56 protein-coding genes, 2 pseudogenes and 1 riboswitch (1 of these 59 cut by a window edge) are annotated in these 57,429 nt (G+C 49.4%); of the genes and pseudogenes, 2 read left to right on the top strand and 56 right to left on the bottom strand.

Annotated features, from left to right (window positions below; translation table 11 throughout):
• The 22 genes and pseudogenes from ylqF to M1E03_RS12865 all read right to left on the bottom strand — a co-directional run.
• A protein-coding gene (ylqF, locus tag M1E03_RS12760) for a ribosome biogenesis GTPase YlqF (RefSeq protein WP_020451374.1) crosses the window boundary here: on the bottom strand, positions 1-79 show its 5' portion. 773 nt of this gene lie to the left of the window's left edge; 79 of the gene's 852 nt are visible here — the first part of the coding sequence; its start codon is at positions 77-79; its stop codon lies beyond the left edge, outside the window.
• Positions 80-193: 114 nt separating this feature from the next.
• Positions 194-541: a 50S ribosomal protein L19 gene (gene rplS, locus M1E03_RS12765; protein ID WP_020451373.1), complete on the bottom strand. Its 348-nt coding sequence runs from the start codon at positions 539-541 to the stop codon at positions 194-196.
• A gap of 138 nt (positions 542-679) precedes the next feature.
• Positions 680-1,411, bottom strand: a complete 732-nt coding sequence (trmD, locus tag M1E03_RS12770; RefSeq protein WP_020451372.1) for a tRNA (guanosine(37)-N1)-methyltransferase TrmD — start codon at positions 1,409-1,411, stop codon at positions 680-682.
• Positions 1,408-1,932: a ribosome maturation factor RimM gene (rimM, locus tag M1E03_RS12775; RefSeq protein ID WP_318602051.1), complete on the bottom strand. Its 525-nt coding sequence runs from the start codon at positions 1,930-1,932 to the stop codon at positions 1,408-1,410. Before rimM ends, trmD begins: the two co-directional genes overlap by 4 nt.
• Before the next feature lie 4 nt (positions 1,933-1,936).
• Positions 1,937-2,323 (bottom strand): YlqD family protein, encoded by a 387-nt coding sequence (locus tag M1E03_RS12780; RefSeq protein ID WP_020451370.1) that lies wholly within the window; start codon positions 2,321-2,323, stop codon positions 1,937-1,939.
• Positions 2,324-2,460: 137 nt separating this feature from the next.
• On the bottom strand, positions 2,461-2,706 hold the full coding sequence (locus M1E03_RS12785) for a KH domain-containing protein (protein WP_023857213.1): 246 nt from the start codon (positions 2,704-2,706) through the stop codon (positions 2,461-2,463).
• Complete coding sequence (rpsP, locus tag M1E03_RS12790) at positions 2,706-2,978, bottom strand: 30S ribosomal protein S16 (protein ID WP_006638197.1); 273 nt, start codon at positions 2,976-2,978, stop codon at positions 2,706-2,708. Before rpsP ends, M1E03_RS12785 begins: the two co-directional genes overlap by 1 nt.
• Before the next feature lie 107 nt (positions 2,979-3,085).
• Positions 3,086-4,426, bottom strand: coding sequence for a signal recognition particle protein (gene ffh, locus M1E03_RS12795; RefSeq protein ID WP_020451368.1), 1,341 nt, complete (start codon positions 4,424-4,426; stop codon positions 3,086-3,088).
• A 15-nt stretch (positions 4,427-4,441) separates the two neighbouring features.
• The gene (locus M1E03_RS12800; RefSeq protein ID WP_020451367.1) at positions 4,442-4,765 is read right to left on the bottom strand and encodes a putative DNA-binding protein; all 324 of its coding nucleotides are present in this window, start codon (positions 4,763-4,765) and stop codon (positions 4,442-4,444) included.
• 133 nt (positions 4,766-4,898) lie between these two features.
• Positions 4,899-5,885 (bottom strand): signal recognition particle-docking protein FtsY, encoded by a 987-nt coding sequence (ftsY, locus tag M1E03_RS12805; RefSeq protein WP_020451366.1) that lies wholly within the window; start codon positions 5,883-5,885, stop codon positions 4,899-4,901.
• 16 nt (positions 5,886-5,901) lie between these two features.
• A pseudogene (gene smc, locus M1E03_RS12810) lies at positions 5,902-9,463 on the bottom strand (chromosome segregation protein SMC).
• 99 nt (positions 9,464-9,562) lie between these two features.
• Positions 9,563-10,312, bottom strand: a complete 750-nt coding sequence (gene rnc / locus M1E03_RS12815; protein WP_023857216.1) for a ribonuclease III — start codon at positions 10,310-10,312, stop codon at positions 9,563-9,565.
• 144 nt (positions 10,313-10,456) lie between these two features.
• Positions 10,457-10,690, bottom strand: a complete 234-nt coding sequence (gene acpP, locus M1E03_RS12820; RefSeq protein ID WP_003181706.1) for an acyl carrier protein — start codon at positions 10,688-10,690, stop codon at positions 10,457-10,459.
• A 76-nt stretch (positions 10,691-10,766) separates the two neighbouring features.
• Positions 10,767-11,510 carry a 3-oxoacyl-[acyl-carrier-protein] reductase gene (gene fabG, locus M1E03_RS12825; protein WP_023857217.1) on the bottom strand — a complete coding sequence of 248 codons (744 nt, stop codon included), beginning with the start codon at positions 11,508-11,510 and terminating at the stop codon, positions 10,767-10,769.
• Positions 11,497-12,456, bottom strand: coding sequence for an ACP S-malonyltransferase (fabD, locus tag M1E03_RS12830; protein ID WP_458110467.1), 960 nt, complete (start codon positions 12,454-12,456; stop codon positions 11,497-11,499). The genes fabG and fabD overlap by 14 nt, the downstream gene beginning before the upstream one ends.
• A 17-nt stretch (positions 12,457-12,473) precedes the next feature.
• Positions 12,474-13,466, bottom strand: a complete 993-nt coding sequence (gene plsX / locus M1E03_RS12835; protein WP_003181700.1) for a phosphate acyltransferase PlsX — start codon at positions 13,464-13,466, stop codon at positions 12,474-12,476.
• Positions 13,467-13,483: 17 nt separating this feature from the next.
• Positions 13,484-14,050, bottom strand: a complete 567-nt coding sequence (gene fapR / locus M1E03_RS12840) for a transcription factor FapR (protein WP_020451360.1) — start codon at positions 14,048-14,050, stop codon at positions 13,484-13,486.
• A 117-nt stretch (positions 14,051-14,167) separates the two neighbouring features.
• A pseudogene (recG, locus tag M1E03_RS12845) lies at positions 14,168-16,217 on the bottom strand (ATP-dependent DNA helicase RecG).
• Positions 16,195-17,097, bottom strand: coding sequence for an L-serine ammonia-lyase, iron-sulfur-dependent, subunit alpha (sdaAA, locus tag M1E03_RS12850; RefSeq protein ID WP_020451358.1), 903 nt, complete (start codon positions 17,095-17,097; stop codon positions 16,195-16,197). Before sdaAA ends, recG begins: the two are co-directional and overlap by 23 nt.
• A 17-nt stretch (positions 17,098-17,114) precedes the next feature.
• Complete coding sequence (sdaAB, locus tag M1E03_RS12855) at positions 17,115-17,777, bottom strand: L-serine ammonia-lyase, iron-sulfur-dependent subunit beta (RefSeq protein WP_020451357.1); 663 nt, start codon at positions 17,775-17,777, stop codon at positions 17,115-17,117.
• A 179-nt stretch (positions 17,778-17,956) separates the two neighbouring features.
• The gene (locus M1E03_RS12860; protein ID WP_458110468.1) at positions 17,957-19,630 is read right to left on the bottom strand and encodes a DAK2 domain-containing protein; all 1,674 of its coding nucleotides are present in this window, start codon (positions 19,628-19,630) and stop codon (positions 17,957-17,959) included.
• Between the two features lie 17 nt (positions 19,631-19,647).
• Complete coding sequence (locus M1E03_RS12865) at positions 19,648-20,010, bottom strand: Asp23/Gls24 family envelope stress response protein (RefSeq protein ID WP_003181687.1); 363 nt, start codon at positions 20,008-20,010, stop codon at positions 19,648-19,650.
• 286 nt (positions 20,011-20,296) lie between these two features.
• Here M1E03_RS12865 and rpmB point away from each other — a divergent pair, with 286 nt between their 5' ends.
• Complete coding sequence (gene rpmB / locus M1E03_RS12870; RefSeq protein WP_003181685.1) at positions 20,297-20,485, top strand: 50S ribosomal protein L28; 189 nt, start codon at positions 20,297-20,299, stop codon at positions 20,483-20,485.
• A 122-nt stretch (positions 20,486-20,607) separates the two neighbouring features.
• Here the strand turns inward: rpmB and spoVM are convergent, their stop codons facing one another.
• From spoVM to M1E03_RS12955, 17 genes are all read right to left on the bottom strand, one after another.
• Positions 20,608-20,688: a stage V sporulation protein SpoVM gene (gene spoVM, locus M1E03_RS12875; protein ID WP_003221545.1), complete on the bottom strand. Its 81-nt coding sequence runs from the start codon at positions 20,686-20,688 to the stop codon at positions 20,608-20,610.
• 85 nt (positions 20,689-20,773) lie between these two features.
• Positions 20,774-21,418 carry a thiamine diphosphokinase gene (locus M1E03_RS12880; RefSeq protein ID WP_025811376.1) on the bottom strand — a complete coding sequence of 215 codons (645 nt, stop codon included), beginning with the start codon at positions 21,416-21,418 and terminating at the stop codon, positions 20,774-20,776.
• Positions 21,419-21,493: 75 nt separating this feature from the next.
• Complete coding sequence (gene rpe / locus M1E03_RS12885; RefSeq protein WP_039072720.1) at positions 21,494-22,150, bottom strand: ribulose-phosphate 3-epimerase; 657 nt, start codon at positions 22,148-22,150, stop codon at positions 21,494-21,496.
• Between the two features lie 3 nt (positions 22,151-22,153).
• Complete coding sequence (gene rsgA / locus M1E03_RS12890) at positions 22,154-23,038, bottom strand: ribosome small subunit-dependent GTPase A (protein WP_096748089.1); 885 nt, start codon at positions 23,036-23,038, stop codon at positions 22,154-22,156.
• Positions 23,039-23,050: 12 nt separating this feature from the next.
• Positions 23,051-25,024 carry a Stk1 family PASTA domain-containing Ser/Thr kinase gene (pknB, locus tag M1E03_RS12895; RefSeq protein ID WP_035338794.1) on the bottom strand — a complete coding sequence of 658 codons (1,974 nt, stop codon included), beginning with the start codon at positions 25,022-25,024 and terminating at the stop codon, positions 23,051-23,053.
• Positions 25,018-25,782 (bottom strand): Stp1/IreP family PP2C-type Ser/Thr phosphatase, encoded by a 765-nt coding sequence (locus tag M1E03_RS12900; protein ID WP_026579742.1) that lies wholly within the window; start codon positions 25,780-25,782, stop codon positions 25,018-25,020. Before M1E03_RS12900 ends, pknB begins: the two co-directional genes overlap by 7 nt.
• A 7-nt stretch (positions 25,783-25,789) precedes the next feature.
• Positions 25,790-26,875 (bottom strand): 23S rRNA (adenine(2503)-C(2))-methyltransferase RlmN, encoded by a 1,086-nt coding sequence (gene rlmN / locus M1E03_RS12905; protein ID WP_023857226.1) that lies wholly within the window; start codon positions 26,873-26,875, stop codon positions 25,790-25,792.
• Positions 26,875-28,221 carry a 16S rRNA (cytosine(967)-C(5))-methyltransferase RsmB gene (rsmB, locus tag M1E03_RS12910; RefSeq protein WP_020451349.1) on the bottom strand — a complete coding sequence of 449 codons (1,347 nt, stop codon included), beginning with the start codon at positions 28,219-28,221 and terminating at the stop codon, positions 26,875-26,877. The genes rlmN and rsmB overlap by 1 nt, the downstream gene beginning before the upstream one ends.
• Positions 28,211-29,161: a methionyl-tRNA formyltransferase gene (gene fmt / locus M1E03_RS12915; protein WP_020451348.1), complete on the bottom strand. Its 951-nt coding sequence runs from the start codon at positions 29,159-29,161 to the stop codon at positions 28,211-28,213. The genes rsmB and fmt overlap by 11 nt, the downstream gene beginning before the upstream one ends.
• A 4-nt stretch (positions 29,162-29,165) precedes the next feature.
• Positions 29,166-29,648, bottom strand: a complete 483-nt coding sequence (gene def, locus M1E03_RS12920) for a peptide deformylase (RefSeq protein ID WP_020451347.1) — start codon at positions 29,646-29,648, stop codon at positions 29,166-29,168.
• 29 nt (positions 29,649-29,677) lie between these two features.
• Positions 29,678-32,095: a primosomal protein N' gene (gene priA / locus M1E03_RS12925; protein ID WP_020451346.1), complete on the bottom strand. Its 2,418-nt coding sequence runs from the start codon at positions 32,093-32,095 to the stop codon at positions 29,678-29,680.
• On the bottom strand, positions 32,092-33,309 hold the full coding sequence (coaBC, locus tag M1E03_RS12930) for a bifunctional phosphopantothenoylcysteine decarboxylase/phosphopantothenate--cysteine ligase CoaBC (protein ID WP_023857227.1): 1,218 nt from the start codon (positions 33,307-33,309) through the stop codon (positions 32,092-32,094). The genes priA and coaBC overlap by 4 nt, the downstream gene beginning before the upstream one ends.
• A gap of 82 nt (positions 33,310-33,391) precedes the next feature.
• Positions 33,392-33,592 (bottom strand): DNA-directed RNA polymerase subunit omega, encoded by a 201-nt coding sequence (rpoZ, locus tag M1E03_RS12935; protein WP_020451344.1) that lies wholly within the window; start codon positions 33,590-33,592, stop codon positions 33,392-33,394.
• A 2-nt stretch (positions 33,593-33,594) separates the two neighbouring features.
• The gene (gene gmk / locus M1E03_RS12940) at positions 33,595-34,209 is read right to left on the bottom strand and encodes a guanylate kinase (protein WP_003181659.1); all 615 of its coding nucleotides are present in this window, start codon (positions 34,207-34,209) and stop codon (positions 33,595-33,597) included.
• A gap of 7 nt (positions 34,210-34,216) precedes the next feature.
• A complete protein-coding gene (gene remA, locus M1E03_RS12945) occupies positions 34,217-34,486 on the bottom strand; it encodes an extracellular matrix/biofilm regulator RemA (protein WP_003181657.1) in 270 nt (89 codons plus the stop codon).
• 75 nt (positions 34,487-34,561) lie between these two features.
• A complete protein-coding gene (locus M1E03_RS12950; protein ID WP_023857229.1) occupies positions 34,562-35,437 on the bottom strand; it encodes a YicC/YloC family endoribonuclease in 876 nt (291 codons plus the stop codon).
• Between the two features lie 109 nt (positions 35,438-35,546).
• On the bottom strand, positions 35,547-38,219 hold the full coding sequence (locus M1E03_RS12955; protein WP_035338801.1) for a calcium-translocating P-type ATPase, SERCA-type: 2,673 nt from the start codon (positions 38,217-38,219) through the stop codon (positions 35,547-35,549).
• 146 nt (positions 38,220-38,365) lie between these two features.
• Between M1E03_RS12955 and M1E03_RS12960 the strand changes: the two genes are divergently transcribed.
• Positions 38,366-40,078, top strand: coding sequence for an Rqc2 family fibronectin-binding protein (locus M1E03_RS12960; RefSeq protein WP_224067002.1), 1,713 nt, complete (start codon positions 38,366-38,368; stop codon positions 40,076-40,078).
• Positions 40,079-40,096: 18 nt separating this feature from the next.
• Here M1E03_RS12960 and M1E03_RS12965 read toward each other — a convergent pair whose 3' ends face one another.
• The 17 genes from M1E03_RS12965 to pyrP all read right to left on the bottom strand — a co-directional run bounded on the left by M1E03_RS12965 (position 40,097) and on the right by pyrP (position 57,349).
• Positions 40,097-40,591: a precorrin-2 dehydrogenase/sirohydrochlorin ferrochelatase family protein gene (locus M1E03_RS12965; RefSeq protein ID WP_020451340.1), complete on the bottom strand. Its 495-nt coding sequence runs from the start codon at positions 40,589-40,591 to the stop codon at positions 40,097-40,099.
• Complete coding sequence (locus tag M1E03_RS12970) at positions 40,572-41,357, bottom strand: sirohydrochlorin chelatase (RefSeq protein WP_020451339.1); 786 nt, start codon at positions 41,355-41,357, stop codon at positions 40,572-40,574. The genes M1E03_RS12965 and M1E03_RS12970 overlap by 20 nt, the downstream gene beginning before the upstream one ends.
• A gap of 1 nt (position 41,358) precedes the next feature.
• Positions 41,359-42,132, bottom strand: coding sequence for a uroporphyrinogen-III C-methyltransferase (gene cobA, locus M1E03_RS12975; protein ID WP_020451338.1), 774 nt, complete (start codon positions 42,130-42,132; stop codon positions 41,359-41,361).
• Positions 42,133-42,283: 151 nt separating this feature from the next.
• Positions 42,284-42,877 (bottom strand): adenylyl-sulfate kinase, encoded by a 594-nt coding sequence (cysC, locus tag M1E03_RS12980; protein ID WP_020451337.1) that lies wholly within the window; start codon positions 42,875-42,877, stop codon positions 42,284-42,286.
• A gap of 13 nt (positions 42,878-42,890) precedes the next feature.
• The gene (sat, locus tag M1E03_RS12985; RefSeq protein ID WP_020451336.1) at positions 42,891-44,027 is read right to left on the bottom strand and encodes a sulfate adenylyltransferase; all 1,137 of its coding nucleotides are present in this window, start codon (positions 44,025-44,027) and stop codon (positions 42,891-42,893) included.
• Positions 44,028-44,052: 25 nt separating this feature from the next.
• Positions 44,053-45,117 (bottom strand): inorganic phosphate transporter, encoded by a 1,065-nt coding sequence (locus M1E03_RS12990; protein WP_020451335.1) that lies wholly within the window; start codon positions 45,115-45,117, stop codon positions 44,053-44,055.
• Positions 45,118-45,128: 11 nt separating this feature from the next.
• Entirely contained in the window at positions 45,129-45,830 is a 702-nt protein-coding gene (locus M1E03_RS12995) for a phosphoadenylyl-sulfate reductase (protein WP_023857233.1), read from the bottom strand.
• An 85-nt stretch (positions 45,831-45,915) separates the two neighbouring features.
• Complete coding sequence (locus M1E03_RS13000) at positions 45,916-46,032, bottom strand: YezD family protein (protein ID WP_369878884.1); 117 nt, start codon at positions 46,030-46,032, stop codon at positions 45,916-45,918.
• 102 nt (positions 46,033-46,134) lie between these two features.
• Positions 46,135-46,241: riboswitch (SAM riboswitch) on the bottom strand.
• 163 nt (positions 46,242-46,404) lie between these two features.
• Positions 46,405-47,034 (bottom strand): orotate phosphoribosyltransferase, encoded by a 630-nt coding sequence (gene pyrE / locus M1E03_RS13005; protein WP_020451333.1) that lies wholly within the window; start codon positions 47,032-47,034, stop codon positions 46,405-46,407.
• Entirely contained in the window at positions 47,031-47,750 is a 720-nt protein-coding gene (gene pyrF / locus M1E03_RS13010; protein WP_216920549.1) for an orotidine-5'-phosphate decarboxylase, read from the bottom strand. Before pyrF ends, pyrE begins: the two co-directional genes overlap by 4 nt.
• Positions 47,719-48,654, bottom strand: coding sequence for a dihydroorotate dehydrogenase (locus M1E03_RS13015; protein WP_023857235.1), 936 nt, complete (start codon positions 48,652-48,654; stop codon positions 47,719-47,721). Before M1E03_RS13015 ends, pyrF begins: the two co-directional genes overlap by 32 nt.
• Complete coding sequence (locus M1E03_RS13020; protein WP_023857236.1) at positions 48,654-49,424, bottom strand: dihydroorotate dehydrogenase electron transfer subunit; 771 nt, start codon at positions 49,422-49,424, stop codon at positions 48,654-48,656. The genes M1E03_RS13015 and M1E03_RS13020 overlap by 1 nt, the downstream gene beginning before the upstream one ends.
• A complete protein-coding gene (gene carB / locus M1E03_RS13025; RefSeq protein ID WP_020451329.1) occupies positions 49,421-52,633 on the bottom strand; it encodes a carbamoyl-phosphate synthase large subunit in 3,213 nt (1,070 codons plus the stop codon). The genes M1E03_RS13020 and carB overlap by 4 nt, the downstream gene beginning before the upstream one ends.
• Positions 52,618-53,712, bottom strand: a complete 1,095-nt coding sequence (locus M1E03_RS13030) for a carbamoyl phosphate synthase small subunit (protein ID WP_429673876.1) — start codon at positions 53,710-53,712, stop codon at positions 52,618-52,620. Before M1E03_RS13030 ends, carB begins: the two co-directional genes overlap by 16 nt.
• Positions 53,709-54,995 (bottom strand): dihydroorotase, encoded by a 1,287-nt coding sequence (locus M1E03_RS13035; protein WP_429673877.1) that lies wholly within the window; start codon positions 54,993-54,995, stop codon positions 53,709-53,711. The genes M1E03_RS13030 and M1E03_RS13035 overlap by 4 nt, the downstream gene beginning before the upstream one ends.
• Positions 54,979-55,899: an aspartate carbamoyltransferase catalytic subunit gene (locus tag M1E03_RS13040; protein WP_020451326.1), complete on the bottom strand. Its 921-nt coding sequence runs from the start codon at positions 55,897-55,899 to the stop codon at positions 54,979-54,981. Before M1E03_RS13040 ends, M1E03_RS13035 begins: the two co-directional genes overlap by 17 nt.
• 145 nt (positions 55,900-56,044) lie before the next feature.
• The gene (gene pyrP, locus M1E03_RS13045; protein WP_020451325.1) at positions 56,045-57,349 is read right to left on the bottom strand and encodes a uracil permease PyrP; all 1,305 of its coding nucleotides are present in this window, start codon (positions 57,347-57,349) and stop codon (positions 56,045-56,047) included.
• Positions 57,350-57,429 lie beyond the last annotated feature (80 nt).

Raw genomic sequence — 57,429 nt, forward strand, 5'->3', positions numbered from 1 at the left:
CAATGTCGATCAGCTTGAGTTTCTCCGTTACTTCCCGCCTCGCTTTGGCCATATGCCCTGGGAACCATTGGATCACCATTTGTCTGACACCTACTTTCTGTTATTGCTATTCTTTTAATGGTGCGGTGCATTTATACTTGTTTGACAAAAAAAGAGCTTGTTATGGTTAACAAGCTCTTTTCGTTCGTTATCTTTATCGTCTGATTTCTTTAATACGAGCCGCTTTTCCACGAAGTTCGCGCAGGTAATAAAGTTTCGCACGGCGTACTTTACCATGACGGACAACTTCGATTTTCGCGATTTTCGGTGTGTGCAATGGGAATGTACGCTCAACTCCGACACCGTAAGAAATCTTACGAACTGTGAAAGTTTCGCTGATTCCGCCACCACGACGCTTAATCACGACACCTTCAAAAACCTGGATACGCTCACGGTTACCCTCGACAACTTTAACGTGTACACGTAAAGTATCACCAGGACGGAACGCAGGCAAATCAGTGCGCAATTGTTCTTTTGTGATATCTTCAATCAATTTTTGCATCGTCTTCAACTCCTTCCAACAGATGCTCTTGCGCGAGTTAACCGGCACAGCGGAACATCGTTTTCAAACTTAAACGAGCGTTCCCGTTCAAGTCACAAGTAGTATCATACCACACCTTTTTTCCGGGTGCAATAGAATCTACCGGTTTTTCCATTCAGAAATCCATTTTCGCTCTTCTTCAGATAAAGGATAGTTTTCCAGAAGGTCGGGCCGCCTTAAAAAAGTGCGCCTGAGAGACTCCTTCCGCCGCCATTCTTTGATTTTCGCATGGTTCCCGGATGTCAGAACGTCCGGCACCTTCAGGCCTTTATAATCTGCCGGCCGCGTATAATGAGGGTGTTCAAGAAGCCCCGTGCTGAAAGAGTCTTCAAGGTGCGATTCTTCCTTGCCGAGCACGCCCGGCAAAAGCCGCACAACACTGTCTGCGATCATCATCGCCGGCAGCTCTCCCCCTGTCAAAACGAAATCTCCGATCGAAATTTCGTCTGTAGACAGGTGCTCTCTGATCCGCTCATCATACCCTTCATAATGCCCGCAAATGAACATTAAATGCTCTTCCTGCGCCAGTTCTTCAGCCTTCTGTTGGGTATAGCGTTCCCCTTGGGGGCAGACGAGGATGATTCTCGGAGACCCTTCGGCTTCAGCTGTCAGCTTTTCGACCGCATCAAAGACAGGCTGCGGTTTCAGCACCATTCCTGCTCCCCCGCCGTATGGATAATCATCAACGGTTTGATGCTTGTTGTCGGAAAAGGCCCGAAAGTTCACCACGCGAAAGTGGACAGCGTCCTTATCCTGAGCTTTTTGCAGGATCGACGAGCCGAGCACACCTTCAAACATTTCCGGAAAAAGCGTTAAAAAATCGATTTTCATTCGTCAAGTAACCCTTCCATGATATGAATCTTGATCGTTTGATCCGCCACATTAATCTCTTTGACAACGGCGTCGATATAAGGGATAAGCGCGTCTTTCTTTCCCGGTCTGGCCACGACCCAGACATCGTTGGCGCCCGGCGTTAAAATTTCTTTGACCTTGCCGATTAAATCCCCGTCTTCCGATAAAACATCGCAGCCGATGATTTCGTGAAAGTAGTACTCGTCTTCCGCCAACTGGCTTAATTGGTCTTCGGGAACTTTAATCAAGGCATTCTTTAATTTTTCGGCTTCGGTGAGCGTTTCAACCTCTTTAAACTGCAAAAGGTGGAACTGTTTATGAAGCCTGTGGGCGCTGACGGTCACCTTGACAGGCTCGTCTGTTCCTTCACGGAACAAGTAGAGAGCGTTTCCGGGCTTGTACCGTTCCTCAGGAAAATCGGTTCTTGAAATGACGCGGACTTCGCCTTTTACCCCATGAGTATTAACAATTTTCCCTACATTAAACCATTGTTTCAGCATTTCTTCACCTCGGACGAATTTCAATGACGATCCCGTCTTTAATCACGATTGTTTTTCCCGTCGTCATATCATGCCAATTATCCCCGACTTCAATGTCCATTAAAGCGTCGATTTCTTTTTCCTTTACTTCGCTGCCAAGCGGCAGTGTATGGATTTGATTGATTTGAAAAACGATCATTTTAATCTTGTCCTGACGTTTTTCAATTTCTTTTTTAAATGATTCAGTCGCTGCCGGATTGTGGTGTTCCTTTTCGTGCTTCCTGAGCTGAAAATAGAGCTGGTTGCATTCGCGCTCAAGGATTTCCTTTCGTTCTTCAAAAGAAGCCAGCAGCTTTTTTTTGCTGTTTTCAGTCAAAACCTGCATAACGGTAACACGTTGGATAATTTGCATGGCATCATCACCTACTGTCCCGTGATTTTTCCTTTCCCTGAAATCCGGCAGCCTGGCATAAGCTGACAATCGGAATCGTTCATCTGTTTCTATTTTTCTTACATGTTAAAAAAGGGGGAGGTTTTCACCCTCTCCCCTTAGTCTGCGATCTCAAGTTGAACTTTCTTAGAAGACTGTGCGCCTGCCGCAAATACGACAGAGCGTATCGCCCTTGCAGTGCGCCCTTTTTTGCCGATGATCTTGCCGGTATCCTCTCTGTTGACAGACAAGCGGAACATCGTCCGCTCTGGATTTTCCTCTCTGAAAACCTGAACGTCATCCGGATGATCCACAAGCGGTTTGACCAGTGATACAATCAGCTCTTCCAAGTGCAGATCACTCATTATTTGCTTTGTTTAGCGTTGTGGAATTTTTCCATAATGCCTTCTTTAGAGAACAGGTTGCGAACCGTGTCAGACGGTTTAGCTCCTGTTTGAAGCCATTTAAGCGCAAGCTCTTCGTCAATTTTGACTTCCGCTGGTTTTGCAACCGGGTTGTAAGTTCCGACTGTTTCGATGAAACGGCCGTCACGCGGTGAACGAGAATCTGCTACAACAATACGATAGAAAGGAGATTTTTTTGCTCCCATACGTTTTAAACGAATTTTTACTGCCATTTTACTAGCACCTCCGAAAATATTTCAACAAGATAGTATATTAACAATGATAAAAGTGTTTGTAAAGTGTTTTTTCTTAACAACGTTTTTATCATCTGAAAACAGGTTTACATGAAGGGCAGTTTAAACCCTTTTTTCTTGCCTTTTGTCATGTTTGTCATCTGTTTCATCATTTTTTTCATTTCTTCAAATTGCTTTAAAAGACGGTTGACTTCCTGTACGGATGTCCCGCTTCCTTTCGCAATCCGTTTGCGCCTGCTTGCATTGATGATCTCAGGCTGCTCTTTTTCCTTCCCGGTCATCGACTTGATGATGGCTTCGATATGGCTGAGCTGTTTTTCATCAACTTTAACGTTTTTTAAGCCTTTCATTTTGCCTGCGCCGGGCATCATTTGAATCAGATCTTCAAGCGGCCCCATATTGCGGACCTGTCCGAGCTGTTCCAAAAAGTCGTCGAGCGTAAAGCTCATATTTTTCATTTTTTGCTCGAGTTCTTTCGCCTTTTCTTCGTCTACGTTGGCCTGGGCTTTCTCGATAAGGGTGAGCACATCGCCCATTCCGAGAATTCGCGAGGCCATCCGTTCGGGATGAAACGGCTCCAGCGCATCAAGCTTTTCGCCCATTCCGGCAAATTTGATCGGCGTGTTGGTCACGGCGCGGATCGACAAGGCCGCCCCGCCTCTTGTATCACCGTCAAGCTTCGTCAGAATGACACCCGTCACACCGAGCTGTTCGTTGAAGCTTTTGGCAACATTTACCGCATCTTGACCCGTCATGGAATCAACGACAAGGAAAATCTCTTCCGGCTGAGCTGTTTCTTTTACCTGCTCAAGCTCATCCATCAGGTCTTCATCAATGTGAAGGCGTCCCGCCGTATCGATGAGAACGTAGTCATGATGATCTTCTTTCGCCTTTTCGATGGCCTGCTTGGCAATCTCAACCGGACTGACCTTGTCACCCAGTGAAAATACCGGCATATCGAGCTGTTTGCCGAGCGTTTCCAGCTGTTTGATCGCCGCCGGGCGGTAGATGTCTGCTGCCACGAGCAGCGGATTGCGGTTATGTTTTTTGCGAAGCAGGTTGGCGAGCTTTCCGGTCGACGTCGTTTTACCGGCCCCTTGCAGACCGACCATCATGATGACGGTCGGCGGACGCTTTGCAGCGGCAATCTTGCTTTCCTCGCCGCCCATCAGCTCCGTCAGTTCTTCTTTTACCACTTTAATGACCTGCTGTCCGGGCGTCAGGCTTTTCATGACGTCTTGTCCGACAGCTCGTTCGCTTACCTTTTTCACAAAATCTTTCACGACTTTAAAATTGACGTCCGCTTCAAGGAGCGCTAAACGGACTTCGCGCATCATGTCTTTGACGTCTTGCTCCGTTACTTTTCCTTTTCCGCGGATTTTTGAGATCGTTTGCTGCAGTCGGTCGGCTAATCCTTCGAATGCCATATTAAGTGCCGCCTCCTAATCTAATTTCTCAAGCGCGTCGATCAGGGATTCCGCTTCGGGCTGACCGTCAGTCAGCTTTCTCAGCTCTTCAAAAATCTTATTGCGCTCTTGAAATTTTTTAAACAAAAGTAGCTTTTCTTCATATTGCTCAAGCATGGCTTCGGTCCGCTTGATATTGTCATAGACCGCTTGCCTTGAGACATGATATTCTTCAGCTATTTCGCCAAGGGAGAAATCGTCTAAGTAGTAAAGCGACATGTAGCTTTTTTGTTTTGATGTCAACAACGACTGATAGAAATCGAATAGGTAATTCATTCTCGTTGTTTTTTCAAGCGTCATGAGACTCTCCCCTTTGTTAAGTCAAATCCCTTTACGATACATTAGTTTACGCTGAAATATTTGATCTGTCAAGTTTTTATCTTGTCATACATGACGGCGAAAAAGAAAACCCCGGCGAAGGGGTTTTCCGCGCCTACTCTTCTTTCTCGATCAGATCGGAAAACAGGCCGTATACATATGACTCTGCTTCAAACGGCTGCAGGTCATCCATTTTTTCTCCCAGTCCGACAAACTTGACCGGAATCTGGAGCTCGTGGCGGATGGCGAGGACGATGCCGCCTTTTGCCGTTCCGTCGAGCTTCGTCAGCACGATGCCGGAGACATCAGTCGCTTTGGAAAATTCGCGCGCCTGTGTCATCGCGTTCTGTCCTGTCGTCGCATCCAGTACGAGCAGCACTTCATGAGGTGCATCAGGCACTTCGCGCTGAATCACGCGCTTTACCTTTTCGAGTTCTTTCATTAAGTTCACTTTATTTTGGAGACGTCCTGCCGTGTCGCAAAGCAGAACATCGGCGCCGCGCGCTTTCGCGGCTTGAACGGCGTCATAGATAACGGCCGCAGGGTCCGAGCCTTCAGCCTGTTTGACGACATGCGCGCCGACGCGCTCTCCCCACACTTCAAGCTGATCGATCGCGCCGGCTCTGAATGTATCTCCGGCAGCAAGGACGACATTTTTGCCTTCTTTGATGAATTGATGGGCAAGCTTGCCGATCGTCGTCGTTTTGCCGACGCCGTTTACGCCGACGAATAAAATGATGTTTAAGCGGCCGTCTTCGACGCGGAGCTCTGCTGCTTCCTGCTCCCCGCCTTCATAGATTTCGACGAGCTTTTCAGAAATGACGGACTGAACCTCTTTCGGGTCCTGAATATTTCTTCGTTTGACCTCGCTTTTCAGTTCGTCAATCAGCTCCATCACCGTTGAAACGCCGACATCAGCGCTGATCAGAACCTCTTCAAGCTCTTCAAAAAAATCCTCGTCCACTTTCCGGTAGCGGGAGACAAGCTCATTGACCCGCTCCTGAAACGTATTTCTCGTTTTCGCCAGGCCTTCTTTAAATTTGCCTGAAACCGAATCGGTCTGCTGTGTGATTTTTTCTTTCAGTTTTTTAAAAAAGCTCATGTCCTGTAACCTCGCTTTATTGAACTAGTTCTTTTGTTTCTTCAAGCTTGACTGAGACCAGCTTGGAAACGCCTGATTCCTGCATCGTCACGCCGTAAAGAACATCGGCTTCTTCCATCGTTCCTTTTCGGTGGGTGATGACGATAAACTGGGTTTCATGGCTGTATTTTTTCAAGTATTGGGCAAAGCGGAACACGTTCGCTTCGTCAAGCGCCGCCTCGACTTCATCCAGCACGCAGAACGGAACCGGTCTGACTTTGAGGATCGAAAACAGGAGCGCGATCGCCGTCAAGGCCCGTTCCCCGCCGGAAAGCAGGCTCAGGTTCTGCAGCTTTTTGCCCGGAGGCTGAGCGATAATATCGACGCCCGATTGGAGCAGGTCATTCGGATCTGTCAGCTTGAGTTCGGCTCTTCCGCCGCCGAACAGCGCCCGGAAGACGTCTTCGAAATGAGAACTGATCTGTGCAAATGTTTCCGCAAAACGCTTCGTCATTTCCTCATCCATTTCCTCGATAACCTTAAAGAGCGTATTTTTCGCTTCGAGCAGGTCGTCTTTCTGCTCCGAGAGGAAGAGGTAGCGTTCATTGACCCTTTCGAATTCCTCAATGCTGCCGAGGTTCACCGTTCCCAGCTCTTCGATTGCAAGCTTGATCAGCTTGACGCGCTTCCTCGCCTCTTCAGGGGAAAGCTCCAAAGGATATTTTTCCCTCGCCCCTTCAAATGAAAGTCCATACTCTTCCCGCAGGAAAGAGAGCAGGTTGTCGAGTTCGACTTCCATGCGACCGAGCTTGACTTCTTCGTCTTTTAAGAGGCCTGCCATCTGCTTATACTGGCGCTTCATTTCTTTCAGTTCCAGCTCTTCGGTTTCAAGGCCTTTTTGCAGTTTCATCCGCTGCTCTCTTCTTGATGCGATAAGCTCTGCGGTTTTATTTTTGTCGTTCAGCTTCTTTTTCGCAGCTTCTTCAAGTTTTTCCTCCCCGGAAGTATTGGAGGACATTTCTGTCGTCAAGAAAGAGAGATCCTCTTCGGCAATTTTGAGCGCTTCCGCATTCTCGGCATACTCTTCTTCAAGCCTTGTGAGCTTTTCCCGTTCATTCGCACACGACTGTTCGGTTTTCGCCAGCACCACTTTCAAATCGGTCAGCTCGCTTTGCAGCGCTTCTTTCGTCGAGGTCTGTGTCTGTTTCCGCTCCGTCATGGCTTCGATTTCGGAATCGAGGCGCTTCAGCCCGCCGGCGATCGATGTGAGCTTTTCTTCAAGCTCTTTTTTACGCCGTTTCTTGTCTTCGTCCCCTTCGAGCAGAGCCGATTTTTCCTGGTCGTAGAGCTCCAAATGGCTGTTGACGTTTTTCTCGGCGATTTCGAGTTCGTACAGACGCCCTTTGATTTCCTGCTGTTCGGTTCTTAAGCCTTCCCCGTCCTCGCGGAGTGACTGAAGTTTGGCATCAAGCTCTTGCATCGTCTGCTTCAGGGCTTTCACTTCTTTTTCGAGCAATTCGGTTTTCTCTTCCATCTCGGCGAGACGTTTTGTCTGGGCTTCCAGCTCCCTGTTGCGTCCCAGAAGCGAGCTGCTTTTTTTCTTAACGGCTCCTCCCGTCATTGAACCGCCCGGATTGACGACATCCCCTTCAAGGGTGACGATCCGGTATCTGTGGCCGAGCCGTTTGGCAAGATCGTTGGCGCCTTTTAAATGCTCGGTGATCAGCACGGTGCCAAGCAGGTTTTGCACGACGGTCCGGTAGGCCGGATCAAACGAAACAAGCTCGCTGGCGATGCCGATGAACGACGGATTTTCTTTCGCCGCTTCGATATCTCGCGACTGAATGCGGCGCTCTTTGATGACGGAAAGCGGGAGAAAGGTCGCCCTTCCGAACGAATGCTTTTTCAAATATTGAATCGCCCGTCTGGCGGCGTCTTCATCGTCAGTGACAACATGTTGGGCCGTTGCGCCGAGCGCGATTTCAATCGCTGTTTCATACCGCTCGTCCGTCTTTAACAGCTCTGCAATCGCACCGCGAATGCCCGGAAGCTCGCTCTTGGCCTTTAATACTTCTTTGACGCCTTGATAAAACCCTGAGAAGTCCTCCTGCATCGCTTCAAGCATTTCCTTTTTGGAGCGCGCCTGCTGAACGTATTGATAAGCCTGGTAAAGGGCGGATTCCTTTTTCTCGTACTGGCTTTTTTTCTGTTCGTAGCTTTTTTGCGCGTCCCTGAATGCTTGAATCTGGCTGTGAAGGCGCTCGTCGACGAGGCTGAATTCGTGTTCGGTTTTCATCTTTCGGTCGGCGATTTCCTTCCGCTCGCTTAAATATTTTTCATTGTTTTGCGCGAGTCGTTTTTGCTGCGCCGCGGATTGGGACATTTGGTCTTCAAGAAATTGAAGCTCGTTTCGGACGGATGCCTGTTCGTTCAAGAGCTCGAAATAATCGCTTTTCAGCTGTTCGATTTCTTCTTCTACATTTTCGCTGTATCCGGAGAGAGCCTGATTCTTTTCTTTCACCTTTCGGGCAAGCTCTTTTGCTTCGGCCTCGAGCTTTTCAAACACAAGCTTCTGCGCGGCGATTTTTTCTTTCAGGCTTCGCTCTTTTTCACTGCGCTGGACGAGCGCTTCTTCAAGCTGAGCTCTGTTTTGCGTCGCGTTTTTTTTTGCGTTCCTTCAGCACTTCTTTCCGGCCTTCAAGCTTCTCCAGTTCCTCGCTTGTCAAAAGCAGCACTTGTTGAAGCTCATCGACCGATTCGTCGAGCGCTTGAATTTTGTCTCTTGCCTCTTCGATTTTGGCTTCCTTTGCCTGGATGGCCGCAGACGAAGACATCTCTTCGTCTTTCGCCTTTTCGACTTTCTGCTGAAGGGCTTCCCATTTTCCGTGAAGCTCTTCGATATCATACGCCGTTAACGCGATTTCGATTTTTTCAAGCTCATCCTTTTTTTCAAGGTAGTCTTTGGCGATCGAAGCCTGCACTTTCAGCGGCTCCACCTGCCCCTCGAGCTCGTGGAGGATGTCTTCGACACGGTTCAAATTGTCCTGTGTCTCAAACAGCTTGTTTTCGGCTTTTTTCTTTCTCGTTTTGTATTTTAATACGCCGGCCGCTTCTTCAAAGATGCTTCTCCGCTCTTCAGCCTTGCTGCTTAAAATCTCTTCGACTTTGCCTTGGCTGATGATAGAAAACGCTTCTTTTCCAAGCCCCGAATCCATAAAAAGATCGATGATATCTTTCAGACGGCACGGCTGGTTGTTGATGAGAAATTCGCTTTCCCCAGATCTGTAGACTCTTCTCGTCACACTGACTTCGTGAAAATCGATCGGCAAAAAGCGGTCGTCATTGTCAAGCGTCAGCGTCACTTCGGCAAGATTCAGCTTTTTCCGCGAATCGCTGCCTGCAAAAATGATGTCTTCCATTTTACCGCCTCTGAGCGATTTGGCGGACTGTTCACCGAGCACCCAGCGGATCGCGTCGGTAATGTTGCTTTTTCCGCTGCCGTTCGGACCGACGACAGCTGTCACGCCTTTTACAAAATCTACAGAAATTCGTTCTGCAAACGATTTAAATCCTATCACGTCTAAACGTTTGAGGAACATGGTGATCCTCCTTATGTATTAAAGTATTACAATTCTATCATAACCCCATCGAAAAGGCTTAAAATACATTGAAATCCCCCTGAGTTTTGCAAGGGGGATTTATTGTTTCATATGGTGTTTTTGCAGCCTCGCGAGCGCTTCTTGAGCGGCATGCTGTTCTGCTTCTTTTTTGGAACGGCCGCTTCCCACCCCAAGTACTTCTCCTTTTAGCGATACGTTTGCTTCAAATTCGCGGTTGTGCGCCGGTCCTTTTTCCTGAAGGATTTTATACTCCAGAATACCTCGTCCGTCGCGCTGTACAAATTCCTGCAGCTGGCTTTTAAAATCCATCACATGAGAAAAAGCACCATCGTCGATTTTAGGGAAAACGTACGCTTTCAGAAAGGCCACGACAGCTTCGAGCCCCTGATCCAGATAGAGCGCACCGATAAAAGCTTCAAACACATCGGCTAAAAGCGCCGGACGCTTTCTTCCTCCAGTCATTTCCTCTCCTTTTCCCAATAGAACAAGCTCTCCGAAAGAAAGCTCATGGGCCAGGGAAACCAAAGAAGGCTCACATACGATCGCCGCTCTCAATTTCGTCAAATCACCCTCGCTCATCGCCGGGTATTTGGCGTATAAAAATTGAGAAATCGTCAGTTCCAAAACGGCGTCTCCTAAAAATTCAAGCCTCTCATTATCTTCATATGGCTTCTTTCGATGCTCATTCACATAAGATGAATGTGTAAATGCTTGATATAAAAGCTTCTCGTTTTGAAATTGAACCGAAATCCGTTCCTGAAACTTTTTAAACTGCTCCGCTTTCTTTTGAAACATTTTTTTGTCTCTGAAATGTGAATGTTTTGACATAGCAACCTCCATATGGGCACATCAAGTTCACCTCACCTCCTATGAAAAGGCAGGTTCGTGTATCATTGGGCAGCAAAACATTAAAATTAAAGCCGCATTTATAAAGGGATAAAGCCCCGTCTTTAAACGGGACTTTAAATGAGCTTACTGCTTACTATTTATGTAGTTCACAGCGTCACCGACTGTTGCAATCTTTTCAGCATCTTCGTCAGAAATCTCCATATCAAACTCGTCTTCAAGTTCCATGACAAGCTCAACTACATCAAGGGAATCAGCGCCTAAATCCTCTTTAAAAGAAGCTTCAAGAGTGACGTCGGCTTCATCCACGCCGAGGCGGTCTACGATGATTTTTGTTACACGCTCTAATGCGTCTGCCATAGCTATTCACCTCCCCTCAAGTATTATAGTTGATTCGTTTTTAAAAAACCAGAGATAATTCAATTTTTGATTTCGTTTAAACCATAGCCATTCCGCCGTTGATGTTCAGCGTCTGGCCGGTCATGTAGCTCGCATGGTCAGATGCGAGGAAAACAACGGCGCTGCTGATGTCAGACGGATCGCCGAACCGTGCAAGCGGAATCTGCTTCAGCATTTCGTCTTGAATATCTTTTGTCAGCTTGTCCGTCATTTCCGTCGAAATAAACCCCGGAGCGATTGCATTAACAGTGATATTTCTTGACGCAAGCTCTTTCGCCAGCGTTTTCGTCAAGCCGATCACGCCTGATTTAGCCGCGACATAGTTGGCCTGTCCGGCGTTACCGACGACGCCTACAACCGAGGTGATGTTGATGATCCGGCCGCTTCTTTGTTTCATCATCTGTCTTGTTACGGCTTTTGAACAATTAAACACACCTTTTAAGTTTATGTTAATGACGTCGTCCCATTCATCTTCTTTCATTCTCATGAACAGATTGTCTTTTGTAATGCCCGCATTGTTGACAAGGATGTCAAGCGTGCCGAAGCGTCCGACCGCTTCCTTCATCATCGCCTGAACCTCATCCGCATTTGAAACGTCCGCTTTAAAAGCAAACGCATCGCGGCCGAGCGCTTTGATTTCGTCTACGACTTCGTTCGCTTTCGCTTCATTGCCCGCGTAGTTGACGACGACATTCGCTCCGTTTTTCGCCAGGTCCAGGGCGATCGCGCGGCCGATCCCTCTTGAGGCTCCTGTAACAACGGCTGTTTTATTTTCCAGCATTTTCGTTTTCCTCCTTCAACGTTTGAACGGCAAGTTCAATTGTGTTCGGGTCTGACACAGCAATCGTTTTGACTCTGCGGTTCACTTTCTTCACAAGCCCTGACAAAACCTTTCCGGGGCCGATTTCGATGAACGTCGTCACGCCTTCGTCAATCAGGCGGCTGATTGTTTCTTCAAATCGCACAGGAGAATACAGCTGTTCAATCAGTTTATTCTTAATGTCGTCTTTATCTGTTACAAAGTCGGCTGTTACGTTGGAGACGACCGGAATGGCTGCATCGCTGATCTTGCACGCATCAAGAACTTCACGAAGCTTATCAGCTGCCGGCTTCATCAGGTCGGAATGGAACGGCCCGCTGACTTCGAGAGGAATCACGCGTTTTGCGCCCTTTTCTTTGGCAAGCTCTGAAGCGAGCTCGACGCCTTTAGCTGTTCCCGAGATGACGATCTGCCCGGGGCAGTTCAAATTGGCGAGCTGAACAAGGTTTCCTTTTTCGGAAACTTTGTCCGTCACTTCTTTCAGCGCCTGGCTGTCCATGCCGAGAATGGCCGCCATCGCGCCTTCACCTGCGGGCACGGCTTCATTCATGAATTCGCCGCGCTTTCTGACGGCATAAACCGCGTCTTTAAACGACAAGGCGCCGGCAGCTACCAATGCGCTGTACTCGCCGAGGCTGTGCCCTGCCGCATAGTCGGCTTTAATGCCGTATTCCTTCAGTTTTTGAAGCGCTGCGGTACTCGCTGTTAAAAGGCTTGGCTGCGCGTTGTATGTAAGTGTCAGTTCTTTTGCATCCCCTTCAAACATGAGGGTGCTCAGTTTTGTTTCAAGCGTTTGATCCGCTTCTTCAAAAATCTTCTTTGCATTCGGTTCTTTTTCATACAATTCGTGTCCCATGCCGATATGCTGCGAACCTTGGCCCGGGAATAGAAAAGCAATCTTGCCCATATGTTAAAACCTCCAGACTATTCATCTGCTTTTTGTTGAATTTTTTCTTCGATAAATGCCGCGACATTTTGGCTGACCATCTCTCTGGCCTGGCGGATCGCGTGATAAACGGCCCGTCCGTCAGATGATCCGTGCGCTTTGATGACGGGCGCCTTTAAGCCGAACAATCCGGCTCCGCCGTATTCAGAGTAATCCATCTTCGTTTTCATTTCTTTCAGCTTCGGCTTCAGCGCAGAGGCGGCGAGCTTCGCCGTGAAGCTCGAAGTCAGCGTCGTTCTCAGCATTTTAAAAATGGACAGCGCCGCGCCCTCGACCGTTTTCAAGGCAACGTTACCGGTAAAGCCGTCTGTCACGATGACATCAGCGACTCCGTCCAGCATGTCGCGCGCTTCCACATTGCCGATGAAATTCAAATCGGTTTCCTTTAATTTTTGAAAGGTCTGCTTGGCAAGCTCATTTCCTTTTTTGTCTTCGGTTCCGACGTTTAAAAGTCCGATGCGCGGATTTTTGACGCCCAGCACCTGTTCTCCGTAAACAGATCCCATAATGGCATATTGAACGAGATGTTCGGGCTTGGCGTCCACATTCGCTCCGACATCAAGAAGGAGAAAGCCGTCTCCGGAGACAGTCGGCAATGTCGGCGCCAACGCAGGCCTTTCAATCCCTTCAATCCGGCCGACGATAAAGAGCCCGGCCGTCATAAGCGCTCCGGTGTTTCCGGCGGAAATGCAGGCATCCGCCCTGCCTTCGGCGACTTCTCCGGCCATCAGAACCATCGATGAATTCTTCTTTCTTCTGACGGCTCTGACAGGTTCGTCTGTCGCCTCGATGACTTCTTCCGCGTGCTTGACAGTGATCCGCCCGTGCTCCGTTAAATGGGCGGCAATTTTTTCCCGGTCGCCGATCAGCGTAATCTCGAGGTCTTCAAAATCTTCGACCGCTTTCATCACGCCTTCAATAACCGCTTTGGGAGCATTGTCTCCTCCCATGGCATCTACAGCAATTTTCATGACTTACGCGCCACCTTCTATGATTGTTTTGAACGATACATGACAAATTCGCCTGAAAACACAGGCTCTTCGGCAACATAGCTGTTCACTTCAACAACCGTTCTGCCTTTATCTTTATCAAGCTTTACGACTTTCGCTTTTGCAACGACCCGTTCGCCTTGCTTGACCTGCCTGGTAAAGCGGATGTCCGCTTTGGCCGTCAATGCGAGCTCATCGTCGATGAGGGCAACGGCGAGCGAGTTGGCCTGGGCAAACAAATGGTGTCCCCTGGCGATTTGATTTCGGCTGAAAACGTGCTCCGTTCTGATCTCCAGAATGGAAATCGCGTGCTCATCCAGCTCCAAATCAATGATCTCGCCAATGACCTCGTCGAGCGGGAGAGACTTGACTTCATCTTCAAGAGATTTCTCGGCAACACTTTTGATTCTTTCTCTCAGTTCAGGTATGGAAAGTTCCAAACGGTCCAAGCGAATCGTCTGAATGCTGACGTTAAATTTCTCCGCTAACTCCTCGTCCGTAATAAACGGGGTCGTACGAATCGTCTGCTGCAGCAATTCTTGGCGTTCTCTCTTACTTTTTCTCATGTTTTTAAACACCATCCGCGCAATTATGACTAGGTACTAATAGTAGTATATAATTTCATAGATTAGAATGCAATCTTTCTTTACCCGCCGACAATAAATTTTCACAGGACTTCCAGGTCAGCTCAGCTTTTCTCCTTCCATCACCCCGCTGTTTTGCAAGTGTTCCCGCAGGCTTTCATATTCGGCATCCGTCCAGAACGCCTTTGAAGAGACAAGTTCTGCAGCGTCTCTTCTTGCCGTTTCCAGCGCGCGGTAGTCGTGAACCATGTCAGCGACTTTAAACTCCGGCATCCCGCTCTGTTTTTTGCCGAAGAAGTCCCCGGGTCCTCTGAGTTCAAGGTCCTTTTCAGAAAGCTCAAAGCCGTCGGTCGTCTCAGACATGATGCTCATGCGCTCTTTGCCCGTTTCAGATTTCGGGTCTGCCATCAGGATGCAATACGACTGGTGGTCGCCCCGCCCGACCCGGCCGCGAAGCTGGTGCAGCTGGGAAAGACCGAACCGGTCGGCATCATAGATCAGCATGACCGTCGCATTCGGAACGTTTACGCCGACTTCAACGACGGTTGTGGAAACGAGAATCTGGCATTCGTTTTTGCTGAACTGCCTCATCACCTGTTCTTTCTCGTCATTTGAGAGCTTTCCGTGCATGAGACCGATCTGCCACCTTCCTCTGAAAGCATGGATCAGCATGCTGTGCACATCGATGGCGTTTTGAACGTCGAGCTTGTCCGATTCTTCGATCAAGGGACAAATCACATATGCCTGTCTGCCTTTTTTCAGTTCTTTTTCGATAAACGCGAGAATTCGTTCGAGCATGTCGTGCTTCACCCAATAAGTCTCGATCCGCTTTCGCCCAGCCGGCATTTCATCGATGACGGACACATCCATTTCCCCGAAAACCGTAATCGCCAGTGTCCTTGGAATCGGCGTCGCCGTCATAAACAAGACATCGGGATCTTTCCCTTTGCTTCTCAGTTTTTTTCTTTGCTCGACACCGAAGCGGTGCTGTTCATCGGTGATCACGAGACCGAGCTGTTTAAAATGGACATCGTCCTGAATAAGGGCGTGCGTCCCCACCAAAATATCAATTTCTCCTTCTTTTAATCTTTCTAAAAGCTCTCTTCTCCTTTTCCCTTTCACAGAGCTTGTTAAAAGCGCAACATTGACATCGTACTGCTCAAAGAGGGATACCAATGAATCGGCGTGCTGTTCCGCCAGTATTTCGGTCGGCACCATCATCGCTCCCTGGAATCCCGAAAGCAGCGAGGCGTATAACGCAATCGCGGCGACGGCCGTTTTGCCTGATCCGACGTCTCCTTGTAAAAGCCGATTCATTTTATACCCTGAAGCCATGTCCCTTAATATGTCGTCGAGCGCTTTCGCCTGCGCGTTTGTCAAAGGAAACGGGAGGCTTTTGACAAACGAATTGACGTCTTCCGTTTTAAAGGTGTGGCTGATTCCGTCGGACGCCTCCCGCTCGAACTTCCGTAAAGCCTGCATTTTCAGCTGAAACAGTAAAAATTCTTCATATACAAAGCGGCGCCGCGCATGTTTTAAAGCTTCCCTCGACTCGGGCTTGTGCATCGCCTTCACCGCCTCCTGGTAAGACAGAAGTTTATAGGCGGTCCTAAGCTTTTCCGGAAGGGGGTCTTCGGCAGACGGCAAATGGCTGCGGACGGCTTCCTGAATCAATTTCCTCATTGTCTTTACGGTGATATTTTCTTTGACGGAGTAAACGGGCTCAATCGACTGGTCACCTTGGTGCGGCCCGTTTTTCAGCTCCTGTACCATCACGGATTGTCTGTGCTTGTCCCATTTTCCGGTTACGGTAACGATCGAACCGATCGCAAGCTTTTTTTTCAAATAAGGCCTGTTAAAACAAACTGCTGTGATCAAATAGTTTCCGACCAATAGCCGGAACGTGAGGCGGCTCCGCTTTTTCCCGTAAAAGGCAAGAGAAGGCTCGCTGTGAACCTTCCCTTCTACCGTCACTCGTTCGTCGTGTGCCACTTCTTCCAAATCGCGCAATTCATAATCGTCATATCGGTACGGGAAGTAGTTTAAAAGATCAAGAACCGTATAGATTCCGAGCTCATTTAACGTTTTTTTCCGTTTCCGTCCCGACGCCTTTTATAACAGATATACTAAGTTGCAGATTGTGTTCCACGTGCAGCTGACGCTCCTCCGAATATTTTTTTCTCCAATTCTTTGCCCGTCGGTGTTGCAGCAAGACCGCCCCGGCCTGTTTCCCTCAGTGCCGTCGGCATCGTCTGCCCGATTTTATACATCGCATCGATCACTTCATCGCATGGAATGCGGCTTGTAATGCCGGCAAGCGCCATATCAGCCGCGACCATCGCGTTGGCTGCGCCCATTGCGTTCCGCTTCACACACGGCACCTCAACAAGCCCTGCGACAGGATCGCAGACTAGACCGAGTACGTTTTTTAAAGCGATGGCCATCGCTTCGGCGCACTGTTCAGGGGTTCCGCCCGCCATTTCGACGATGGCGGCAGCCGCCATGCCCGAGGCCGAGCCGACTTCAGCCTGACAGCCTCCCGCGGCTCCCGAAATGCTCGCATTGTTGGCAACGACGAATCCGAACGCTCCCGATGTAAATAAAAAGCGGACCATCTGCTCTTTCGTCGGCTGAAGTTTCTCTTTTACCGCAAAAAGCGTCCCCGGGACAACGCCGGCCGAACCGGCCGTCGGCGTTGCGCAAATCGTTCCCATCGCAGCGTTGACTTCATTTGTCGCAACCGCTTTGCTGACAGCGTCAAGGATGACATCCCCTGACAGCCCTTTGCCCGATTTGAGGTAGGCTTGAAGCTTAACGGCGTCTCCCCCCGTCAATCCGGAGTGCGACACGACGCCTTCAACACCTTTTTGCACAGCATCTTCCATCACGGTCAAGTTGGCTTCCATCTGCTCGAATATTTCTTCCCGCGTCCGGCCTGACACCTCGATCTCCTGCGCGATCATGATTTCAGAGATGGACACGTTCTTTTCTTTTGTCAGCTGAATTAATTCTTTTACATTTCGAAACATATCGTCTCACCCTCCTTTTAGTCAGCGATCTGGGTCACCTCAATGATGTTCGGCAGCGCTCTCAATTCTTCAAAAACAGCCGGATCGATCGTTTGATCGACCTCAATCGTCATGAGCGCTTCCTGGCCGACGTCTTTGCGGGCCACTTCCATATGGCCAATGTTGATTGCGAACTTTGCAAGCACATTGGCTACGCCTGCAATCGTTCCGTAGCGGTCGTTATGGACGACTAAAATAGCAGGGTGATTTCCCGACAATCTGAGCTCAAAGCCGTTCAGCTCAATGATTTCGATTTTCCCCCCGCCGATTGAGATGCCTGCGAGTTCAAGGGAGCCTTCATCATCAGAGATGAGGATGCGGGCTGTATTGGGATGCGTCGGAACCGCTTCTTCTTCCCGGAACTCGATGGCGATTCCCTTTTCTTCAGCTAGGCGGATCGAATCTTTGATTCTTTCATCAAATGTATCAAAATCCAAAAGGCCGCCGATGATCGCAACATCTGTTCCATGTCCTTTATACGTCTCGGCAAAAGAACCGTACAATGACACAACGATTTGTTTCGGCTCCCTCCCAAACACGCTTCTGGCGACTCTGCCGATTCTGGCCGCGCCGGCCGTATGAGAACTTGACGGACCGATCATGACGGGCCCGATAATATCAAACACACTTCTGTACTTCATCCTTATCCCCCTTTTACACACAGATTCCCCCGCTGTACGGAGGAAAAAAAGCCGTTTTTTTTAGACTAATCGATCATTCCCCAATTGGCAAGCAGACAACGTCCGAGCAGGCTGATGCTTTAAAAAAAGCCAAAAGAAGAGAAGGGCTTTTATCATCATGCCCTTCTGCCTTTGATCGATTATTCAACAGCCAGAATGTAGGAATACAGCGGCTGTTTTCCGTCGTGCACTTCCACTTCAACGTCTTCGTACGTCTCGCTGATAAAGGCTGCGAGTTCTTCGGCCTCTTCTTCCGGCGCGTCTTCCCCTTTGATCACAGTGACGATTTCACTGTCTTCATCGATCATGCCTGCGAGCAGCTTTTTCGCTGCTGCTAACTGGTCTGATGCCGTCTCAACGATTTTACCGTTTAAGATGCCCATAAAATCGCCTTTTTTAATATCGATGCCGTCAATGTTAGTGTCTCTGACCGCATAGGTGATTTGTCCGCTTTTCACCTCGCCGATCGCACCGAGCATAGCGGCTTCATTCTCGTCCGCTCCAAGGGCCGGGTTGAATGCGAGGAGCGCGGCCATTCCTTGAGGAACGGTCTTCGTCGGGATGACAATCGCATGTTGTCCGGCAACATCCGCGGCCTGGTTCGCCGCCATGACAATGTTTGAATTATTCGGCAGAATCACGACCGTGTCCGCGTTGGCGTCTTTTATCGCCTGAACGATGTCTTCCGTGCTCGGATTCATCGTCTGACCGCCTTCGATGACCTTTGTGGCGCCGATGCTTTCGAAAAGTTCGGCGATTCCTTCTCCCATGGCCACTGTGACGACGCCGTACGGCTGCTTTTCAGCCGGCGCTTTTTCTGCCGGGGCAGCTGCCTCCTGTTTGTTCTGATTGAGAATCGCGCTGTGCTGCTCTCTCATGTTTTCGATTTTCATGTTGATTAAGCTGCCGTATTTTTGCGCATAAGTCATGACTTCCCCCGGATATTCGGCGTGGATGTGCACCTTGGCGATATTTTCGTCTGAGACGACGAGCAGTGAATCACCGAAGCCGCTTAAATCCTGGCGGAACGCATCTTCATTAAAGTTTCTTTTACCGCTGTCGAGCTTTACCATAAATTCCGTGCAATAGCCGAATTCGATGTCTTCTGTATTCATGTGGCTTTGAGCGTTTTTATGGTGCTCCGCGCTGACAAGATCATCCAATGACGGAAGAGCGGCCGCTTTTTCAGAAAGCTTTTCTCCCTTTAAAGAAGCGAGAAACCCTTCATACACGTAAAGCAGCCCTTTTCCGCCGCTGTCGACGACACCGACTTCCTTTAAAACCGGAAGCAGCTCAGGCGTCCGCTCCAATGAAGCCTCCGCTTCATTCACGACGGCTTCCATCACCTTGATGATATCGGTTTCAGTTTGAGCGGTGAGCACTGCTTTTTTTGCCGCATCTTTGGCAACCGTCAAGATCGTGCCTTCGACAGGCTTCATGACGGCCTTGTAGGCAGTGTCCACTCCGGCCTGGAACGCGGCGGCAAATTCTTTGGCGTTAATTTCCGATTTCTGTTCAATCGATTTGCCAAAGCCTCTGAACAGCTGGGATAAAATGACGCCCGAGTTTCCCCGCGCTCCCATCAGAAGCCCTCTTGACAGGCTTTGTGCCACTTTGCCGATATTGGCGGCATCGATCTGCTCCACTTCTTTTGCACCGGATGTCATCGACAGATTCATGTTCGTTCCTGTATCTCCGTCCGGAACCGGAAATACATTTAACGCATCAACTACATTTGCGTTTTGAGACAGATGGCGTGCGCCGTACAGAACCATTTCTGCAAAAGCTTTTCCATCCAGATTTCGTATAGACACTCTTGTTTTCCTCCTAACTACGGGTTCGTCACTCGTACTCCTTGAACGTAAATATTTACGGAATCCACTGCAAGACCCACTGTATGGTCGAGCGTATATTTGACTTTTGTTTGAACATTATGTGCCACTTCTGAAATTTTTGTTCCGTAGCTGACAATGATGTACATGTCAATATGAATACGATCTTCTTCTTGGCGGACGATGACGCCTCTTGCAAAGTTTTCTTTTCTGAGGATTTCAGTCAGTCCGTCTTTAATTTGGTTCTTGGATGCCATACCTACGATCCCGTAGCAGTCGATCGCTGCGCCTCCCGCAACCATGGCGACCACTTCGTTTGATATATCAATCTGTCCGTATTTTGTTCGGAATTCAATGGACACGTTGGTTCCTCCTTTTCGAGTCTCGCTTCTGACCTCTGGTTAACATCATTCTACTATAAGGACCTTCTTTTTAAAAGAACAGGCAGGCTTCTCTCCAAACCTAACCCTACTTATACTACAGCGCGTTCATTTTTTCAAGATGTCAAGGGATTTTTCTTGAAAGCAGAGCAATCAATAGTTGCAAACGGTTTTCAGCTGTGGTAAATTATTAAAGTATCTGAAGCATCACAGGTGATCAACTGATAATGAATGATGATGTTTTTTTTGATAGTTAGGAGGGAAACAAATGGCACGTAAATGCGTTATTACAGGCAGAAAATCACGTTCTGGCAACTCTCGTTCTCACGCGATGAACGCTTCTAAACGCACATGGGGCGCTAACGTTCAAAAAGTGCGCATCCTTGTGAACGGCAAGCCTAAAAAAGTATATGTATCTGCTCGAGCTTTGAAATCTGGAAAAGTTGAGCGTGTATAAGAAAAAATAAACGCCTGCCAAGAGCGACTGTACGCTTTAGGCAGGCGTTTTTTCGTTCTTTTGCTTGCCATCCGGGGAGAGCCCTTTGACCCGCTCCGCAAAAAAAGCGCACCCGGCGCTTCTTAGTCTTTGCGAAACGAGCCAAGCATCGCCCGGACGATTCCCCCTAAAAACTTCGGTAATTTAATGGTGTAAAATTTCATTCCCTTCCCTCCTCAAAGAGTCCGCAACCGCATCCACCTTCAACATCGGATCCCAAACACAAAGCGAGCGGAAGCGCCAGGATATTTAATCAGTGCTTCTTATCATTATTAATATGCCTTCAGAAAACGAAAAAGCACCTTGTGAATGGATGAGTTCGTTACTAATACATAGTGTCGAACCTAGAGCAATATGACACTTATTTAAAGAATACTTAAATCCTTCGAGGGAAAGGTTTTTTACCGTCTCCGTAAACGGCAGGAATGAAATGTACGGTTTTGTTTGATCACGCATGACGGTGTAAGAGCCTTGGGGGTGCATGCTGATCGTATTTTGGCGGTCGATCATGACGGTCTTGACATTTTGCTTCATCGCGGTGTAAAGGAGATGCAGATTCCCGAGAAAATGGTCTGCTCTGCCTCCCGAAATGCCGAACATTCTAATGCATGAAGGCCGCTGTCCGACCGCCCAGCTCAACGCAAGGTCCAAATCCGTCTGATCTTTTTCCGCCTGATAAATATGGAGGCGGGGAGCCGCCTTTTCAATAGCCTTTTTTTGCTCGTCTGTGATGCTGTCAAAATCCCCGAACGCTTCATCAGGCACGATCCCCGCTGCCAAAAGGGTTACAGCGCCTCTGTCAACCCCGACCCAAAGCGCATCGCCGTCCTGATACTGCAGCAAGTCGGGAATGAGATGATCGGGACCTCCCGCTACAATATTGATCGTTTTCATCGCATTGTCCTTTCTGTAAACGCCGTAAAAAAAGAGCTCAGCTTGAGAAAGCCGGCTCTTTTTCATCGGGAAACCTTACCCAAGCGCACCTTTTATATCGGAAATGGCTTTTTTGCGGTCTTTTTCGTTATAAACGGCAGAGCCCGCAACAAGCAGATTTGCCCCTGCTTCGATACACTGTCTTGCCGTCATTTTGTTGACGCCGCCGTCCACTTCAATCAGCAGGTCGGCGAGCCCTTTTTGCTCGGCCATCTCCTTGACCTGCCTGATTTTCGGCAGGACTGAGGAAATAAACGACTGTCCGCCGAAGCCCGGATTCACTGTCATCAATAGTACGAGATCAAGGTCTTCAAGCACATGCTCGATCTGCTGCACAGGGGTATGCGGATTCAAGACAACACCCGCTTTGACTCCTTGCTCTTTGATGAGCTGGATCGTCCTGTGAAGGTGCGGGCACGCTTCAACATGGACGGACAAAATATCGGCGCCCGCTTTTGCAAAAGCAGGTATATAGCGGTCAGGCGCTTCAATCATTAAATGAACGTCGAGCGGAAGTTCTGTGATCGGGCGGACGGCTTCCACTACAAGCGGCCCGATGGTCAGGTTGGGAACGAAATGGCCGTCCATCACATCGATGTGGATGAAATCGGCGCCGCCTTGTTCAACATCCCGAATCTCTTCCCCTAGACGGGCAAAATCGGCTGAAAGAATCGAAGGAGCAACATATACCATATCTTAATACCTCGGCTTTCTGTCTTTGATCTCTGTTAAAAATTCAACATAATGGTCGTAGCGATACTGGGCGATTTCACCATTTTCCACGGCGCGTTTGACGGCGCAGTTCGGCTCTTTCATATGCAGGCACCCGCGGAACTTGCATTCGGCGCTTTTTTCGCTGATTTCCAAAAACGCAGACCCTAAATCTTCAGCTTCAATACCGGCAAACTCAAGCGAGCTGAAGCCCGGGGTGTCGGCGACGAGCCCGCCGTTTATATCGATCAGCTCCACATGGCGGGTCGTATGCTTTCCCCTTCCCAAGTGAGCGGAAATCCCGGCGGTTTTCAGTTCAAGGTCGGGGCTGATCGCATTTAAAAGCGAAGACTTGCCCACGCCGGACTGGCCGGCGAATACGGTGATTTTGTCTTGAAAATGGGAGACGATGTCTTCGATGCCGCTTCCGTTTTTCATCGATGTCATATAGACGCTGTACCCAATGTTCCGGTAGTCATCGGCATATTGGTGAATCCGCTCTTTGAGCGCGTCATCATCCACGAGGTCCATTTTCGTAATGCATATGATCGGCCTGATGCCACCCGCCTCAACCAACACTAAAAAACGATCCAATAGCGACGTGCTGAATGTCGGCTCTTTTGCCGAAAACACGAGAACCGCCTGATCCACGTTGCTGATCGGAGGTCTGACCAATTCATTGAATCTGTCTTTAATCTCGAGAATGTAGCCTTCTTTATCGTTATCGGCCTGGTAGACGACATCGTCGCCGACGAGAGGGGTGATTTTATTTTTTCTGAAAACCCCTCTTCCCCTGCACTGAATGATCTGATCACCATCTAAAACATAGTAAAATCCGCTTAATGCTTTAATGATTTTGCCCTCAGGCATATCGCACCTCCCTTATTCATCCTCAGGATATTCAATCGTTTTTGACCTGACTACTTTATCGTTGATCGTTACTTGATAATACCCTTTTTGCCCGGGCGCAATCCTGAATTTAATCGTCCGCTCTGCCGGCGCCGTGATTTTAAAATTTTCATAGACGTCGGAAATGCTGTGTTCTTCATCATCGATCGAAATTTGGACGTTTTGTTCTTCGCCCTCCGCTCCCGGTTCATAAGGGATATCAATTTTCTCGGTCACCGTTTTGACGGGTTTTTTCTCAGGTCCGAGCGAAAACGTAACCTCGACTTTGTCTCCCGGCTTGACGGATGCCCCCGCCCCCGGCTTTTGTTTGATGACCTGACCTTCCGGCACATCTTCAGAATGCGCCTCCTTTTCGACAAGGACAAGCTGATGGTCGTCCAAATAGCCCGAAGCCGCCTGTTTGCTGTATGTTTTTAAATCCCTTAAAGTAATGGCTTCCGGACCGAGGCTGACCGTTAATTTGATCTCGTCGTCGGCGGCAACGATTTCGGTGCCGGCTGCAGGGTCCTGTTCGATGATGGTGCCCGCTTCTTCTTCATGGTGCACCTCTTCTGTCTTGATGTTTTTAAAGCCCTTTTGCTCGAGAAGCTTTTTGGCGGCATCGACTTTCTGGCCGACCACATCTTCCACTTCTGTTTTCTCTTTCCCTGAGCTTTTATAAAGCTTGACAGTTGAGCCTTCCTTTACGATATCGCCGGCTGCAGGGTCCGTTTTCACGATCAGCCCTTCTTCAATTTTATCGTCGGCAATGTCTTCAGCATTCGGATCCACTTCAAACCCTTCGTCTTCAAGCTTGATGACGGCTTCTTCATACTCAAGGCCTGCTACATCGGGAACGGCTACATCTTTTGGAATAAAGAGCGACGGAAACACCGTCAAAGCCAAGACGGCTGACACAACGAGAACGAAAAACACCGTCAGCAATATAAGCGGCCATTTCTTTCTTTTTTTCTTCTTGTTTGCTTTTGACTGCTTCTTCTTTTCTTTCTTTGATAACGGAGCCGCTTCCGCTTCTCCGTCGCCGGACTTGTCGCCGCTCTCGTCTTCCGGCAGGTTTTTGATGATCGGAACAGCTTTCGTCATCTCATCATCAGCTGGAATCGTGAATCGCTTTTCGTTGAGCCTGTCCGGGTCGAAAGCTGTTTTTAAATCGGATTCCATCTCTTCGGCCGCTTCATAGCGGTGGAATGGATCTTTTGCCATCGCTTTCAGGACGATGTTTTCTATGCTTTGCGGCACAGCCGGGTTCCACCTTTTCACCGACGGCGTTTCTGATTGCAGATGCTTCAGCGCGATGCTGACCGCCGATTCTCCTTCAAACGGCATACGCGCCGTCAGCAGCTCGAAAAGCACGACGCCGAGCGAGTAGATATCGGATTTTTTCGTAGACAATCCGCCTCTCGCCTGTTCGGGCGACAAATAATGGACAGAGCCCAAAACCGAGTTGGTGTGCGTAATGGTCGTCGAGCTGAGCGCCATGGCGATGCCGAAATCGGTCACTTTAATGTGGCCCATATGGTCGATCAAAATGTTGTGAGGCTTAATATCCCGGTGAACAATCTGGTTATCATGGGCGTGTGCGATGGCGGATACGATCTGCTCCATGATTTGGACCGCTTCTTTTGGATGAAGCGGGCCTGTTCGGTTTATGTATTCTTTCAGGGTCATCCCCTCGACATACTCCATCACGATATAATAGATGTCATCTTCTTCTCCGACATCATAAATGCTGACGATATTCGGGTGGTCGAGGCTTGCAGCGGACTGCGCTTCCCTTCTGAACCGCCTGATAAAATCGGCATCGTGAACGAAGTCAAACCGCAGCACTTTTATCGCGACTTCACGGTCGAGGATGATGTCCAGCGCTAAATAAACGTTCGCCATCCCCCCGCCGCCGATGGCGCGCAGGATTTCGTAACGTCCGCTGATCCGTCTGCCGATTAACACTTGTCTTCACCTTCTTCTATTTGAGAAGGAAGTTCCAATAGCGCGACGGTGATATTGTCCTCGCCGCCGTTGTCATTGGCCAGCTGAACGAGCTGTTCCGCTTTCTCCTCCGCAGAAGAAAGAGCTGTAAGCATATCCTTCAGTGACTCATCGTCTACTTTATTCGTCAGCCCGTCAGAGCATAATAGAACTTGATCGCCCGGTTCGATTTCAAAAGTATGGGCTTCAACCTTCACTTCCGGATCAGTGCCAAGCGCTTTTGTCAGCACGTTCTTCCGCGGATGGTGTTCGGCATCTTCCTTCGAAATCCCCCCTGTCCGCACGAGTTCATTGACAAGCGAGTGATCTTCCGTCAGCTGTATGAAATGACCGCCTTGTAGGAGATAGCAGCGGCTGTCTCCGATATGGGCGACTGTCAGCGTTTTTCCCGTGTATAAAGCGCAGACGACCGTTGTTCCCATTCCCTGGCACTCTTCATGCGCCCTCGCATGGTCGAAAAGTTTTTGGTTGACGGCTGAAATCTGCTCTTTCAGCCAAGCTTCGCATTCAGCCGGCGAAGCCGGGACTTCTTCGGTTTCCTCCCAGATATCCCGAAGGGCTGAGACGGCCATCCTGCTGGCGACGTCGCCGGCCAGATGACCTCCCATTCCATCGCAGACAACAGCTAAAACCAGTCCGTTTTTTTCTGTGAAAATGCCGGCATCGTCTTCATTGTGCTGGCGTATTTTTCCCCTGTCCGTTTTTAAGGCTGTTTTCAACCTTGATTCACCTCGTCTCTTCCTGGCGCTCCTTTGCACGAAGCTGTCCGCAGGCAGCGTCAATATCATGGCCTTGCTCTCTTCTGATCGTGACATTTACTCCATGAGACTTTAATGTTTTTTCAAAGGCGAAAATCTGTTCTTTCGGTGTTCTGACATAGTCTCGTTCAGGTACATAGTTGACCGGAATCAAGTTGACGTGGCATTTGATTCCTTTTAGCAATTCAGCCAGCTCTTCCGCGTGTTCAACCTGATCGTTAACACCGCCGAAAAGCCCGTATTCAAACGTAACCCTTCTGCCGGTTTTCTTAATGTAGTAATCGACCGCTTTCATCAGCTCCGGCAGCTTGTAGGCTCTGTTGATCGGCATCAGCCGGCTTCTGATCTCAGTGTTCGGGGCGTGCAGAGAAATCGCAAAGTTGATCTGCAGCTTCTCGTCTGCAAACTCATAGATTTTCGGAATGATCCCGCTCGTTGATACGGTGATATGGCGCGCCCCGATATTCAGCCCTTTATCATGGTTGACGATTTTCAGGAATGCAAGCATTTCCTGAAAATTATCGAACGGCTCGCCGATTCCCATAATGACGATGGAACTGACGCGTTCATCTGTTTCATCAAGCGCCTGCTGCACTTTGACAACCTGGGCGACGATCTCTCCGGCTTCCAGGTTCCGCTTTAAGCCGCCGAGGGTCGACGCGCAAAACGTACAGCCGATTCGGCAGCCCACCTGTGTCGTTACACAAACAGAATTGCCATATTCGTGCCGCATTAATACGGTTTCGATCGTGTAGCCGTCATGAAGCTCAAATAAAAACTTCATCGTTCCATCTTGTGAAGTCTGCTTGACGGCCGTTTTCAGCGTCGTTAATACGAAATGCTCGTTCAGCTTTGTCCGCAGCTCTTTTGAAAGGTTTGTCATCTTTTCAAATGACGTGACTCTCTTTTCGTAAAGCCATTCGAATATTTGCGCGGCGCGGAAAGGCTTTTCGCCATTTTCCGAAAGCCAGCTTTTCAGTTCTTCTATTTCAAAAGAATAGATGGACGGTCTTTCTGCCCGCAATTCTTTTCTTACTTTTTGTTTCGATTCCATTATTGTGATCCCTTCTTTCTCATGCTGCAAATAAAGAAGCCGTCCGTTCCGAAGTAGTGGGGAAGGATTTGAATGCTTCCATCCTTGACATACGGCGCCGCTTTTTCGGGCAGCCGCTCGGCGAGGGTGGGGTCTGCTTCAAATTCGTCGTGTTCTTTCAAAAAAGCATGCATGACTTGTTCATTTTCGGTCGGGTCCATTGTGCATGTGCTGTAGACCAATGTCCCGTCTGTTTTCAATAAAGGTGCAATTTCGTTTAAAATCGCCAGCTGAATCCCAGCGAGACGCGCGCTGTCTTCGGGCGTTTTGCTGTATTTGAGATCCGGTTTTCTGCGGATGACACCGAAGCCCGAACACGGAGCGTCGACGAGAATCCGGTCAAACTGCTCCGGTTCGAAGGCTTCGCCGGCTTTTCTGGCATCCAGCGCCCTTGCTTCAATGTTGGAAAGCCCGATCCGGCCTGCCGCTTCTTTGATCAGCTTTACTTTATGCTGATGAAGGTCAAGGGAAATGATCTTTCCCGTATCTTCGAGCAGTTCGCCGATATGAGTGGATTTTCCTCCCGGCGCTGCGCAGGCGTCCAGCACCGTTTCTCCCCGTTCAGGACCGAGGGCTCGCGCTACCAGCATTGAGCTTTCATCTTGTATGGTGACTTCGCCTTCTTTGAAAAAAGGAGTGGACGCAATCGTTCCTTTTTGCAGTTTGACAGCGTCTTCGGACAAGTCGCCTTCTTCCGCCTCAATCCCCGCTTCATTCAGGCGGGAAAGAAGCGTATCCCGGTCGTGTTTCAGCCTGTTGACGCGGATCGTCTGCTTCGGCGGGATCATGTGAATCCGGCAGATTTGTTCTGCCGCTTCGAACCCGTAGGCATCGGTCCATTCCCTGACAAGCCATTCCGGATGGCTTGTCTCAACCGCAAGGCGTTCAACCGGGTCGGCAATATCAGCAAAAGAAGGCACGCCTTCTCTCTGAACAGAGCGCAGAACGCCGTTAACAAATGAAGAAATTCCTTTATGCCCGCGTTTTTTAGCGATTTCAACAGCTTCAAAAAGGGCGGCCCGGTCAGGGATTTTCTCCAGGTATTCCATCTGGTACAGCGACATTCTCAACAGATGGATGACCCAGTCTTTCACTTTTTCCGGCTTTTTAATAAACGGCTTCAGCATATAATCGAGCGCCAGCTTGTTTTGAAGTGTGCCGTAAACGAGTTCTGTCAAAAGGCCTCTGTCTTTGTCGCTTAAATCGTTCGCTTTCATGACAGACTGAAGCAAAAGATTGCTGTATGCCTGATTCTGGTCAAGCTTAATCAGTGCATCAAGCGCGACTTCCCTCACATTATTTTTCATCGCTATGACCCAATTTCATTCCGGCTTGAAGACCCGCTCCCCTGACAAAATCTTCGGCCTTCATTCTTTTTTTGCCCGCAGGCTGCACTTCCGTTAATTTTAACGCGGTGCCATTTCCGGTAGCGACGACAATGCCGTCTTTTTCAACGGAGACGATTTCTCCCGGCTCTGCCTGTTTTAAGGCTTCGCATTTTTTCGCAGCCCATACTTTCAGCGTCTGTCCGCTTAAAACCGTGTATGCGACAGGCCAAGGATTCAAGCCCCTAACTTGGTTGTACAGGACTTCGCCGGGCTTTGACCAGTCGATCAGTTCCTGTTCGCGTTTAATGTTCGGCGCATATGTCGCTTCCCGTTCATCCTGTTTTTCAGGGGTTGCCGAACCGTCAATGACCTTCGGAACCGTTTCGGAAAGAAGCTCAGCCCCGGCCTTGCTCAGCTTGTCGTGGAGCGTGCCGACATTATCGGTTTCTTCGATGTCAACTTCGACTTTGGCAAGCATATCGCCTGCATCCAATTTTTCGACCATGTACATGATCGTCACGCCCGTTTTCTCTTTGCCTTCCAGAATGGCGTAATGGATCGGAGCTCCTCCGCGCAGCTCGGGCAGAAGAGAGGCATGGACATTGATACAGCCGTATTTCGGATAATCGAGGAGCTTTTTCGGCAGGATCTGCCCGAATGCCGCGGTTACAATTAGATCGGGTTCAAGCGCCAAAATCCTGTCCGTCTCCGCATCTTCCCTCACTTTTTCAGGCTGGAGCACGGGAATGCCGCGGCGCAGCGCTTCCTCCTTGACAGGCGGAGGGGTCATCACTTTTTTTCTGCCTTTCGGGCGGTCAGGCTGGGTGACGACACCCACCACCTCATAGCCGTCATCAATCAATGTGCTGAGCACCGGGACGGAAAAATCCGGCGTTCCCATAAAAACGATCCTTGTCATCCAATCATCCTTCCATTTCCTCAAGTTCTTCCGCATCATAATAGCGCGTAACTTTTGATGTGAATAAAATACCGTCCAAATGGTCGATTTCATGCAGCAGCGCCCGCGCCAAAAAGCCTTCAGCTTCAATCGTGAACGGTTTTCCGCGGCGGTCGAACGCCTTGACCTTTACATAATCCGAACGCTTCACTTCACCGTATAGATCGGGAAAGCTCAAACAGCCTTCAGGGCCCGTCTGTTCGCCGCTCTCTTCGATGACCTCCGGGTTGACCAGTTCAATTCTGCCCGTGTCATCGCCGATATCGACGACTGCCGCTCTTTTTAAAACGCCGATTTGCGGGGCGGCAAGCCCGACTCCGTCCAGCTCAAGCATCGTATCATACATATTGTCGAGCAGTTTCTTTAATGATTTATCAAAAGACGCAACGGGTTCGGCAGGGGTTTCAAGAACCTCCGCCGGATACGTTACGATCGGTTTTACTGCCAATCTAGAAGCCCTCCATCACACTGTTATTTTTACATCATCATATATGGATTCATGTCGATCGAAATCATCAATTGCTTTTGTTCAATATCTCGTTTGTAATGATCCATAATGTTTTTAAGCAACGATGTAAGCTGGTTTTCCTGTTTGTATTTTATCACGCATTGATAGCGATATCTATCTTTGATCCTGGCGATCGGCGATGCGACTGGGCCGAGAATCTTCGCCTCGCTTGAAATGTTCTTTTTTAAATAGTTGGCGATTTTTTCAGTCACGAGCGCCGCCTTCGTCACTTCTTCGTGCGATACGCTGACGAGCGCCAAATAATAATAGGGAGGATAGGCCTGTTCCCTTCTGTGCAGCATCTCCTGCCGGAAGAACGTTTCATAATCGTGCGTTTTCGTGAGCTGAATGCTGTAATGGGACGGGGTGTACGTCTGAATGATCACCTTGCCCGGCTTTTCGTGGCGCCCCGCTCTTCCGCTCACCTGTGTCATCAGCTGGAACGTTTTTTCAGCGGCTCTGAAATCGGGGATGTGCAGCATCGTATCCGCGCTCAAAACACCGACGAGCGTGACGTTTTCAAAATCGAGCCCTTTGGCGATCATCTGTGTTCCGAGCAGAATATCGGCTTCACCTTTGCCAAAGGATGTGAGCAGCTTTTCATGCGCTCCTTTTCTCGAGGTTGTATCGACGTCCATGCGGATCACCCTTGCAGCCGGCAGTACCTTCGTCAATTCTTCTTCGACCCGCTGTGTGCCTGTGCCAAAGTAGCGGATATGCTCGCTTCCGCATTCGGGGCAGCTTGACGGCATGCCGGTTTCATAGCCGCAGTAATGGCACTTCAGACGCTGTCCATACCTGTGGTACGTCAACGAGATTTCGCAATGAGGGCACTGGATGACATATCCGCAGTCCCTGCACATGACAAATGAGGAATATCCCCTTTTGTTTAAAAACAGAACGGCCTGCTCTCCTTTTTCAAGGGTTTCCTCAAGTCCGGCCATTAAGTCTTTGGAAAACATCGAGCGGTTTCCGCTGCGCAGTTCCTCCCTCATATCGACGAGAGACACGTCAGGCATGACTTGGTGATTGACGCGGTGCTTGAGAGAAAGAAGCTTGTACACGCCTTTTTTCGCCCTTGCGAACGATTCGAGCGTCGGCGTCGCACTGCCGAGGACGACAGGACAGCGGTGGTATTCGGCCCTTTGAATCGCCGCTTCTTTCGCATGGTATCTCGGCATCTCTTCCTGCTTGTACGATGTTTCGTGCTCTTCATCGATAATAATCATGCCGAGATTTTCAAACGGCGCGAAAATCGCCGAGCGCGCCCCGACGACAAGCCGGACTTCTTTGCGGTGGATTTTCCGCCATTCATCATATTTTTCTCCTGTTGAAAGCCCGCTGTGCAGGACGGCTACCTGTGAGCCAAAGCGGCCTTTAAAGCGGTTGACCATCTGCGGCGTCAGCGAAATTTCCGGAACGAGAACGATCGCTTCTTTGCCGGCTTCCAGCACCTTTTCGATCGATTGCAGATAGACTTCCGTTTTTCCGCTTCCAGTCACTCCGTGAAGAAGAAACACATCGTGCCGCTTGTCTTCGATCGCCTCTGCTATCGCCTCATAGGCCTGCGCCTGCTCTTCAGTCAGCGGAAGCGGTTCGGTTTTTTTGAACATTCTGTCCTGATAAGGATCCCTGTAAACCTCCTCTTCGCTTTCCTTTAACAGCCCCTTGTCGATCAGCGCTTTTACGGACGCGGAAGAGCCTCCCGTTTTGCCGATCAGCTCTTTTGCCGGAACAGCACCGGATTCTTTGCGGTCGATGAAAAACTGAAGGACCGCTTTTTGTTTGACAGCTTGCGGGGAGAGGCTGTCAAGCGCTTCTTTTAAATGTTCTTTCGCACAAAGGGGAGCGATCATTCTCCGCGTTTTTTTGTTTGTTTTCTGCTTTACTTTATAGGCCACTTCAAGGTTGCCCTCTTGAACCTGGCGCTGAATCAGCTTTAATGTCCCATGGTCATCTATATCGGAATAAGAAAGTGTTTCTTTTTGCAAGAACAGGGTTTTAAGCGGTTCGGGAAGCGGCTTATCACCGATCACCTTGATTTCTTTGCCGTATTTTGCTTTCATAGCCGCGGGGAGCATCGCCTGAAGAGCCGTAATTTTAAAAGAAAGTGTTTTTTCTGTCAGCCAATCTGACAGCTCAAGCAGCTCCTCCGTCAAAACGGGCGTCAGATCAAGGATATCCTCGATATCCTTAACCGAACGGCCGGCGAGCTCAGACGATTCTTTCACGCCGGTGACAAATCCCTGGATTTTGCGGGCGCCGAACGGAACAATCACGCGCATCCCTTTTTTAATCATCCCTTTGAATTTGTCGGGAATGCGGTAGTCAAACGGTCTGTCGATATTTTTGGTTGTAACATCGACGATCACTTCAGCGAAATTCATGAGGACGTTCCGCTCCGGCCGGCAAGCTCAGCGGCTTCCTTCAAGACTTCGGCGGCAACCTCCCGTTTTGACATCAGAGGGTGCGCCGTCTTTTTGCCGTCTCGGTGAAACACCGTCACGATGTTGGTTTCCGTTCCAAAACCGGCCCCTTCGGCCGTGATATTGTTGGCGACAATCAGATCGAGATTTTTTTTCTCCAGCTTTTGTTTGGCATAGTCTTCGACGTGCTGCGTTTCAGCTGCAAAGCCGACCAAGACTTGCTTTGTTTTCCGTTCTCCCAGCGCTTTTAAAATATCCTTCGTCCGCTCAAGCTCAATGACGAGACCGCCGTCCTTTTTCTTCATTTTTTGATCGTAAATATGCTTTGGCCTGTAATCAGCGACAGCTGCCGTTTTGATGACGATGTCGCTCTCATCGAAAACAGATAAAGCCGCTTGATACATATCTTCTGCAGACTGAACATGAATAACGTCAACTCCTGCGGGATCATCAAGCGATGTCGGGCCGGCAATCAGCGTTACGCGCGCTCCCATTTTCGCCGCTTCCTCAGCGAAAGCATAGCCCATTTTCCCTGTCGAACGGTTGGAGAAAAAGCGGACGGGATCGATTTGTTCTCTTGTCGGGCCCGCTGTAATTAAGACACGCTTTCCTTCAAGCAAACCGCTGTTTTCGTTTGAAAAATACGACTCGGCCAACTGGACGATCCGTTCGGGCTCTTCAAGTCTGCCTTTGCCGATATAGCCGCACGCAAGGTAGCCTTCACTCGGCTCGATAAACCGGCAGCCGTCTTTGTAAAGAACGCTAATGTTCCGCTGAACGGCCGGGTGGTCGTACATATGGACGTTCATGGCCGGAGCGATCCAAACCGGCGCAGTCGTCGCTAAAAGCGTCGTCGTCAGCATGTCATCGGCAATGCCTGAAGCGAGTTTTCCGATCACATTGGCCGTTGCCGGAGCAACGATCACAAGATCAGCCCAATCCGCGGCATCGATATGGGCGATGACACGGGGATTCGGTTCTTCAAACGTGTTGGTATATACTTCATTGCGCGAAAGCGCTTGAAAGGTGAGCGGAGACACAAATTCACAGGCGGATTTTGTCATGATGACTTTCACATTGGCTCCTGCCTGTACGAGCTTGCTCGTCAAGGCGGCCGCTTTGTATACTGCGATTCCTCCGCTTACTCCCAGCAGGATGTTGCGATTTTTCAGCATCGTTTTTTCTCCCCCTTATGTTCTGTTCGCCGGCCCTGAAAAAAATAACAACCTAGTGTATAGGTTGCTATTTTTAAGGCTATTAGCGATTTTCCTTTTCGAATGTAAGCAGTCCGGCATCAATTTCTTCCAGCGCTTTGCCTACAAATTTATGCGACTTCGGATTTTCGATCTGCGCGTCTTTGTTGATCTGCATTTCGCGCGCGCGTCGGGCCGATACGGTAACGAGCGTGTATTTTGAATCCAGTTTATTCATTAAAGAGTCAATTGACGGATCTAGCATAATTATTCAACCTCCAGCATTTTCTTATATCTTGGAGCAACGCGGTCGCGCCGTAAATGTTCGGCGAGAACGATTGCTTTGATTCTTTCGCACGCAAGCTCAATGCTGTCATTTTCGACAACATAATCGTAGGCGTCCATCAGTTCGATTTCTTCCTTCGCCGCTTTCATCCGGTTTTCGATCAGGGCTTCTGTTTCTGTCCCTCTTGTGACAATCCGGTTTTTCAATTCGGCGAGACTCGGAGGCGCCAAAAAGATAAACAGGCCTTCAGGAAATGCCTTTCTGACTTGCAGCGCACCTTGGACTTCAATTTCGAGAAAAACGTCCCTGCCGCTTTCAAGGGTCTGTTCGACGTAGTCAACGGGTGTTCCGTAATAGTTGCCGACATATTCGGCCCATTCGAGCAGCTTGTTGTTCTCGATCATCTCTTCGAACTCTTCGCGCGTCTTAAAAAAGTAGTCGACACCGTCTCTTTCGCCTTGCCGCGGTTTTCTTGTCGTCACCGAAATCGAATATTCAAATTTTGTGTCCTCCTGAGCAAACAGCGCCTGCCTGACTGTTCCTTTTCCGACGCCGGAAGGGCCGGAGAGAACGATTAATAAACCTCTTTCTTTCATAAAGCTCTTATCCCTGCCCTTCATCCATAATTTCTTCTTTAACGGAAAGCCTTTGTGCTACTGTCTCAGGCTGGACGGCAGATAAGATGATATGGTCACTGTCCATAATGACAACCGCACGGGTTCTTCTTCCATATGTAGCATCTATAAGCATGCCGCGGTCTCTGGCATCCTGGATCATCCGCTTAATAGGCGCGGACTCCGGACTCACAATCGAGATCAGCCGATTCGCGGATATGATATTACCAAAGCCGATATTAATCAGTTTAATCGTCATCCTATACGTTCCCCCTGTACTTGGACGTCTCTAGTTTAACCTGCAGAGAACATCCGTAAACAATACGCACAATCGCTATTCTATATTTTGCACTTGTTCTTTTATTTTTTCAATAGAGCTTTTCATTTCGACCACATGTTTTGTGATCTGGTGATCATTCGCTTTTGAACCGATCGTGTTCGCTTCACGGTTCAGCTCCTGGACGAGGAAGTCGAGCTTTCTCCCCGCGGCCCCGCCCGCTTCGCAAATATCGCGGAACTGGCGGAAATGGCTTTTCAGCCTCGTCACTTCTTCCGTGATATCCGATCGGTCTGCAAACAGTGCGACTTCCGTCAGCAGACGGCTTTCATCGAGACCGTCTGTTGACCATTCTTCAAGGCGCGCCTCAAGGCGTTCCCGATAGTGGCCGACGACCTTGGGAGCAAGCTCTGCAATGTCGTCTGTCAGCTTTTCAAGCCTTTCAATATGCTGAAGGCAGTCATCCTTCAGCCTCAGCCCTTCTGCTTCGCGCATGCTGCATAATTCAAGAACGGCAGCCTCGACCGCTTCAAGAAGGACTTCTTCAAGCTTGTCGTTTTGGATCGGCTCTTCTTCAACTTGGATGACATGGTCAAACTGAAAGGCGTCTTGAAGCGTGATCTCTCCTGAAAGCCGGCAGCGCTCTTTCATTTCGCGCGCGGCTTTCTGGTACTCTTCAAGCAGCGGCCAGTCAACCTGGATTTTCCGGGTGACCAGAGCCTCGTCGTCAACGGACACGAACAGCTCCAGCCGCCCCCTTTGTATATGTTTAAAAATCGTTTGCTTTATTTTGTCTTCTAAATAGAGCAAAGGTCTTGGCATGCGTGCGTTTACTTCTTTAAACCGATAGTTGACAGATTTCAGCTCAACAGCTGCTGTCAGCCCATCCTTCGTTTTGCTCGCGCTGCCGAAACCGGTCATACTCCGTATCATAAAACACACCCAATTCCGTATAAGTGAAAAAGACTTCTTTGATTTAAATTTACGCAAGATGAAAAGGCAATAGAAACCTCTATTACCTTTAAGATTATATCATACAAGCCTATTTTTTTCTTGTCAAAAGTGACCCGGCCAATAAAAAAGTTGGAATCGCCGACATTCCGACAATCAGGAGCCAGTCTGCCATTAAAATCGGAACCGTATGGAAAATCGGCTGCAGAGGCGGATAATAAATAACGACAAGCATTAAAAGAATCGAAGACAATACTGCGCCGAGCAAATAAATGTTTTCAAACGGATTGCGGTCAAAGATAGACCGCTCGCTCCGGCAGTCGAACACATGGATCAGCTGTGCAAGGACGAGCGTTGCAAAAGCGACCGTCTGAGCATACTCAAGCGCTTCCGGGTTGCGATTGTAAATGAACATAAACGCCCCGAGTGTGGCAATTCCGATTAAAAAGCCGCGCGATACGACCTTCCAGCCGAGCCCCCTTGCAAACACGCCTTCTTTCGGACTTCGCGGCTTCCTCTGCATCACATCGTCTTCAGGCTGATCCATGCCGAGCGCCATGGCAGGCAGGCCGTCCGTCACAAGGTTGACCCATAGAATCTGTATCGGAACAAGCGGCAGCGGCAGAGCGAGCAGCATCGCAAACAGCATGACCAAAATTTCGCCGACATTGGATGCGAGCAAATATCTGATGAACTTTCTAATATTTTCATAGATATTGCGTCCTTCCTTGATGGCCGATTTAATCGTCGCAAAATTATCATCGACAAGAATAAGCGATGATGCCTCCTTGGCGACATCCGTTCCCGTAATTCCCATCGAAATGCCGATATCCGCCTGTTTAATCGCAGGGGCATCGTTGACTCCGTCTCCAGTCATGGCGACGATGTGGCCGTTTTCCTGGTAGGCGGTCACGATCTTCAGCTTATGTTCAGGCGACACCCTTGCAAACACGTAAACATCGTCAACAATTTCCGCCAATTCTTCCTGCGAGAGCTCGTTCAGCATCTGGCCGTCCATGACCTTTCCGCGCGGCGGCAATAACCCGAGATCTTTTGCGATGGCTGTTGCCGTTATTACATGATCGCCGGTGATCATCACTGTTTTGATCCCCGCTTCCCGGCACTCTTTAATCGCTGTTTTCACTTCGGGCCGCGGCGGATCGATCATCCCTAACAGTCCGATGAAAGTTAAGCCTGACTCCGCTTTTTCGAGCGAGAGATTTTCTGTTTCTTTGATTGGTTTATACGCGACAGCAATCGTCCTCAGCGCTTGGGACGCAAGTGTTTCCAGCGCCGCGCTTGTTTCGGCGAGCCTTGCCTTTGTGAAGATTTCGCGCTTTTCGTCTGTCAGCGTATGCGACGAACGCTTCATCAATACATCAGGCGCGCCCTTTGTGATGACAAAGCGCTTGCCGCTCTTATCTTCCGCAATGACAGACATCATTTTCCGCGTCGAATCAAACGGAAACTCCTCGATGATTTTAAAATGTTCGTCAACATATCTGTCCGTAAAACCCGCTTTTCGTGCTGCCGTCAGCAAAGCGCCTTCGGTGGGATCGCCGTCAAGACGAAACTCCCCGTCTTTTTCGATAATCGAAGATGAATTGCATAATGCGCCGAACAGAAGGACCTGTTGGAGCGGTTTATGATGCCTGGCTTGCACGTCGCGCCCGTTCATGGTGAAGGAGCCTTCGGGTTCGTAGCCGATCCCTGACACGTTCCACGTTTTCCCGCCTGACCAGACATGGGTGACCGTCATTTTGTTCTGCGTCATCGTCCCGGTTTTATCGGAGCAAATTATGGACGCGCAGCCGAGCGTCTCAACCGCGGGGAGCTTTCTGACGATCGACTTTTGCCTGATCATCCGCTGTACGCCGAGAGACAGAGCGACCGTGACAATGGCCGGCAGCCCTTCAGGTATGGCAGCGACGGCAAGGGAAACGCCCGCTAAAAACATGCTGTATAGGTCATGCCCCTGGATGACTCCGGCAGCAACGACAAGCAGCGTCAGGAACAAAGCGGCGACAATCAAAATTTTGCCGAGCTCTTCAAGCCTTCTTTGCAGCGGGGTCGCCGTATTCCCGGCAGATTCGAGCATATCGGCGATTTTTCCCATCGCAGAGTTCATTCCCGTGCCGATAACGACGCCGGTGCCGCTCCCCCTTGTGACCAACGTTCCCATGAAAGCCATATTCTTCAGATCGCCCAGCGATACGTCGGACGCCTGAAAAGCTTCTGCCTGTTTAGACACGGGAAGCGATTCACCCGTAAGAGCCGATTCTTCTATTTCAAGGCTCTTTGTCTCGACAAGCCTGAGATCGGCGCCGATTCTGTCTCCGCTTGCAAAACGGACAACATCTCCCGGAACGAGCTCTTTGGAAGGGATCTTTACCCATTCCCCCTCCCGGAGCACAGCCACTTGAGGAGCCGACAGTTCCTTCAAAGCCTCGAGCGATCTTTCCGCCCGTCTCTCCTGAAAGAAGCCGAGAATGCCGTTTACAAAGATGATCGCAATGATCGCGATGGCGTCAATATACTCCCCGAGGAAACCAGAGATCAACGTGGCCGCAAGCAAAACAAGAACCATGAAGTCCTTGAATTGAGAAAAAAACAGTGCGATCGCCGATGTTTTTTCCCCTTCCTGAAGTTCGTTTGTTCCGTGTCTTTCCAGCCGCTTTTCGGCCTCTTTTTCTGTTAAACCTTTGCCGATGGACGTTTTTGTTATGTTTAACAATTCGGTTTGTCCCATCTCGTGCCATTTCATTGAATCGTCCACTCCTCCTGCCCTAAAGGTTGCTCTTGGTATATCCATCTCTATAAGTCAATTTATTCAGACTCGTCCCAAATCATGCTATAATTATTGAATAGACGCTTTACGAAGAGGATTAACGAGAAAAGGGAGTTTTTCATATGTCTTTTGACGGCATTTTTACATACGGAATGATCGAAGAATTAAATGAAACGATTCGAGGCGGACGAATCGCAAAAATCCACCAGCCGTTTAAGCACGAGCTGGTGTTTCATATCAGAGCGAACGGGCAGAACCGCAAATTGCTGCTCTCCGCTCACCCGAGTTATGCGCGGGTTCACCTGACAAACGAAACCTATGACAACCCGAGCACCCCTCCGATGTTCTGCATGCTCCTCCGGAAGCATCTGGAAGGCGGCTTTATCGACCGAGTCGAGCAAGTCGGCATGGACAGAATGATGGTCTTTCATATCAGGAGCCGGAACGAAATCGGCGACACGCTGACAAGAAAGCTGATGGTTGAAATCATGGGAAGGCACAGCAACATCGTGTTAACCGACGGAGAAAAAGATGTCATCATCGACAGTTTGAAGCACCTGTCACCTTCGGTGAACAGCTACCGCACCGTGCTTCCGGGATACGATTACATTCTCCCTCCCGCCCAGAACAAATTGTCACCGCTGGAAGCGGAAACTGAAGATATTCTCCGCCATTTGAATTTCCAGGAAGGCAAACTGGACAGGCAGATCGTCGATACCTTTTCCGGCGTCTCGCCTCTGTTTGCGAAAGAAGCCGTCTTTCGCGCGGGCCTTGCCAACAGGGCGACACTGCCAAACGTCTTGACAGAGATGTTCAGCGAAATCAAAAACCGGCGTTTTCAGCCCCAGCTTTTCACGACAGAAGATGGAAAAGAATATTTTTACCTTCTTGAGCTGACCCATATAAAAGGCGATAACAGACCCTTTCATACGCTGAGCGAACTTCTTGACCGCTACTATTTCGGAAAAGCGGAGCGGGACCGCGTCAAACAGCAGGCTCATGATTTAGAGCGTTTCGCGGCAAACGAAAAGAAAAAGAACGAAAACAAAATCAAAAAGCTGAAAAAAACGCTTGAGCAGTCCGAACACGCGAAGGATTTTCAGCTGTATGGAGAGCTGTTGACAGCGAACCTGTACCAGCTGAAAAAAGGAGACAAAGCGGCGAGAGTCATCAACTACTATGATGAAAACGGCGGAGAAATCACGATTCCGCTCAATCCGAATAAAACGCCTTCCGAAAACGCGCAAAGCTATTTTACAAAATATCAAAAAGCGAAAAATTCGGTGGAAGTCGTGAAGGAGCAGATCAGATTAGCAGAAGAGGAAATCGCTTATTTCGACCAGCTGATTCAGCAGCTTTCGTCTGCCTCTCCGAAAGATATAACCGAAATCCGCGAAGAGCTCGCCGAAGGAAAGTATTTGCGGGCCAAACAGCAAGGAGGCCAGAAAAAACAGAAGAAACAGGCGCCGACGCTCGAAACATACGAATCCAGCGCAGGAGAAACGATTCTCGTCGGCAAAAACAACAAGCAGAACGAATATTTGACGATGAAACTTGCCGCCCGCGACCACATCTGGCTTCACACGAAAGATATTCCGGGGTCGCACGTCGTCATCCAATCGAGCGATCCGGACGAGCAAACCATCCTTGAAGCAGCGCAGATCGCTGCCTATTACAGCAAAGCGAAAAACTCGGCTTCGGTTCCTGTCGACTATACAAAAATACGCCATGTCAAAAAGCCGAATGGAGCAAAGCCCGGTTTTGTCACCTACGACAGCCAGCAAACCGTTTTTGTAACACCTGACGAAGATTTGATCATCAAGCTGAAAAAATAATGCTAAAAGGCCTGAACCTCACTGGTTCAGGCCTCTTCTTTTACGGAGAAGCTCGTCGATCTCTTGGACAAGCTCATCATCGATCAAATCATCAATCTGTCCGGCCAGTTTGATCGTGTGACGCGGGCTGGCTCCGTTTGTCGAGACGGATATGGTGATGTTTCCTCTGTTGATTATTTTCGGAACATATACATTTCCAAGCTCCGCTTCACTCGCAACATTGACAAGCTGATCAGGAGCAGCTGATGCGGCGATCCGCTTGTTCACCTCGTGATCATCGGTCGCGAGAATGATCAGAAATGCATCCTTGAAATCGCCGGGTTCCGCTTTTTTCTTCTTCCATTCGATGCCGTGCTCTTCGATCAATCCGAGCATCTCTTCTGATACTTCGGGGCTGATGACGGTTGCAGACGCACCTTCTGCCAGCACCGTTTTCAGACGCCGCGCCGCGATCTCCCCTCCGCCTGCAATGACTGCGGATTTGCCTTTGATGTTAATGTGAAGCGGCAGCATCTGATGCTCCTGTAAAATCAAAGCGGCCGGCTTTGTTGATAACCGCTTCCTCAACGCGGTGCAAAAAGGCATTTTTCACATGAGGGTGGAAGCCGAGGTAATCCGTCAGCACGACGTCCGGATTGGTTTCTTTCAGCTTGGCGGTTTCCCTTTCAATCTCGTTCATCAGCATACCGGTAAACAGCAAATACGGTACGATAAATGTCGTTTTTCCGTCCCGTTCTTTAAGCTGTTTAAACACATCCTGATAGTGCGGTTCACAGGCTGTCATAAAGCAGGGAATGACCTCGTCAACGGGCGCGAGGTCTCTCAGCCGCTCGCAAATGTCATTGACATCCCGTTTGACATCCGGATCAGAGCTCCCCCTTCCGATCACCACGACTCTTGCATGTTCATATGGCGTCCCCGTTTCTTCGATCCTTGTAAAAACCGCTTTGACGACTTCCTGATCGACGCCGATCGGCTTTCCGTAAGCGACGCTGACGGAAGGATACTGCGAAGAAACGCGGGCAAGCTCCTCAGGGATGTCCCTTTTGGCATGCGCGGCTGTCAAGAGGAGAAGCGGCACAGCCGCGATATGCGTCGCGCCCTTTTCCACACACGCTTTAAAACCGGTTTCGATATCCGGTGCCGCCAGTTCCAAAAAAGAAATTTCCTGAATGGGGGCGGACATGGTTTCTTTGCAGCTCTCCAAAAAAGCGGCTGCCTCTGTTTGAGCTCTTTTCAGACGGCTCCCGTGGCCGATATATAAAATCGCTTGTTTCATATTAAAGCGCCTCGCTTAATGCCGGATCTTTCAGCTCGGGTTCAAACCAGCTTAACTGTGAGCTGAATTGAACGACATCCCCGATGACAATCAGGCTCGGGTTTTCAATTTTTTCGCTTTCGACTGTACCTGCAAGCGTTTCAACCGTGCAAAGCACCGTTTTTTGTTTGTCCGTCGTTCCCCAATGAATGAAAGCGGCAGGGGTAGACGGATCTCTGCCGTTTTCGATCAGAAGCCTTTCAATTTGCTTCACGTTTTTAATCCCCATATAAATGACAAGCGTATCGATCCCTGTGGCTAGCGCTTTCCACTTCTCTTCAAAATGTTCATCTTTTTGATAATGTCCTGTCACGAAAGCGACGTTTGAACTCGCTTCCCGGTGTGTCACTGGAATGCCCGCATAAGCAGCGGCGGCAATCCCCGAGGTGATTCCCGGCACGATTTCATAAGCAACTCCGTGTTCAGCGAGGGTTTGCGCTTCCTCGCCGCCTCTGCCGAATACGAAAGGATCGCCGCCTTTCAGCCTGACAACGATTTTCCCTTTTTTCGCATACTTGACGAGAAAATGATTGATCGTTTCCTGCTTCATCATGTGGTAGTCCGGAAGCTTTCCGCAGTAGATGAGATCCGCTCCCTCCTTGGCGTGCTGTAAAATCTGTTTATTCACAAGCCTGTCATACAAAATGACATCGGCTGTCTGGATGGCTTTTAAAGCTTTGATCGTCAGTAAATCGGGGTCTCCAGGACCTGCCCCAACGATATATACTTTCCCCATCTTAGATCTCCCCCCGATCTGATCAACGTCTTCTTCAATCATTATAAATCATAAAGAAAGCGTTTGGTGCCTGAAAATATCACAAAAACCAAACGTTTTCTTTATGAAATAGGAAAGTGCATGTGCAGCACTTTCCTATTTCACCCGCATTTTATTTCGTTTGATCTTTCACGTATTGGACGAGCTGATTTTTGCACTCTTCCCGATTATGTGCGCCTGTATCAAGGACTAGCTCAGGCGTTTCAGGCTCTTCATAAGGCGAATCGATCCCCGTGAAAAATGGAATTTCTCCGTTTCTCGCTTTTTTATACAAGCCTTTCGGGTCGCGCTCCTCGCACGTCGCCAAATCGCATTTCACATAGACTTCATGAAACTCATCTTCCTCGACGAGCTGTCTGACAAGCCCGCGGTCTTCTTTAAAAGGGGAAATGAACGCCGTAATGACGATCGTCCCCTGTTCGACAAAGAGCTTCGCGACCTCGCCGATCCGGCGGATGTTTTCCTTCCGGTCTTCATCGGAAAACCCGAGGTCCTTGTTCAGTCCGTGCCTGACGTTGTCGCCGTCGAGCACCGTGACCTGGTAGCCTTGTTCAAACAACTCACGCGCTGCGGCATTGGCAATTGTTGATTTTCCTGAACCGCTCAAGCCCGTCAGCCAAACGATCGAGCTTTTATGTTTATTTTTCTCATGATATTCCCGTTTTGTAATGGACGCTTCATGCCAGACAATATCTTTATTTACCAAGAGATGCTCCCCCTTAAGAAACCCCGGCCGTTAAGCCTTTGATTAATGTTTGAATGACTTCTGGACGGCTGAATGTGCTCGGCGGGAACTCGCCGTTTCTCAGCATGCCCCTCACCTTTGTACCGGACAAAATGACATGATGTTCTTTGCTGTGAGGGCACGTTTTCGCCGTAGCCATTGAACCGCAGACATTGCAGTAGAAGCTGTGTTCGAATTTCAGCGGCGTAATGCCGATCTCTTCCGGCGCGAACTGATCGAACAGTTCCTGCGCTTCATATGTGCCGTAGTAATCGCCGACTCCGGCATGGTCTCTTCCGACGATAAAATGCGTACATCCGTAGTTCTTTCTGACAAGCGCATGGAAGATTGCTTCCTTCGGCCCCGCATAGCGCATCGCCGCCGGAAAAACGCCGAGAAAGACGCGGTCTTTCGGATAGTAGCCGTCAAGCAGCACCTGATAGCTTTCCATGCGGACATCAGCCGGAATATCGTCTGATTTTGTTTCCCCGACGAGCGGATTGAGGAAAAGACCGTCTACCGTCTCGAGCGCCGTTTTTTGAATGTATTCGTGCGCTCTGTGAACCGGATTTCTCGTCTGGAATCCGACGATCGTTTTCCAGCCGAGTTCTGCGAATTTTTTTCTTGTTTCCAGAGGTTCGAATGTGTGGGCCGGGAATTGCTTTACGCTCCGTTTAATGAGAGTGATCGGCCCGCCCACATAAACACTGCCGCGGTCAAACAATTTTTTGACGCCCGGATGCTCGAGTTCGTCGGTTTTATAGATATTGACGGCTTCCGTTTTCTTGTCCGGCGTATAGATGTCTTCGATCTCGATGACGCCGTATGTTTCCCCATTATAGGTGAGGCGGACGGTGTCCCCCGCTTTTAAGCTTGAAGCTTTTTGCTCGTCAACAGGCAGAGCGATCGGAAGCGTCCATACTTCGCCGCTTGACAGTCTCATATTTTCGACAACGGACAGATAGTCTTTCTCTGTCATAAAGCCTTGGATCGGGCTGTACGCACCGATTCCGATCAGCTCCAAATCTGAAAAAGCCATTAAATCCAGTTCTATTTCCTGTGCGATATGTTGAAAATCGTATGCTTCATTGACGCGGTTAACCAATACACCGCCGTGTGGTGCTAAACTCATAAACTTGTTTCCCCCTACTTTGTGTTTAAATTCCTCCGCCTTGTTCATGGACGGAGCTGTGCTCTTTTTTGACTGCTCTCATCAGGCTGATCGTCCCGACAGATGCCAGAAGGACGCTTGTGACGACGATGAGAGCATAATAGTCTCCTTTTAATAAAAGGCTGACCAGCATATAAGACAGGCTTAATGAAAGGAACGGCGAGACGACCCATACTTTCAGCATCGTTTTGACCACTTGTTTATGAAAGACATTGCCGCCGTTTTTTGCCATTCCCATCCCTATAATAGAAGATGATGTGACTTGCGCAAGCGGAACCGGCAAACCGAAAATCGAACTGATGATGACAAGCCCGGCTCCTGTTCCGGAAAGGATGATCCCCTCTCCTTTTGAAAATTTCGTTATTTTTTTGCCGTTTGTTTCAAGAACGCGCCTGCCCAGTAAAAGGGCGCCCAGCGCGACAAACAGTCCGCCGTAGAGCGTTCCTTCCCCGACTGTCAAAACATGCGCCGCCACCAGAGGTCCGACAGCATTTGCGACATTGTTCATGCCTGCTGAGAAGGCTTCAAAAAACCCGGTGATCAACAGAATGACCGCCAAAACCTTTGCTTTCTTTCCCGAGGCTGGACGTTTGATCGTTTTTTTCATGATGTTTGCCATCGCAAATGTAAAGGTAAAAGCGACGATTGGTACAACGACCCAAAATGAGACGATGACAAGCAAAGATTTCACATATAAAACCTGGTAAGCGACACCTACTCCGACAACAGATCCGACCGTCACTTCACTTGTCGAAAGCGGGATACCGAGTACATTTGCGATAAAGAGCGACAGTGCCGCCGAGCCGATAATAATGCAGACGATTTCAAGCGAAATCACCCGTTCGGGAATGATGCCTGAGCTGATCGTTTTCACGACGTTTCCTCCGCCGATGACGGCGCCCGAGAGAACGCCTGCTGCACAGATTATTAGTGCGTGAAACTTCTTTTTGACGGCTTCAGATCCATAGGCGATTCCCATTGAAGCAGCTGCACCGCTCGCTCCGATATTCATCGCAAAAAACATGCTAAATAAAATGGCGGCAAGTTCCATGACTCATCTCCTTACTCGTGTAATCCGCATTCTGTTTTAGCCGATCCGTTCCAGCGGCCTGATCGAAGATCATCCATTGTAAAGGCCGGAGAGGTGCACGGAGCGCAGCCGATGCTCGGGTAGCCTTGATCATGAAGCGGATTATACGGGAGATCGTGCTTTGTCACATATCTCCAAATATCCTTCCACGTCCAATGAATGAGCGGACAAACTTTGATAGACTTGAATTTTTCATCTTTGTTCAAAAAATTCGTTTTGCTCCGCCCGGGCGATTGCTCGCGGCGCAGGCCCGACAGCCACGCCGGGTAGCCTGAAAGCGTCTCGCGGAGAGGAATGACCTTCCTCATTTCACAGCAGGAATTCGGAGCGGTCTTCCATAGTTCGTCCCCATATTCTTTCGCCTGCTCTTCGACGGTAAGCTCCGGTGTTTTCATGATAATCTGAAGGCCTGGATATCGTTCTTTGACAGCGTCGATCGTTTCATACGTTTCTTTAAAATGAAATCCCGTATCAAGGAAAACGATGACCGCATCTTTTTTCACCTTATAAATCAAATCGATCAGGACGATTCCCTCAATTCCGAAGCTGCACGCATATACAAGCTGATTTCCGTAATGTCCGTACGCCCATTTCAAGACGGACAGCGCTCCTTTATAAGAGTCATCTTCCTGAAAAGAGATATTTGGTTCTTCCCATGTGCTGTAAGTAAAAATTTTCGGTTCCCCCTTTTTTCGCCAACAAAAAAACGGCTTCCAGCAGAAAAAAACTGTGAAAACCGCCTCTAGTTTGTCTAGTCAGCTATTTCAATCTTATTTTTTCATTTTTTTCGATTTGAATGACTTTGCCGTCCTGAACAACGAATGTGATCGATCCGTAATTCATGTCTTTCAGCATGTCTTTCATTTTGATGATCACCTTTTCAAGCTGTTCATCTGTCTTCACTTCTAGCTCCTCCTCTGCCCCTAAAAATTAAAATCTTTCTTCCAAATTTGAAAGAAAGACGAGGAACTCCGCTATTCCTTATCTCTCAAAATGAGGGCATTTTGCTGGAAGTAGCACCTTACGCTTCACACGCAGGTTGCCGGGTTTCATCGGACCAGTCCCTCCACCGCTCTTGATAAGTTTGCTTTTGTTATTTTAAAATTTTAGCACAATTCGAACAAAAGTCAACCCGACTTTTTTTATAGGATTAATAAAAAATAAAAATAATCCGATTTTACTATTTTTAAATCTGTAAAAAGACGCAAAAAAAGCCGTTCTCCCATTAGGAGAATACGGCTTTTATCATTAATCCATCCAAGACTTGCTTTCAGGATCCGCCTTCCATTCTTTCAGTTTGGCGGCATCCTGTTCGCTGATATATCCGCCGGCAAGCGCAGCCTCTGTCAATGTATCGTAATCAGTCAGCGTACGGTATTCAACGCCCGCTTCGCTGAAGGCGGCGGCAGCTTTAGGAAGCCCGTAAGTGAAAATGGCGGCGACGCCGAGCACTTCACATCCCGCCTCTGTGAGAGCGGCTGCCGCTTCAAGGACGCTTCCTCCCGTTGAAATTAAATCTTCAATTACAACGACTTTTTGTCCTTTTACAACAGCGCCTTCAATTTGGTTTCCTTTGCCGTGCGCCTTCGGTTTGCTTCTGACGTAGCACATCGGCAGGCTCAGCCTGTCGGCGGCAAGCGCGGCATGGGGGATTCCCGCAGTTGCCGTACCGGCGATCATTTCGGCTCCGGGAAACTTGTCTTGAATCAGTCCGGCAAGCCCTGAAGCTATATCATCCCTTACTTCCGGATATGAAAGCGTCAAACGATTGTCGCAGTAGATGGGCGACAAGATGCCGCTCGCCCATGTAAACGGCTCGTTCGGGCGCAGGAAAACCGCTTTGATTCTTAATAAATGGTTTGCAATGTCTGTTTTCATGCCTTGGTTCCCTCCCACTCATGTCCTATTTTTCTGTAGGCTGACACAGGATCTTCCGCCTGTGTAATCGAACGGCCGACAACGATCGCCGACACGCCTTTTTCCCTTGCGTAGCCAGGCGTCGCCACCCGGACCTGGTCGTTGTTTTTGTCATCCGCCATGCGAATTCCGGGTGTCACGGTCAGAAAATCTAAAGACGCGGCCCGGTAAATGTGTTCGGCTTCATGGACGGAGCAGACGACACCGTCAAGTCCGCTTTCTTTAGCCAACTTGCTGTAGTGAACAACTGTATCGAGAAGCGGCGTTTCAATCAGCAGCTCTTGCTGAAGCATTTCTGAAGACGTGCTTGTCAGCTGGGTCACAGCAATTAATGAAGGGCGTTTTCGGCCTGCCGGAGTCCCCGCTTCAAGGCCTTCAAGCGCCGACTCCATCATTTGCTTTCCGCCTGCTGCGTGCACATTGACAAGGCTGACGCCAAACCCCGCCAGCCTTTTCATCGCCTTGTATACGGTCGTTGGAATGTCGTGGCATTTTAGATCAAGGAAAATGCGGCAGCCGCGCTCCTGTAACTTTTCAAGGATGGCCGGCCCTTCCTGATAAAAAAGCTCCATGCCCACCTTCACGAAAAGCTCTTCTCCATGAAACCGGTCCAAAAACGCATATGTTTCCTGTGCTGATGCAAAATCAAGCGCGATGATGGGCGGCGTATGTTTCATCCTTCCAGCTCCTTCCGATACACTCGTTCAACGAACGGTATCCGTATTTTTCTAAAACGCGCGGCAAATCGGCGATGATTTCGGGACAAACAAACGGATTAACAAAGTTTGCGGTGCCGACGGCGACTGCGCTCGCACCCGCCAGCAAAAACTCAAGCACATCTTCCGCTGACTGGACACCGCCCATGCCGATGATCGGAATGCTGACTTTTTGGCTGACTTCATGCACCATTCTGATGGCCACCGGTTTAACAGCAGGGCCTGATAATCCGCCGGTTTTGTTCGCCAAGATCGGCTTTCCCGTTTTTAAGTCGAGCCGCATCCCGATCAGGGTGTTGATCATCGTCAAACCGTCCGCTCCCGCTTCTTCTATGGCAAGAGCGATGTCGGTAATATTCGCGACATTCGGCGACAGCTTCACATAGACGGGAACGCTCGCAACCTCTTTCACCGCTTTCGTCAGCTCACTGGCCATTTCCGGCTGCGTACCGAAGGCGATCCCTCCCGTTTTCACGTTAGGACAGGAAATATTCAGCTCGAGCGCATGAACATTCGGTGCTTTGCTGATTTCTTCAGCCACTTCAACATAATCGTCGATCTGCGAGCCGGCGACATTGGCGATAATCGGTGTATCGAACTGTTCGAGCCACGGCAATTCGTGTTCCATGACAGCCTCTAAACCCGGATTTTGCAGACCGATGGCATTAAGCATGCCGGCTTGCGTCTCGGCGACGCGCGGCGTCGGATTCCCGAAGCGCGGTTCGCTCGTCGTCGCTTTAATCATGATCGCACCGAGACGTGAAAGATCGTAAAAGTTCGCAAATTCTCTCCCAAATCCGAAGCAGCCTGAAGCCGGCATGATCGGATTTTTCAATTGAAGGCCCGGCAAATTGACTTCTAGCATCATAACAGCACCTCCTGGGCTTTGAAAACAGGACCGTCAAGGCATACCTTCACATAAGATGTTTCGCTTTCTTCCGTATGGCAGACACAGGCAAAGCAAGCGCCGATCCCGCATCCCATGCGCTCTTCCATTGACAGATAAACCTCTTTATCCGGATAGCGCTGTTTTAAAGCTTTCAGCATCGGTGTCGGTCCGCAGGCCATTATGCAGTCAAACTGAAGCCCCTCGTTTTCAATGACATCTGTAACAAATCCCTTTGAACCTCGGGTGCCGTCTGCGGTTGCCACATACACACGCCCGAAACGGCTGAATTCCTGTTCGTAAAAGACGTCTTTTGCAGAAGCAAATCCTAACACATGGATCGCGTGCACCCCTCTATTTGTCAGCTGTTTGCTCAGCTCGTAAAGCGGCGGAACACCGATCCCCCCTCCGACAAGAAGAGCCGTTTTCCCCGGTTCAAGCGATTCAGCCGGAAAACCGTTGCCGAGCGGACCAAGGACATCGATCTGATCTCCTTCCTGTTTTAAAGACAGGAGACTCGTGCCTTCCCCATCCTTGCGAAAGATGATGGTCACCTGCCGGGCGGCTCTGTTGATGTCGGCGATGCTGATCGGCCGCCTCAAAAGCGGCGTGAGGGAATCTGAGACCTTGATGTGAAGAAACTGGCCGGGAGCGCCGCAAACTTCGGCAATCTCCCCTTCCAGTACCATTTGATAAATATGATCCGCGATACACTTGTTTGAACGGACTGTCATATACCCTTTTCTCATCTGACGGCCGCCTTTTGCTCAATTCTAATCGCCGGCATATGATCGGCGCGGAAGCTCATGCTTTCAAGCACCCGCAAAATCGCTTCCGCCGTATCAAGGGATGTCAGGCAGGCAACGCCGTTTTCAACGGATTCGCGTCTGATTCTGAAGCCGTCCCTTGCCGGCTGCTTCCCTTTTGTCAGCGTATTGACGACGAACTGCGCTTCCCCGTTTCGAATGACATCAAGGAGATTTGTGCCTTCTTCGCCGATTTTCCCGACGGTTTTAACAGGTACGGATGCGTCTCTTAAATAGCCGGCCGTTCCTTCCGTAGCCAATATTTTATAGCCGATCGCATGGAACCGCTTGGCGATCAATAGACCTTCCTCTTTATCTTTATCAGCAACTGTCAGGAGAACAGAGCCGTAATTCGGAATTTGGATGCCTGAAGCGATCAGTCCTTTGTACAGCGCTTTTTCCAAAGTGCTGTCTTTGCCCATGACTTCCCCGGTCGATTTCATTTCCGGTCCGAGCGTGATATCCACTCTCCTCAGCTTTGCAAACGAGAAGACCGGCACTTTCACATATACGCCTTCCTGCTCTTTTTGAAGGCCTTCAGTATAGCCCATATCGGCAAGCTTCCCGCCGAGAATCACTTTTGTTGCGAGATTGGCCATCGGAATGCCGGTGATTTTGCTGAGAAACGGCACCGTGCGGCTCGATCTCGGGTTGACTTCAAGGACGTAAACCTCATCTTTTGAAAGGACAAACTGAATGTTGAGCAGGCCGACGATGTTTAAGCCTTTTGCAAGCTTAATCGTGTATGCTTCAATCTTTTTCTTGATGTCCTCTGAAAGGGATTGCGGCGGGTAAACGGCAATCGAATCCCCTGAGTGGACGCCGGCCCGTTCAATGTGCTCCATAATCCCCGGAATGACGACCGTTTCACCGTCAGAAATCGCATCCACTTCAATTTCCTTTCCGGTCAAATATTTATCGATCAAGACAGGGTGCTGCGGATTGATTTTCACTGCATTCTTCATATAATGGAGAAGCTCTGTTTCATGGTAGACGATCTCCATCGCACGCCCCCCAAGTACATACGATGGGCGGACAAGCACCGGATAGCCGATGTTGGCTGCGATTTCAACAGCGCCTTCCACAGATGTCGCCGTTTTTCCGAGCGGCTGAGGCACATGCAGCGTTTCAAGCGTCTGTTCGAACTTGTCGCGGTCCTCGGCGCGGTCCAAATCCTCAAGGGATGTTCCAAGAATGGCGACGCCCCGCTCCGCGAGCTCGTCGGCAAGGTTGATCGCAGTCTGTCCGCCAAACTGAACGACGACGCCTTTCGGCTGCTCCAAATCGATGATATGCATGACATCTTCAACAGTAAGCGGCTCAAAGTAGAGCTTGTCGGAGATGCTGAAATCCGTTGAAACCGTCTCAGGATTGTTGTTAATAATGATTGCTTCATAGCCGGCTTCTTTGATCGCCCAAACCGAATGCACAGTCGCATAATCGAATTCGACCCCCTGGCCGATCCGGATCGGGCCGGAGCCAAGAACGATAACGCTGTTTTTGTCTGTTCTGACCGATTCGTTTTCCTCTTCATATGTGCTGTAGAAATAAGGTGTCTCCGATTCAAATTCGGCCGCACATGTATCAACCATTTTATAAACAGGCGTGATGCCTGTTTCTTTTCTAAGATCATAAAGCTTTCTTTCAGGCATCTCCCAGAGAAGGCTGATGAAGCGGTCTGAAAAACCGAGCTCTTTCGCTTCTTTCAAAAGACCTAGGTCGCCGCGCCCGGCTTTCAGCTTTTCTTCAAAGCGAATGATTCCCTCAAGCTTGTGCAGGAAGAACAGGTCAATTGCCGAAAATTCGTGGAGATCGCTGACCGTGTATCCTCTTCTAAACGCTTCGGCCAAGTAAAAGAGACGTTCGTCTCCCGCTTTTTTAATCCGTTTTTCAAGCACTTCATTCGAGATCTCACCGGCATCTTTCAGCTCCAGGTGATAGACATCCGCTTCAAGAGAACGGACCGCTTTCAGGAGAGATTCCTCCCACGTTCTTCCGATCGCCATCACTTCGCCTGTCGCTTTCATCTGCGTGCCGAGCTTGCGGTTTGCCGATTCGAATTTATCAAACGGCCAGCGCGGTATTTTTGAAACGACATAGTCGAGTGCAGGTTCGAAAGACGCGTACGTTTTTCCTGTCACAGGATTCATCATTTCGTCAAGAGACAAACCGACGGCAATTTTAGCGGCAAGCTTTGCGATCGGATAGCCCGTCGCTTTTGAGGCAAGCGCTGATGAACGGCTGACCCGCGGGTTTACCTCGATGATGTAGTACTGAAAGCTGTCCGGGTCAAGCGCCAGCTGAACATTACAGCCGCCTTCGATTTCAAGCGCGCGGATGATTTTCAGCGATACATTGCGAAGCATTTGGTATTCGCGGTCGCTCAACGTCTGGCTCGGCGCTACAACGATGCTGTCCCCGGTATGAATCCCGACCGGATCGATGTTTTCCATATTGCAGACGACGATCGCGTGATCGCTCGAGTCTCTCATGACTTCATACTCGATTTCTTTGTAGCCGGCGATGCTCTTTTCAAGCAGACATTGGTGAACCGGGCTCATTTTTAAGCCGTTTTCAACAATTTCCTTCAGCTCGTCTTCGTTTGAGCAGATGCCTCCGCCTGTTCCGCCGAGCGTGTATGCCGGCCGGACGATGACGGGGAAGCCGATGCGCTCGACGAACTCGCGCGCTTCCTCGAGCGAGTGGATGATCTCGCTTTCCGGAACCGGTTCATTCAACTCATTCATCAGGCTTCTGAACAAGTCGCGGTCCTCCGCCTGTTGGATCGCAGCCAATTTCGTGCCGAGCACTTCAACACCGCACTCAGCCAGGATGCCGTGCTCGGACAGTTCGACCGCCAAGTTGAGGCCCGTCTGCCCGCCCAATGTCGGCAAAATGGCGTCCGGCCGCTCTTTGCGGATGATACGTGTTAAGAATTCAAGCGTCAGCGGTTCGATATATACGCGGTCGGCCATTTCCGTATCCGTCATGATCGTCGCCGGATTCGAGTTGACGAGAATGACTTCATAGCCTTCTTCTTTTAAAGCGAGGCAGGCCTGTGTACCCGCATAATCAAATTCCGCCGCCTGCCCGATAATAATCGGCCCTGATCCGATCACCAAAATCTTTTTGATATCTACGCGTTTAGGCATACCGCTTCCCCTTCTTTCTCTGTGGTTTCAATCATGTGTAAAAATTGATCAAATAAATGGTTGGCGTCTTCCGGTCCCGGTGAAGCTTCCGGATGGTATTGAACCGTGAAAGCCGGTTCGTGTTTATGTTTAAGCCCTTCGATTGTGTCGTCATTAATCGCCACATGCGTCACTTCAAGCGGCGTGTTTTCAACGGTCGATACGGTATAGCCGTGGTTTTGAGCCGTAATTGATACTCTCCCGGTTGCAAGCTCTTTAACCGGATGGTTGGAACCGCGGTGTCCGAATTTCATTTTCGCCGTCTTTGCTCCGCAGGCGAGGGCAAACAGCTGATGGCCGAGACAGATGCCGAACAATGGAACCTTGCCGAGAATGTTTTGAATCATGTCAATTGCTTCAGGTACGTCCGTTGGATCTCCGGGTCCGTTTGACAGCATTACGCCGTCAGGCTTCAGCTGCATCACTTCTTCTGCCGTTACATTGTGAGGAACAACGATCACATCGCATTTGCGCTTGTTTAGCTCTCTTAAGATGCCGTGCTTCATTCCGAAATCGACAAGCACGATTCGCTTCCCCCTCCCAGGGCTCGGATATGCCGTTTTTGTTGAAACTTGGCTGACCTGGTCGGTCGGAAGGTTCGTTTCTTTCAGCTTTTGAACCAAAGCCTCAGCATCTTCTTCCGGGCCGGCAAAAACCCCTTTCAGCGTACCTGCCGTTCTGATCATTCTTGTCAGCTTTCTCGTGTCAATCCCCGAGAGTCCCGGGATGTTCTTCATTTTTAAATATTCATCAAGGGTATAAGCAGAGCGCCAGTTTGACGGAAGTTGACATAACTCTTTTACGATAAACCCTTTCACATAAGGGGTGATAGATTCAAAGTCGTCTCTGTTGATCCCGTAGTTCCCGATCAGCGGGTAGGTCAGTGTGACAATTTGTCCGCAGTATGACGGGTCTGAGAGGATTTCTTGATAGCCTGTCATCCCCGTGTTGAAGACGACTTCTCCCATGGTGTTTTCCAGGCTGCCGAAAGCTTCCCCTTCAAAAATTGTTCCGTTTTCTAGTACAAGACGTCTTTTCATTTTACAAGTCTCCCCTCTTGGTAAACGAGTTTTCCCTTTGCCATTGTCATAACCGGCCAGCCGAAGCAGCTGATGCCGTCAAACGGCGTGTTTTTCCCTTTAGAAAGAAAGGTGTTTTTATCAATTTTTTCTTCGCGTTCAAGATCTATCAGCGTAATATCCGCGGACCGCCCGGCTTCAAGCTTACCGTAAGGAAGTCCGAACGCCTCGCAAGGTTTGACCGTCATATAATCGAGGAGCTGTTTCAGCGTCCAGTTTCCCATTTTGACAAAGTGCGTATAAAGAAGCGGAAAAGCCGTCTCCAAGCCGACAATCCCAAATGGCGCCAGGCTCATTGTCTGTTGTTTTTCATCTTCTGTATGAGGGGCATGATCCGTAGCGATAAAATCGATTGTTCCGTCTGTAAGCCCCTCAAGGAGCGCTTCTCTGTCTTCCGGACTTCTGAGCGGCGGATTCATTTTATAATTTGTATCAAGACCGGGAATGTCGCTGTCTGAAAGGAGCAGATGGTGAGGCGTCACTTCCGCTGTCACACGGATTCCCGCTTTTTTGGCGTCGCGGACGACCCTGACCGATTCCTTCGTGCTGATATGACAGACATGGTAATGACAGCCTGCCGCTTCGGCCAGAAGAACGTCCCTTGCGATGTGAACGGCTTCGCATATCGAAGGAATCCCGTTTAAACCGTTGGCTTTGGCAAATTTCCCATCGTGGACACTGCCGCCGTAGATCAGTGAATTGTCTTCACAGTGGGCAACAATTGCTTTATCGATCGAAGCCGCTTTTTTCATCGCTTCATACATCATCCCCGCCGTTTGAACGCCGACGCCGTCATCAGTAAACGCAAACGCACCTGCGTCTTTCAGCCCTTCGAAGTCGGTCATTTCCTGACCTGTTTGTCTGATGGTGATGGAAGCGTACGGCAGCACTCTGACAGATGCCGTTTCGTCAATGCGGTTGACGAGCCACTCCATCTGCTCTTTCGTATCGGGGACAGGCCGCGTATTCGGCATTGCGGCGACAGTTGTAAACCCGCCTCTTGCCGCGGCTTTTGCACCTGTTTCGATCGTTTCTTTCTTCTCGCCGCCCGGCTCTCTGAAGTGAACGTGAAGGTCAACAAGCCCCGGCGAGACGAAAAGCCCATCCGCATTGATGACCGTTTCTCCCAAAGCGGCCTCAAGGATTCCGATTTCGCTGATTGCATCGCCTTCAACCCTGATGTCGCACTGTACTTTTTCACCTTTTTCGTCGAGTATGAAGCCGTTTTTAATTAAATAAGACATAAGCCTGATCTCCCCTTTTTTTGTTTTCGCCGTTTAGAAGCGCTCTTTTTAAAACCGCCATTCTGATATATACACCGTTTTCCATTTGTTTGAAAATTCTCGACTGAGTGGATTCGACCAGCGCACTGTCAATCTCGACGCCTCTGTTAACAGGCGCAGGATGCATGATGACCGCGTCTTTTTTCAGGAGCTCCGCCCGCTTCAGCGACAGTCCAAAAGTTTCAAGATAATCGCGTTCTGCCGCCTTTTTCTCATGACGTTCGTGCTGAATTCGGAGAAGCATCACGACATCCGAACTTGCGACCGCTTCATCAGGCGACACATATGTCCCGTAAGGATTGTTGTCATCCCGCCATTCTTCCGGACCTGAGAAAAGAACCTTTGCTCCGAGCCTTGTCAGCACTTCGGCATTCGATCTTGCCACTCTGCTGTGTTTGATATCTCCGTGTATGGATACCGTCAGCCCGGCAAATCCGCCCCATTCCTCGTAAATCGTCAGCAAATCGAGCAAAGATTGAGTGGGATGCTGACCGCAGCCGTCTCCGGCATTGATCACCGGAATGCCGACATGTCCGATAAGTTCATCGTAATAATGATCCTGAGAGTGTCTGATCACACATACATCAGCGCCGATGGATTCGAGTGTCTTGACGGTATCGTACAACGATTCTCCTTTTTGTACGCTTGTTGAAACACCGTCCAGGTTCAGCACATTCATGCCGAGTTTCTTTTCAGCCACTTCGAAGCTGAAGCGCGTTCTTGTGCTCGGTTCAAAAAACAGATTGGCAGCAAACTTTCCGGAGAGGACGGAATCGAATTTCCTTTTTTTCAGCTCTCTCGCCTCTTCAATCAGCTCGTGAATATCCTCAAGACTAAGCTCATTCATTGCGGTCAAGTGTTTCATTTTTTTCTCCCCCTCAGGCTTTAATTTCCTGTGAAAAAACCCCAAGCCACAACGGCTTGGGGTACAGTGAACCAGAGAATGCGCTTTTTTGCACTTCTCTCTCCGTAACCCTTTCAAGCCTCTCTGGACTTCATTTAAAAGGTTTTTAAATATGCTCTTCTATTTCAATCCCGTCCTGATCTCCCTTTGATTCAGGCAGGACAAGGTTTAAAATCACTCCGACGATCGCTGCAAGCGCCATGCTTGACAGCTCGAACCCTGAGATTTTGATAAATGCGCCGCCCACTCCGATGACGAGAATGACGGATGAGATGATCAGGTTTCGCTTATTTTCCAAGTCAATTTTGTTATCAATCAGCATGCGCAGTCCGCTTGATGCGATGATACCGAACAGCAGGAAGGAAACGCCTCCCATGACTGCAGAAGGGACAGAGCTGATCAGGGCCGAAATTTTGCCGATAAACCCGAAGCACAGTGCAATAACAGCCGCTCCGCCGATGACAAATACGCTGAATACTCTTGTGATGGCGAGTACGCCGATGTTTTCTCCGTAGGTCGTTGTCGGCGGTCCGCCGATGCATGATGCCAGCATCGTTGCGACACTGTCGCCGAAAATCGAGCGGTGAAGCCCGGGCTTCTTAATGAAATCCTGACCGACGACTTTGCTTAATACCATTTGGTGGCCGATATGTTCTGACATTGTCACGAAAGCAACGGGCACCATGGCGATTCCAATTCCGACAGCCGCCGCGCTCGGCGTATAGTCGACAAACGGAATGACGAAATCTGGAACAGCAAACCATTTGGCGTCAAGGACCATCTGGAAGTCGACGATGCCTTGGGTCAGGGCGAACAAGTATCCGCCGATAATTCCGATCAAGACAGGAATCAGGCTGAAAAATCCTCTTAAGAAAATCGCGCAGATTATGGTGAGCGCGAGTGTGAATCCTGCAACGCCAAAATGTTTGGCGCTGTAGACGAGCACTTTTGCTCCCGAATCTTCATACATGGCCATATTGACAGCCGTGCTTGCCAGCCCGAGTCCGATGACGATAATGACCGGACCGACGACAACAGGCGGCAGGAGCCTCATCAGCCAGTCCGTTCCCAGCTGCTGGATGAGCAGGGCGATCAGCCCGTAGGCGATGCCTGCCATAAATGCGCCGATCATGGCCGCCCCAGGGCCTCCGGCGGCTTTTGCTGCGATAATCGGGGCAATAAACGCAAAGGATGAACCTAAGTAAGCCGGGATCTGTCCTTTTGTAATCAAGAGATATGCAAGCGTTCCTAGCCCGCTCGTTATAAGGGCCACGCCTGGGCTTAAGCCTACAAGCTTTGGCACGAGGATCGTCGCTCCGAACATGGCAAACAGATGCTGCAGGCTGAAAGTTATCCAATTCAAAGGTTTTGGTACTTCTCTGACACCAAGGTTCACTTTTTTCTGACTCATATTTTTTCCTCCTGATGGTTGACTCACTGTCTTTGATGTCTTTATATCCTGAAAAGATTGTGCCCATTAAAAAAGCCTCT

This window comes from Bacillus sp. PK6-013 (genome assembly GCF_054161445.1).

What these genes read in the sequence shown, in the direction of transcription:
- rplS (WP_020451373.1), bottom strand. Translation starts at nt 541, where the DNA reads ATGCAAAAATTGATTGAAGATATCACAAAAGAACAATTGCGCACTGAT.
- trmD (WP_020451372.1), bottom strand. Translation starts at nt 1,411, where the DNA reads ATGAAAATCGATTTTTTAACGCTTTTTCCGGAAATGTTTGAAGGTGTG.
- rimM (WP_318602051.1), bottom strand. Translation starts at nt 1,932, where the DNA reads ATGCTGAAACAATGGTTTAATGTAGGGAAAATTGTTAATACTCATGGG.
- M1E03_RS12780 (WP_020451370.1), bottom strand. Translation starts at nt 2,323, where the DNA reads ATGCAAATTATCCAACGTGTTACCGTTATGCAGGTTTTGACTGAAAAC.
- M1E03_RS12785 (WP_023857213.1), bottom strand. Translation starts at nt 2,706, where the DNA reads ATGAGTGATCTGCACTTGGAAGAGCTGATTGTATCACTGGTCAAACCG.
- rpsP (WP_006638197.1), bottom strand. Translation starts at nt 2,978, where the DNA reads ATGGCAGTAAAAATTCGTTTAAAACGTATGGGAGCAAAAAAATCTCCT.
- ffh (WP_020451368.1), bottom strand. Translation starts at nt 4,426, where the DNA reads ATGGCATTCGAAGGATTAGCCGACCGACTGCAGCAAACGATCTCAAAA.
- M1E03_RS12800 (WP_020451367.1), bottom strand. Translation starts at nt 4,765, where the DNA reads ATGACGCTTGAAAAAACAACGAGAATGAATTACCTATTCGATTTCTAT.
- ftsY (WP_020451366.1), bottom strand. Translation starts at nt 5,885, where the DNA reads ATGAGCTTTTTTAAAAAACTGAAAGAAAAAATCACACAGCAGACCGAT.
- rnc (WP_023857216.1), bottom strand. Translation starts at nt 10,312, where the DNA reads ATGTCAAAACATTCACATTTCAGAGACAAAAAAATGTTTCAAAAGAAA.
- acpP (WP_003181706.1), bottom strand. Translation starts at nt 10,690, where the DNA reads ATGGCAGACGCATTAGAGCGTGTAACAAAAATCATCGTAGACCGCCTC.
- fabG (WP_023857217.1), bottom strand. Translation starts at nt 11,510, where the DNA reads ATGCTGGAAAATAAAACAGCCGTTGTTACAGGAGCCTCAAGAGGGATC.
- fabD (WP_458110467.1), bottom strand. Translation starts at nt 12,456, where the DNA reads ATGGGCAAGATTGCTTTTCTATTCCCGGGCCAAGGTTCGCAGCATATC.
- plsX (WP_003181700.1), bottom strand. Translation starts at nt 13,466, where the DNA reads ATGAAAATTGCTGTAGATGCCATGGGAGGAGACAATGCTCCCAAAGCG.
- fapR (WP_020451360.1), bottom strand. Translation starts at nt 14,050, where the DNA reads ATGAGAAAAAGTAAGAGAGAACGCCAAGAATTGCTGCAGCAGACGATT.
- sdaAA (WP_020451358.1), bottom strand. Translation starts at nt 17,097, where the DNA reads ATGTTTCGAAATGTAAAAGAATTAATTCAGCTGACAAAAGAAAAGAAC.
- sdaAB (WP_020451357.1), bottom strand. Translation starts at nt 17,777, where the DNA reads ATGAAGTACAGAAGTGTGTTTGATATTATCGGGCCCGTCATGATCGGT.
- rpmB (WP_003181685.1), top strand. Translation starts at nt 20,297, where the DNA reads ATGGCACGTAAATGCGTTATTACAGGCAGAAAATCACGTTCTGGCAAC.
- spoVM (WP_003221545.1), bottom strand. Translation starts at nt 20,688, where the DNA reads ATGAAATTTTACACCATTAAATTACCGAAGTTTTTAGGGGGAATCGTC.
- M1E03_RS12880 (WP_025811376.1), bottom strand. Translation starts at nt 21,418, where the DNA reads ATGAAAACGATCAATATTGTAGCGGGAGGTCCCGATCATCTCATTCCC.
- rpe (WP_039072720.1), bottom strand. Translation starts at nt 22,150, where the DNA reads ATGGTATATGTTGCTCCTTCGATTCTTTCAGCCGATTTTGCCCGTCTA.
- rsgA (WP_096748089.1), bottom strand. Translation starts at nt 23,038, where the DNA reads ATGCCTGAGGGCAAAATCATTAAAGCATTAAGCGGATTTTACTATGTT.
- rlmN (WP_023857226.1), bottom strand. Translation starts at nt 26,875, where the DNA reads ATGGAATCGAAACAAAAAGTAAGAAAAGAATTGCGGGCAGAAAGACCG.
- rsmB (WP_020451349.1), bottom strand. Translation starts at nt 28,221, where the DNA reads ATGAAAAATAATGTGAGGGAAGTCGCGCTTGATGCACTGATTAAGCTT.
- fmt (WP_020451348.1), bottom strand. Translation starts at nt 29,161, where the DNA reads ATGACAAGGATCGTTTTTATGGGAACGCCGGATTTTTCCGTCCCGGTG.
- priA (WP_020451346.1), bottom strand. Translation starts at nt 32,095, where the DNA reads ATGAATTTCGCTGAAGTGATCGTCGATGTTACAACCAAAAATATCGAC.
- coaBC (WP_023857227.1), bottom strand. Translation starts at nt 33,309, where the DNA reads ATGCTGAAAAATCGCAACATCCTGCTGGGAGTAAGCGGAGGAATCGCA.
- rpoZ (WP_020451344.1), bottom strand. Translation starts at nt 33,592, where the DNA reads ATGCTAGATCCGTCAATTGACTCTTTAATGAATAAACTGGATTCAAAA.
- gmk (WP_003181659.1), bottom strand. Translation starts at nt 34,209, where the DNA reads ATGAAAGAAAGAGGTTTATTAATCGTTCTCTCCGGCCCTTCCGGCGTC.
- remA (WP_003181657.1), bottom strand. Translation starts at nt 34,486, where the DNA reads ATGACGATTAAACTGATTAATATCGGCTTTGGTAATATCATATCCGCG.
- M1E03_RS12950 (WP_023857229.1), bottom strand. Translation starts at nt 35,437, where the DNA reads ATGATACGGAGTATGACCGGTTTCGGCAGCGCGAGCAAAACGAAGGAT.
- M1E03_RS12955 (WP_035338801.1), bottom strand. Translation starts at nt 38,219, where the DNA reads ATGAAATGGCACGAGATGGGACAAACCGAATTGTTAAACATAACAAAA.
- M1E03_RS12960 (WP_224067002.1), top strand. Translation starts at nt 38,366, where the DNA reads ATGTCTTTTGACGGCATTTTTACATACGGAATGATCGAAGAATTAAAT.
- M1E03_RS12965 (WP_020451340.1), bottom strand. Translation starts at nt 40,591, where the DNA reads ATGCTGCCGCTTCACATTAACATCAAAGGCAAATCCGCAGTCATTGCA.
- M1E03_RS12970 (WP_020451339.1), bottom strand. Translation starts at nt 41,357, where the DNA reads ATGAAACAAGCGATTTTATATATCGGCCACGGGAGCCGTCTGAAAAGA.
- cobA (WP_020451338.1), bottom strand. Translation starts at nt 42,132, where the DNA reads ATGGGGAAAGTATATATCGTTGGGGCAGGTCCTGGAGACCCCGATTTA.
- sat (WP_020451336.1), bottom strand. Translation starts at nt 44,027, where the DNA reads ATGAGTTTAGCACCACACGGCGGTGTATTGGTTAACCGCGTCAATGAA.
- M1E03_RS12990 (WP_020451335.1), bottom strand. Translation starts at nt 45,117, where the DNA reads ATGGAACTTGCCGCCATTTTATTTAGCATGTTTTTTGCGATGAATATC.
- pyrE (WP_020451333.1), bottom strand. Translation starts at nt 47,034, where the DNA reads ATGAAAACAGACATTGCAAACCATTTATTAAGAATCAAAGCGGTTTTC.
- pyrF (WP_216920549.1), bottom strand. Translation starts at nt 47,750, where the DNA reads ATGAAACATACGCCGCCCATCATCGCGCTTGATTTTGCATCAGCACAG.
- M1E03_RS13015 (WP_023857235.1), bottom strand. Translation starts at nt 48,654, where the DNA reads ATGCTAGAAGTCAATTTGCCGGGCCTTCAATTGAAAAATCCGATCATG.
- M1E03_RS13020 (WP_023857236.1), bottom strand. Translation starts at nt 49,424, where the DNA reads ATGAGAAAAGGGTATATGACAGTCCGTTCAAACAAGTGTATCGCGGAT.
- carB (WP_020451329.1), bottom strand. Translation starts at nt 52,633, where the DNA reads ATGCCTAAACGCGTAGATATCAAAAAGATTTTGGTGATCGGATCAGGG.
- M1E03_RS13030 (WP_429673876.1), bottom strand. Translation starts at nt 53,712, where the DNA reads ATGAAAAGACGTCTTGTACTAGAAAACGGAACAATTTTTGAAGGGGAA.
- M1E03_RS13035 (WP_429673877.1), bottom strand. Translation starts at nt 54,995, where the DNA reads ATGTCTTATTTAATTAAAAACGGCTTCATACTCGACGAAAAAGGTGAA.
- M1E03_RS13040 (WP_020451326.1), bottom strand. Translation starts at nt 55,899, where the DNA reads ATGAAACACTTGACCGCAATGAATGAGCTTAGTCTTGAGGATATTCAC.
- pyrP (WP_020451325.1), bottom strand. Translation starts at nt 57,349, where the DNA reads ATGAGTCAGAAAAAAGTGAACCTTGGTGTCAGAGAAGTACCAAAACCT.